The sequence below is a fragment of the Ruegeria sp. CK2 genome (assembly GCF_056536585.1).
In genome coordinates this window covers 1-57,671 of the sequence record NZ_JBQFPW010000010.1, presented here as the reverse complement: position 1 = coordinate 57,671, position 57,671 = coordinate 1, and the positions used below count along the sequence as shown (strand labels likewise).

At 56.3% G+C, this 57,671-nt stretch carries 47 protein-coding genes and 1 pseudogene (1 of these 48 running past the window's edge); 17 read left to right on the top strand and 31 right to left on the bottom strand.

Annotation, left to right across the window (positions count from 1 at the left end; genetic code table 11):
- The 4 genes from ACR0BU_RS15540 to ACR0BU_RS15525 form a co-directional block, all read right to left on the bottom strand.
- A protein-coding gene (locus ACR0BU_RS15540; protein ID WP_480737991.1) for a M24 family metallopeptidase crosses the window boundary here: on the bottom strand, positions 1–1,002 show its 5' portion. 93 nt of this gene lie to the left of the window's left edge; only the first 1,002 of its 1,095 coding nucleotides appear in the window; its start codon is at positions 1,000–1,002; the stop codon falls past the left edge of the window.
- Positions 1,003–1,067: 65 nt separating this feature from the next.
- On the bottom strand, positions 1,068–2,651 hold the full coding sequence (locus ACR0BU_RS15535) for an ABC transporter substrate-binding protein (protein WP_300069609.1): 1,584 nt from the start codon (positions 2,649–2,651) through the stop codon (positions 1,068–1,070).
- Positions 2,652–3,313: 662 nt separating this feature from the next.
- Positions 3,314–6,442: an efflux RND transporter permease subunit gene (locus ACR0BU_RS15530; protein WP_480737990.1), complete on the bottom strand. Its 3,129-nt coding sequence runs from the start codon at positions 6,440–6,442 to the stop codon at positions 3,314–3,316.
- A 3-nt stretch (positions 6,443–6,445) separates the two neighbouring features.
- The gene (locus ACR0BU_RS15525; protein WP_480737989.1) at positions 6,446–7,594 is read right to left on the bottom strand and encodes an efflux RND transporter periplasmic adaptor subunit; all 1,149 of its coding nucleotides are present in this window, start codon (positions 7,592–7,594) and stop codon (positions 6,446–6,448) included.
- A 104-nt stretch (positions 7,595–7,698) separates the two neighbouring features.
- Here ACR0BU_RS15525 and ACR0BU_RS15520 point away from each other — a divergent pair, with 104 nt between their 5' ends.
- Positions 7,699–8,307 (top strand): TetR/AcrR family transcriptional regulator, encoded by a 609-nt coding sequence (locus tag ACR0BU_RS15520; protein ID WP_300069600.1) that lies wholly within the window; start codon positions 7,699–7,701, stop codon positions 8,305–8,307.
- A gap of 214 nt (positions 8,308–8,521) precedes the next feature.
- Entirely contained in the window at positions 8,522–9,034 is a 513-nt protein-coding gene (locus ACR0BU_RS15515; protein WP_298936212.1) for a cold-shock protein, read from the top strand.
- 230 nt (positions 9,035–9,264) lie between these two features.
- Here the strand turns inward: ACR0BU_RS15515 and ACR0BU_RS15510 are convergent, their stop codons facing one another.
- The 3 genes from ACR0BU_RS15510 to ACR0BU_RS15500 all read right to left on the bottom strand — a co-directional run bounded on the left by ACR0BU_RS15510 (position 9,265) and on the right by ACR0BU_RS15500 (position 14,579).
- Positions 9,265–10,755: an inorganic phosphate transporter gene (locus ACR0BU_RS15510; RefSeq protein WP_480737988.1), complete on the bottom strand. Its 1,491-nt coding sequence runs from the start codon at positions 10,753–10,755 to the stop codon at positions 9,265–9,267.
- A gap of 260 nt (positions 10,756–11,015) precedes the next feature.
- Complete coding sequence (locus ACR0BU_RS15505) at positions 11,016–11,987, bottom strand: LysR family transcriptional regulator (protein WP_298936210.1); 972 nt, start codon at positions 11,985–11,987, stop codon at positions 11,016–11,018.
- Positions 11,988–12,143: 156 nt separating this feature from the next.
- Complete coding sequence (locus ACR0BU_RS15500; RefSeq protein ID WP_480737987.1) at positions 12,144–14,579, bottom strand: GcvT family protein; 2,436 nt, start codon at positions 14,577–14,579, stop codon at positions 12,144–12,146.
- A 186-nt stretch (positions 14,580–14,765) separates the two neighbouring features.
- Here ACR0BU_RS15500 and ACR0BU_RS15495 point away from each other — a divergent pair, with 186 nt between their 5' ends.
- Positions 14,766–16,286, top strand: coding sequence for a trimethylamine methyltransferase family protein (locus tag ACR0BU_RS15495; RefSeq protein ID WP_480737986.1), 1,521 nt, complete (start codon positions 14,766–14,768; stop codon positions 16,284–16,286).
- A gap of 74 nt (positions 16,287–16,360) precedes the next feature.
- On the top strand, positions 16,361–17,335 hold the full coding sequence (locus ACR0BU_RS15490; RefSeq protein ID WP_480737985.1) for an agmatinase: 975 nt from the start codon (positions 16,361–16,363) through the stop codon (positions 17,333–17,335).
- Here ACR0BU_RS15490 and ACR0BU_RS15485 read toward each other — a convergent pair.
- The 4 genes from ACR0BU_RS15485 to ACR0BU_RS15470 all read right to left on the bottom strand — a co-directional run bounded on the left by ACR0BU_RS15485 (position 17,328) and on the right by ACR0BU_RS15470 (position 22,014).
- On the bottom strand, positions 17,328–18,308 hold the full coding sequence (locus ACR0BU_RS15485; protein WP_480737984.1) for an arginase family protein: 981 nt from the start codon (positions 18,306–18,308) through the stop codon (positions 17,328–17,330). The genes ACR0BU_RS15490 and ACR0BU_RS15485 overlap by 8 nt on opposite strands.
- 58 nt (positions 18,309–18,366) lie before the next feature.
- The gene (locus ACR0BU_RS15480) at positions 18,367–19,956 is read right to left on the bottom strand and encodes an ABC transporter permease (protein ID WP_480737983.1); all 1,590 of its coding nucleotides are present in this window, start codon (positions 19,954–19,956) and stop codon (positions 18,367–18,369) included.
- Entirely contained in the window at positions 19,949–20,986 is a 1,038-nt protein-coding gene (locus ACR0BU_RS15475) for a quaternary amine ABC transporter ATP-binding protein (protein WP_298936203.1), read from the bottom strand. The genes ACR0BU_RS15480 and ACR0BU_RS15475 overlap by 8 nt, the downstream gene beginning before the upstream one ends.
- A gap of 77 nt (positions 20,987–21,063) precedes the next feature.
- The gene (locus tag ACR0BU_RS15470; RefSeq protein WP_298936202.1) at positions 21,064–22,014 is read right to left on the bottom strand and encodes an ABC transporter substrate-binding protein; all 951 of its coding nucleotides are present in this window, start codon (positions 22,012–22,014) and stop codon (positions 21,064–21,066) included.
- Between the two features lie 493 nt (positions 22,015–22,507).
- On the opposite strand from ACR0BU_RS15470, the gene ACR0BU_RS15465 reads away from it, so the two are divergent.
- Positions 22,508–23,680, top strand: a complete 1,173-nt coding sequence (locus tag ACR0BU_RS15465; protein ID WP_480737982.1) for an adenylate/guanylate cyclase domain-containing protein — start codon at positions 22,508–22,510, stop codon at positions 23,678–23,680.
- A 19-nt stretch (positions 23,681–23,699) separates the two neighbouring features.
- Here the strand turns inward: ACR0BU_RS15465 and ACR0BU_RS15460 are convergent, their stop codons facing one another.
- From ACR0BU_RS15460 to ACR0BU_RS15435, 6 genes are all read right to left on the bottom strand, one after another.
- Positions 23,700–24,494, bottom strand: coding sequence for an aldolase/citrate lyase family protein (locus tag ACR0BU_RS15460; RefSeq protein ID WP_480737981.1), 795 nt, complete (start codon positions 24,492–24,494; stop codon positions 23,700–23,702).
- Positions 24,495–24,503: 9 nt separating this feature from the next.
- On the bottom strand, positions 24,504–25,304 hold the full coding sequence (hpaH, locus tag ACR0BU_RS15455) for a 2-oxo-hept-4-ene-1,7-dioate hydratase (RefSeq protein ID WP_480737980.1): 801 nt from the start codon (positions 25,302–25,304) through the stop codon (positions 24,504–24,506).
- Positions 25,301–26,155: a fumarylacetoacetate hydrolase family protein gene (locus ACR0BU_RS15450; RefSeq protein WP_480737979.1), complete on the bottom strand. Its 855-nt coding sequence runs from the start codon at positions 26,153–26,155 to the stop codon at positions 25,301–25,303. Before ACR0BU_RS15450 ends, hpaH begins: the two co-directional genes overlap by 4 nt.
- 112 nt (positions 26,156–26,267) lie before the next feature.
- Complete coding sequence (hpaD, locus tag ACR0BU_RS15445; protein WP_299890750.1) at positions 26,268–27,251, bottom strand: 3,4-dihydroxyphenylacetate 2,3-dioxygenase; 984 nt, start codon at positions 27,249–27,251, stop codon at positions 26,268–26,270.
- A gap of 149 nt (positions 27,252–27,400) precedes the next feature.
- Entirely contained in the window at positions 27,401–28,912 is a 1,512-nt protein-coding gene (gene hpaE / locus ACR0BU_RS15440) for a 5-carboxymethyl-2-hydroxymuconate semialdehyde dehydrogenase (protein ID WP_480737978.1), read from the bottom strand.
- Positions 28,909–29,298, bottom strand: a complete 390-nt coding sequence (locus tag ACR0BU_RS15435; RefSeq protein ID WP_480737977.1) for a 5-carboxymethyl-2-hydroxymuconate Delta-isomerase — start codon at positions 29,296–29,298, stop codon at positions 28,909–28,911. The genes hpaE and ACR0BU_RS15435 overlap by 4 nt, the downstream gene beginning before the upstream one ends.
- A 108-nt stretch (positions 29,299–29,406) precedes the next feature.
- Between ACR0BU_RS15435 and hpaR the strand changes: the two genes are divergently transcribed.
- Positions 29,407–29,844 carry a homoprotocatechuate degradation operon regulator HpaR gene (gene hpaR / locus ACR0BU_RS15430; protein WP_480737976.1) on the top strand — a complete coding sequence of 146 codons (438 nt, stop codon included), beginning with the start codon at positions 29,407–29,409 and terminating at the stop codon, positions 29,842–29,844.
- On the opposite strand, the gene ACR0BU_RS15425 is transcribed toward hpaR, so the two are convergent.
- The 5 genes from ACR0BU_RS15425 to ACR0BU_RS15405 all read right to left on the bottom strand — a co-directional run bounded on the left by ACR0BU_RS15425 (position 29,841) and on the right by ACR0BU_RS15405 (position 35,656).
- Positions 29,841–31,073 carry a Tm-1-like ATP-binding domain-containing protein gene (locus ACR0BU_RS15425; RefSeq protein WP_480737975.1) on the bottom strand — a complete coding sequence of 411 codons (1,233 nt, stop codon included), beginning with the start codon at positions 31,071–31,073 and terminating at the stop codon, positions 29,841–29,843. The genes hpaR and ACR0BU_RS15425 overlap by 4 nt on opposite strands.
- 10 nt (positions 31,074–31,083) lie before the next feature.
- Complete coding sequence (locus ACR0BU_RS15420) at positions 31,084–32,568, bottom strand: aldehyde dehydrogenase family protein (protein ID WP_480737974.1); 1,485 nt, start codon at positions 32,566–32,568, stop codon at positions 31,084–31,086.
- Positions 32,569–32,573: 5 nt separating this feature from the next.
- The gene (locus tag ACR0BU_RS15415) at positions 32,574–34,091 is read right to left on the bottom strand and encodes a tripartite tricarboxylate transporter permease (protein ID WP_299890741.1); all 1,518 of its coding nucleotides are present in this window, start codon (positions 34,089–34,091) and stop codon (positions 32,574–32,576) included.
- A 12-nt stretch (positions 34,092–34,103) separates the two neighbouring features.
- Positions 34,104–34,643: a tripartite tricarboxylate transporter TctB family protein gene (locus tag ACR0BU_RS15410; RefSeq protein ID WP_299081751.1), complete on the bottom strand. Its 540-nt coding sequence runs from the start codon at positions 34,641–34,643 to the stop codon at positions 34,104–34,106.
- A gap of 68 nt (positions 34,644–34,711) precedes the next feature.
- Positions 34,712–35,656, bottom strand: a complete 945-nt coding sequence (locus ACR0BU_RS15405) for a tripartite tricarboxylate transporter substrate-binding protein (protein ID WP_299081754.1) — start codon at positions 35,654–35,656, stop codon at positions 34,712–34,714.
- A gap of 112 nt (positions 35,657–35,768) precedes the next feature.
- Between ACR0BU_RS15405 and ACR0BU_RS15400 the strand changes: the two genes are divergently transcribed.
- Both ACR0BU_RS15400 and ACR0BU_RS15395 read left to right on the top strand, forming a co-directional pair.
- The gene (locus tag ACR0BU_RS15400) at positions 35,769–36,578 is read left to right on the top strand and encodes an IclR family transcriptional regulator (RefSeq protein ID WP_299890736.1); all 810 of its coding nucleotides are present in this window, start codon (positions 35,769–35,771) and stop codon (positions 36,576–36,578) included.
- Positions 36,575–37,921 carry an aminotransferase class III-fold pyridoxal phosphate-dependent enzyme gene (locus ACR0BU_RS15395; protein ID WP_480737973.1) on the top strand — a complete coding sequence of 449 codons (1,347 nt, stop codon included), beginning with the start codon at positions 36,575–36,577 and terminating at the stop codon, positions 37,919–37,921. Before ACR0BU_RS15400 ends, ACR0BU_RS15395 begins: the two co-directional genes overlap by 4 nt.
- A gap of 17 nt (positions 37,922–37,938) precedes the next feature.
- Here ACR0BU_RS15395 and ACR0BU_RS15390 read toward each other — a convergent pair whose 3' ends face one another.
- From ACR0BU_RS15390 to ACR0BU_RS15355, 8 genes and pseudogenes are all read right to left on the bottom strand, one after another.
- Complete coding sequence (locus ACR0BU_RS15390; RefSeq protein WP_480737972.1) at positions 37,939–38,781, bottom strand: fumarylacetoacetate hydrolase family protein; 843 nt, start codon at positions 38,779–38,781, stop codon at positions 37,939–37,941.
- Positions 38,782–38,799: 18 nt separating this feature from the next.
- A complete protein-coding gene (locus ACR0BU_RS15385) occupies positions 38,800–39,555 on the bottom strand; it encodes an SDR family oxidoreductase (RefSeq protein WP_300069554.1) in 756 nt (251 codons plus the stop codon).
- Between the two features lie 65 nt (positions 39,556–39,620).
- Positions 39,621–40,223: pseudogene (locus ACR0BU_RS15380) on the bottom strand (aldehyde dehydrogenase family protein); the annotation flags it as partial.
- Positions 40,224–40,236: 13 nt separating this feature from the next.
- Positions 40,237–41,346 carry a fumarylacetoacetate hydrolase family protein gene (locus tag ACR0BU_RS15375; RefSeq protein ID WP_480737971.1) on the bottom strand — a complete coding sequence of 370 codons (1,110 nt, stop codon included), beginning with the start codon at positions 41,344–41,346 and terminating at the stop codon, positions 40,237–40,239.
- Positions 41,347–41,350: 4 nt separating this feature from the next.
- Entirely contained in the window at positions 41,351–42,181 is an 831-nt protein-coding gene (locus ACR0BU_RS15370) for an amidohydrolase family protein (RefSeq protein ID WP_480737970.1), read from the bottom strand.
- The gene (locus ACR0BU_RS15365; RefSeq protein WP_480737969.1) at positions 42,178–42,606 is read right to left on the bottom strand and encodes an RbsD/FucU family protein; all 429 of its coding nucleotides are present in this window, start codon (positions 42,604–42,606) and stop codon (positions 42,178–42,180) included. The genes ACR0BU_RS15370 and ACR0BU_RS15365 overlap by 4 nt, the downstream gene beginning before the upstream one ends.
- The gene (locus tag ACR0BU_RS15360; protein ID WP_480737968.1) at positions 42,596–43,648 is read right to left on the bottom strand and encodes an aldo/keto reductase; all 1,053 of its coding nucleotides are present in this window, start codon (positions 43,646–43,648) and stop codon (positions 42,596–42,598) included. The genes ACR0BU_RS15365 and ACR0BU_RS15360 overlap by 11 nt, the downstream gene beginning before the upstream one ends.
- Positions 43,645–44,382 carry a GntR family transcriptional regulator gene (locus ACR0BU_RS15355; protein ID WP_480737967.1) on the bottom strand — a complete coding sequence of 246 codons (738 nt, stop codon included), beginning with the start codon at positions 44,380–44,382 and terminating at the stop codon, positions 43,645–43,647. Before ACR0BU_RS15355 ends, ACR0BU_RS15360 begins: the two co-directional genes overlap by 4 nt.
- Before the next feature lie 83 nt (positions 44,383–44,465).
- Here ACR0BU_RS15355 and ACR0BU_RS15350 point away from each other — a divergent pair, with 83 nt between their 5' ends.
- Genes ACR0BU_RS15350 through ACR0BU_RS15335 form a run of 4 tightly spaced genes read left to right on the top strand, consistent with a single transcriptional unit; the run spans position 44,466 to position 49,590 of the window.
- Entirely contained in the window at positions 44,466–46,019 is a 1,554-nt protein-coding gene (locus ACR0BU_RS15350; protein WP_480737966.1) for a UxaA family hydrolase, read from the top strand.
- Between the two features lie 44 nt (positions 46,020–46,063).
- Entirely contained in the window at positions 46,064–47,587 is a 1,524-nt protein-coding gene (locus ACR0BU_RS15345) for a sugar ABC transporter ATP-binding protein (protein WP_480737965.1), read from the top strand.
- A complete protein-coding gene (locus tag ACR0BU_RS15340) occupies positions 47,587–48,594 on the top strand; it encodes an ABC transporter permease (protein WP_299081788.1) in 1,008 nt (335 codons plus the stop codon). The genes ACR0BU_RS15345 and ACR0BU_RS15340 overlap by 1 nt, the downstream gene beginning before the upstream one ends.
- A gap of 48 nt (positions 48,595–48,642) precedes the next feature.
- Entirely contained in the window at positions 48,643–49,590 is a 948-nt protein-coding gene (locus tag ACR0BU_RS15335) for a substrate-binding domain-containing protein (RefSeq protein ID WP_480737964.1), read from the top strand.
- A gap of 138 nt (positions 49,591–49,728) precedes the next feature.
- Here ACR0BU_RS15335 and ACR0BU_RS15330 read toward each other — a convergent pair whose 3' ends face one another.
- Positions 49,729–50,358 carry a response regulator transcription factor gene (locus tag ACR0BU_RS15330; RefSeq protein ID WP_298936175.1) on the bottom strand — a complete coding sequence of 210 codons (630 nt, stop codon included), beginning with the start codon at positions 50,356–50,358 and terminating at the stop codon, positions 49,729–49,731.
- 220 nt (positions 50,359–50,578) lie between these two features.
- On the opposite strand from ACR0BU_RS15330, the gene ACR0BU_RS15325 reads away from it, so the two are divergent.
- From ACR0BU_RS15325 to ACR0BU_RS15305, 5 genes are read left to right on the top strand one after another with little or no spacing between them, the layout of a single operon-like run.
- On the top strand, positions 50,579–51,820 hold the full coding sequence (locus ACR0BU_RS15325) for a pyridoxal-phosphate-dependent aminotransferase family protein (RefSeq protein WP_480737963.1): 1,242 nt from the start codon (positions 50,579–50,581) through the stop codon (positions 51,818–51,820).
- A 28-nt stretch (positions 51,821–51,848) separates the two neighbouring features.
- Positions 51,849–53,045, top strand: coding sequence for a malate--CoA ligase subunit beta (locus ACR0BU_RS15320; RefSeq protein ID WP_299081793.1), 1,197 nt, complete (start codon positions 51,849–51,851; stop codon positions 53,043–53,045).
- On the top strand, positions 53,045–53,935 hold the full coding sequence (gene sucD / locus ACR0BU_RS15315; protein WP_480737962.1) for a succinate--CoA ligase subunit alpha: 891 nt from the start codon (positions 53,045–53,047) through the stop codon (positions 53,933–53,935). Before ACR0BU_RS15320 ends, sucD begins: the two co-directional genes overlap by 1 nt.
- Positions 53,935–54,906: a 2-hydroxyacid dehydrogenase gene (locus tag ACR0BU_RS15310; protein WP_480738056.1), complete on the top strand. Its 972-nt coding sequence runs from the start codon at positions 53,935–53,937 to the stop codon at positions 54,904–54,906. The genes sucD and ACR0BU_RS15310 overlap by 1 nt, the downstream gene beginning before the upstream one ends.
- Positions 54,906–57,536: a phosphoenolpyruvate carboxylase gene (locus tag ACR0BU_RS15305; RefSeq protein ID WP_480737961.1), complete on the top strand. Its 2,631-nt coding sequence runs from the start codon at positions 54,906–54,908 to the stop codon at positions 57,534–57,536. Before ACR0BU_RS15310 ends, ACR0BU_RS15305 begins: the two co-directional genes overlap by 1 nt.
- The last annotated feature ends 135 nt before the right edge of the window (positions 57,537–57,671 follow it).

The window sequence follows — 57,671 nt, the reverse complement described above, 5'->3', positions numbered from 1 at the left end:
GAAGTTTCCAAGATCATAAAGACCCGGTTCGTTCGTCCAGACCATGCCAGCGCGGATCACCTGGTCGTTCCCGCGCATGATATAGGGGGCCTCGTGTACATCGCGGCCCAGCCCGTGGCCTGTTTTGGTTCGAATGCGATCGGAGTAAGGCGATGCTTCAAGGACATTGATCACAGCGTCATCAATGTCATGAGCGGTCGCGCCGGGTTGGCAAGCCTCGAACCCAGCCTGATTGGCCCTCAATACAGTATCATAGACCGCCCTGCCCTCATCCGAGACTTCGCCTACAAAAAATGTTCGGGTGATATCCGCTGCAAACCCATGCTTGCGCGCGCCAAAGTCAAAAAGCAGCGCATCTCCGGACTGTATCTTGTAGTCAGCCCTTGCTTTGCCATGCGGTTGGGCTGAGTTATCGCCAGCCGCGACAATCGGCGAAAAGGCCAGTGAGGAAGCCCCTCCTGCGAACAGAGCCTGTATCAGCGCCTGCTCAATCTGTTTTTCCGTTTGGCCGATACGCACATCAGCAATGACCCGCTCCAACGCGCGTTCTGAGATATCGATGGCCGCTTGCAAAGACGCGATATCGTCTTCAGTTTTGATGATCCTAAGACCGGAAATCTCGCGTTCGGCATCGACGATCTGCAAGTTCGGAAGTGCCTTTGTCAGCGCCTTGGATACGAACACGCGCATGACTTGCCCTTCGACGGCCAGTGTTGCCATCGGCAGGTGCGCCGCAAGCTCTGCAAACGCCCTATCATACCCCGTTTGGTCACGCCAATCGAAGACCGCGCCGTCAAAGCCGACCAGATCCCAGGACCCCAGTTCAAGATTGGGAACAATTGCGGCTGGTTTGCCCGAAGCGGGGACGACGACCACAAAGGGTCGCTCGTGACTCATGAAAGCGTGGCCGATAGCGCGGGTGAAATTCGGGCCGGGCACAAGGGCCACAGCATCGACTGACATGTCCTTTGCCAGTTGGCGGTACTCGGACAAATCTGGCATTCAGACTGTTCTCCAAAAGAAACCGGAGCCGCCAGTTGGGGCGGCTCCGGTCAGTGAGTGGTGGGTTATTCGACGCTTACACCGTAGAAGATGTGACCACCCAAGGGATGAACTTTGTAGCCCTGGACCTTGTTGCTCATCGGCATATAGACGACCGAGTGGGCGATTGTTGCCCAAGGCGCCTGATCCTTAAAGACAACCTGAGCGTCTTCATACAGCTTGGTGCGTTCGGCCTGATCAGTAGACTGCTTGGCCTCGAGGATCAGGTCCTCGAACGGCTGATGGCACCATTGTGCGCGGTTCGATGCTTCGCGACCGTCACAGCCCAGCAAAACCGCCAGGAAGTTGTCCGGATCGCCGTTGTCACCGGTCCAGCCCAGTAGTACCGCACCATCCCGGTCCAGGTCTTTCGAACGTGACAGGTATTCGCCCCATTCGTACGACACGATTTCAACATCGACGCCAACCTTTGCATAGTCAGCCTGGATCAGTTCCGCCATACGGCGCGCGTTGGGGTTATACGGACGCTGCACAGGCATTGCCCAGACCTTCATCTTCAGGTCTTTGACACCTTCGGCTTCCAACATCGCTTTGGCTGCTTCGGGATCATAGGCGTCATCAACGATTGCGTCGTTATAGCCCCACATAGTTGGCGGGATGGGGTTCTTGGCGACTTGGCCCGAACCCTGGAAAACCACATCGATGATCGCGTTTTTGTCGATCGCCATGTTCAGCGCTTTACGCACTTTCGGATTGTCGAACGGCGCGATGGTGGTGTTATACGCAAGGTAGCCAACATTCAGGCCTTCCTGCTCCATCATGTTGATGTCTGCGTCATCCTTCATCGCCTGAATATCGGCGGGGTTCGGATACGGCATGATGTGGCACTCGCCCGCTTTCAGCTTTTGATAACGAACAGACGCGTCTGGCGTGATCGCGAAGATCAGATTGTCCACATCGGCAGGCGCTTTCCAGTAGTCACCATTGTTGGCATACCGGATCACGGCGTCCTTCTGATAGGCCAGGAATGAGAACGGGCCCGTCCCGATCGGTGCAGTGTTCAACTTTTCAGGCGTACCCGCTGTCATCATCGCATCGGCGTATTCCGCCGACAGGATCGAGGCAAAATCCATCGCCATATTGGCCACGAAAGGGGCTTCGGGCTTGGACAGGGTGAACTTCACCGTGTAGTCGTCGACTTTCTCGATGGACTCGACCAGATCAGGCATGCCCATGCTCTGGAAGTATTCCCAGGTTCCACCCGACACCTGATTATAGGGATGGGTTTCGTCTTTCTGACGCATGAACGAGAAAATCACGTCATCCGCGTTGAAATCACGGGTTGGGGTGAACTCGTCGTTGGAATGGAATTTGACACCCTGACGCAGCTTGAACGTGTATTCCAGACCATCATCGCTGGCTTCTACACTTTCCGCCAGTCCGGGGACCACGTTGGTGGTTCCGGTCTCAAACTCCAGCAGACGATTGTAGATCGGATGCGAAGACGCATCGAAGGTCGTACCTGCGGTGAACAGCGCGGGGTCAAAGCCTTCCGGCGACCCTTCTGAACAATACACCAGCGTATTTGCCTGTGCGGCAAAACCGGTGAGTGCTGCAACTGCCGTGGCAGCCAACATTGTAAACTTCATTGCTTCCTCCCGTTTCAATGGTCCAAGCCCTGACCCATGACCGTTTCATACGGTCCTTGCGGTGTATGCGGGCGATGATTCAGTTCGGACTCTGCGTTTTGTATCCAAAATACGTTATCCATTGTCAACTCGTTTACTACACGCCTTAGGTGTTTACCAATGCCCGTCGCCTGCACGAGGTACCCCTCACAGTTCGGAGCTTGCTGTCCCGCTGCTGTCAGTTCAGCCACGTAGTCTGTGGCCGATTGCAGCGCACGAAGACCTCACCAAACCCGCCGCCAAAGGCTGTAGGGCACATAAAATTTCGCCAAGTGTTGCGGCGCCAATCCGCAGGCATTCATGCGTTGTTTAGATGCGCTTTCGGCGTACGCACTGCGCCCTGATTTACCAATCTGGATCGCCGCACAATCATGTACCCAAAACTGATGCTTTTGAATTCCCGTATTTCAAAGCTTGCAGGATCAGAAAAGGTAAGTCTTTCCGCACACTGAAGATAGTTGGCGCATGGTTGTTAATGACACCTATCAGATTGAATCGCAAGCTGCAGGGATCCGACACGGCGTAGTTCACCAACAGAACTCAGGGCATCGGATTATTTAGGATGAAGACCGCGCGACAAAGACGCGTTCTCAGACTTTGAATAGTGCAGGCGGGTTTGAGGATCATGTCGAAGCCTTGCGAAGTTGGCTCTGGCGTGATCCCGGACGCAGCAAGGAAATGACATCTTCCGCGATTGCGATCAGTACGGGCACAAGAACCAGCATCAGGGCCGTTCCGAACAATTCACCGAAGGCCAAAGAAACCGCGGCTGGGATCAGATACTGCGCTTGTTCCGAAGTTTCTGTCATCAGGGGCAGCAATCCGATGACTGTCGTCGCTGTGGTCAGGAAAATCGGACGAAAGCGACCGACGCCTGCACTGTGCAATGAGCGATCTACGCTCTCGCCCTCCTCGCGCGCTTGATTATAGCGTGTGATCATCACCAAACTGTCGTTTACCACGACCCCGGTCAGCGCCAGCATTCCGAAGAAGGAAAAGATCGACAGCGTCACACCCATAATCAGGTGCCCGACCGCTGCGGCAACAAAACCGAATGGCACGATGGCGAGGATGACAAAGGGCTGCCAGTAGCTTTTTAGCGGCACGGCCATCAAGACATAGATCAACACGGCTGCCAGCAGCAACGCGCGCTTTAACCCACCACTAATTTCCGCTATTTCCTCCAGCTCACCCGCGGCCAGAACTTTCACACTTGGATAACTCGCGTGCAACTCTGGAACCAATTGCTGGAATACGGCCTGCCCTACCTCTTCTGGTGCAACAGTTGACCGGTCGACCGATGCGGAAACAAGGTTCATGCGCCGACCATCCCGACGATTGATCGCCCCTGACACATAACTGCCCTCGATGTCCGCCACCGTTTCCAAAGGCACCCACGCGCCGGTTTTACTGCGCAACCGCGTCTGCATCAGATCCGCCAGCGTGTCCCGGCTTTCACGGGCATTCTGGACAACAACACGCACTTCGGACCCCTCGCGCCGAACCTTGGAGACCTCAGACCCGCCAAATCCATAACCGATCTGACTGGCCAGAGTTTCGGCATTGAAACCCAAGTTGCGCGCGTCTGGACGCAGGCGCAGTTTTAGCTCGGGCTGTCCGCCCACAAGCCCGTCCCTTAGATTCGTCACTCCGTCGATCTCGGACAAAAACGTCTTCATGTCCGCACTGGCCCTTCGCAGCAGGTCATCATCCTTCGATACCAGCCTGATCTGGAACCCTCCGGCCAGGGATTCTGAACCAGTGAACTCTAGTTCTGTTGCGCCTTCAACGTCTCCGACGCGTTTCTGCCATTCACGCACGACATCAAGAATTTGCACGTTGGGACGCTCGGCCACCGGCAGCATTTCCGCAATTATCTGGGCGCTACCGGCGCTGCTGATGATCGTGAAAATAGTTTGAATGGGAGGTTCTCGCATGCCAGCGCGGTCCGCCAGCTCGATGTTCAACTGCTCGATCGTCGCTTCGATCCGGTTAATATTAGATCGGGTCAGCGCAAAAGGCGCACGTGCATCCATTTCTAGGTTCACGGTAATCACCTGTCCGGGCACATCGGGGAAGAAAACTGTTTTGACTTTACCTTTGCCCATCAGCCCGATGCCAAGCAGCGCAGCCGCGACAAACAGGATCAATACCGCATAACGTTGGCGAACCGACGCCACGAGGACCGGGTAGTAAATGCGATCCCTAAACCAGATCAAACCGCCTTGCGCCCCGTCCTGAACGCGGCCCCAGATCCGCGTCACCAGATACCGCCTCTCCTGATCCAACGGGATATGCGCCAGATGGGCCGGCAAGATGAATTTGCTTTCAATCAGGGAAAAGATCAGCGTCAGAATGACGATACCTGAAAACCCTGCCAGCACTTTTCCCAGCGGATTGTCGATCAGCAGCATCGGGAAGAAGGCAGCAATTGTGGTCAGAATACCAAACACTGTGGCGACGGCCACGCGATGTACGCCACGCTCAGTGCCTTTGATCGGGTCTTTTTCCTTGCGTCTCTCTTCAAAAACGCTTTCGCCAACGACAACGGCATCATCCACCAAAATCCCCAAGGCAATGATAAGGCCAAAGGTCGTGACATCGTTGAGCGAATAGTCCAGCCATTTCGAACCCGAGACAGCGATTGCCCCCATGACAGAAATCGGAATACCCATCGCCACCCAGAAGGCCAGCCGGACATTCAGGAACACTGACAGCATCAAGATGACCAGTATCAAACCCTGCACGCCATTTGACCGCAAAAGCGCCAACCGGTCCGCAATGTAACCAGCGCTGTCGCCCCAGATTTCAGCCTCAATTTGCGGAGGTAACTGACGGCTGAAATCTTCAACTGTACTGCGCACAACGCGGCTTATGTCCAGCAGGTTTTCCTTTTGACCGATCAGCACTTCCATGCCGACTGTTGGATTGCCGTCCAATCGAAACAGAAAATCATCATCCAGAAAGCCGTCTTCGATCATGGCCAAGTCACCAAGCGGCACGTTCGATCCGTCATCTCGCTCTATCACCGGCAAAGCGGCATATTCCGGGGCGTATTTGGCGCGGCTGTCCGCCCGCAAAAAGATTGTGCCACCCTCGGTACGCAAACGACCGGCCTGAAACGGCAACGAGTTTTCGCGAATAGCACGGGTAACGTCCGCGACTGTCAAACCATAGTGCCGCAATTGCTCTGGATCGATTTCGATCCGCAATTCACGCGGGATCAGCCCCCAGATATTCAAGCGTGATAACTCGGGTTGCGCCAGCAAGTCTTCCTTGAGCCGTTGCGCCAAGGTCTGCAACGTAGCCGGGTCGGCATCGCCGTGCAGGTTCACGTAGAGGGCCGGGAAATCAAAGCCTGATGCCTCGATCACAGGACGCCGCGCCTTTTCCGGCAGATCAGTCAGCCCATCAATTCGAATACGAACCCGATCCAAAACCGCCTGAAGTTTTGCCCCGCCAGCGCGGCGCACCGAAATCGTGCTCAGGCCATTTTCAGACCGCGATGTAATGCTGCGGACACCTTCCAGCCCCTCCAGCGCTTGCTCGACCTTCTGCGTCACCAACTCATCTACTTGTTGGGCGGTAGAATCTGGATATCCGATCGATATCGTAACGCTTTCAGGCGGAATCCGTGGAAACCCTTCGATGCGGATGTTCATCAGAGTCTGAACACCAAGGAACAAAATCAACGCCATCATAAGGTTGGCGGCGACGGGGTTGCGAATGAACCAGGAGACAAGGGCGTGCATTGATTAACCCTCGACGTCCAACGGCGTCACATGCTGACCCGGCAAAAACGAGGCCAAAGGCGTCCGTGCAACACGCCACGGCCCTCCCGCATCCGGGGCTGGAATTGTCACAGTACCGTCTGAACGAAAAAGAATACTGGGCGTGATCCGGCGCAGCAAATCATCGGTATCGACCAACCACACATAACCTGCGCGAGTCATTGCACTGTCGGGAATGGTCAACGTCTCGTCGATCAGACGGCCGGGAATAGACACACGCAGATAGTCCCCAGCCAGGATTTGATCGTTTGGTTCCGTGACTTCCAGAAAGACCCGCATCTGACGCGTGTTCTGGTCCAGGAAGCCACCCCCGCGTCGAATATGCGCCTGCCCCAAAGCCGCGCCATCGCGATCATAAAGCGCGGCCAGCTTGCCCGAAATTGGGTGTTCCAATAGCTTCCAGTCCGCCTGGCTGAACTCTGCGACAAGCTCAAACTGACGATCATCTGAAAGGTGGAGCAGCGCCTCGCCCGGCGCGACGGTTTGACCGAGGCTAGCAGCCCGACGTGTCACAAAACCCGAAAACGGAGCCGTGACTTCTGTGTCCAACAATTCCTTTCGGGCCGCCTCTAGTTTTGATTGTGCCGAAGCAACCGTCTTTTCCTGGATACGCAACTGAGGAAGCCGCAGGGAAAGCTCGGTCGGCGGGTCTATTCCATCCCTTTGGAACTGTCGGCGCGCAACAGTTACATCGTTTTGCGCACGCAATAATGCAAGCTGCGCCTCTTCAACTTCCGTTTCTGCCGATGCAACCGCGCTTTCGTATTGAGCTTTTTCGATCGTGAACAAAGGATCACCCTTGGCAACCTTTGATCCCGCTAACGCGCTTTCATGAACCGCAACTATTCGACCTGTCACAGCAGATCGCAGCTCAGCATCCCACCTGGGCCGCACTTCGGCAAATGCTGTGATCTCGGCACGTACTGTTGCCTGATCAACCATGAGAACGGAAACTGCCGGAGGTCGCGGCGGCAAATTGGATTTCTCGACATCGACTGTGTCTTCGACTTCCAGAAGCACCAAAATGACGCCAATCAAAATCATGGCCGCGCCCGCTATCCAAAGCCATCGCACAACCGGTTTTGCTTTCGGTTCAACTGAATCTGCGGACATTGAGTGGCCTTTCTATTCCAGACGAAATTGCCCACCGCCTTGCAGATAATGGGTTTCCGCTATATAGTATGAACGATCGTTCGTTCAATAATGCTGGTAAAATAATGCCCGACTCCAAGGCCGCAACAAATCGAGACAAAGCGACAGCCAAGCGCCGAAATCAGATTCTGGAAGCCGCGGTCATGTGCTTCTTGGAAAAGGGCTATCACCAGACTGGTGTGCGCGACATCGCGGCCCGCGCAGGTGTTAGCCTGGGAAACCTCTATAACCACTTCCCCGGCAAACACGATGTATTGGTCGAAATCGCACAGCTGGAACGGAAAGAAGTGGGCCCATTCCTTGAAATGCTGATGAAGCCTTCACCGGCACCCAAGGTTCTAGACGGGTTCATAGGTGCCTACGCGAAATACCTGTCTGCACCTGAGAACGTGATCTTAAGCCTGGAAATCACCAGCGAAGCCATTCGCCAACCGGATATCGCAAGGCTGTTTCTGGATACCCGCGAAAACCTGATCGCAACATTAGTTACCCTGGTCGAACGCGGCATCGCAGAAGGTGACTTCAGATCTGTCCCGAACGCCAACCAAGTCTCGCATTTGATCATCGAGATACTGGAAAGCAGTGCAGAACGCAGCGTGTTCTCAAATACTCCGATGCGAAAAATCGTTGGAAGCGTGCGGGATTTCGTATCAGCGGCGCTACAACCGCAATGACACATTCACACAGCACGACGCGTTCTGGTCCAGTATGTCCTTCGACGCCTTTGAGGTTTGCATATCGGGACCTTACGCCGGGAACTAAGACCAGGGCACTTATGGTCTTCCAAAAGTCCTGCTCATATATTTGCCAAAACTCGAGCCAAAAAATAACACATTCTAGATGTCAGTTTTAGGATTAGTGCTTTTGTAGTAGTAGGTAAGCTGGGTAATGGACGGTTCAACAATCAACGGTGATGTTCAGGGTTACATTTCCGGAACACTCAAATGGTTCTCACCTGAGCGCGGATATGGCTTTGTTGTTTGCAACACCACAGGCAAAGAAGCGTTGCTGCATCAAAACGCAGTATATGACTTTGGACAAAACTCGATTGCTGCTGGATGCTCTGTTGACGCAACCACATGCATAACGCCCAAAGGACTGCAGGTCGTCGAGGTTTTGAGCTTGAACGCAAAGCCCCCTGCGAAATGCGAAACAAGTATCGTCATTGATCGGAAACCCGATATCTCAAAAACCTTTGAACCCGCACGGGTCAAATGGTTCTCGTTGGAAAAACGATACGGCTTTGTAAATGTATTTGACGATAAACGAGATTGCTTCCTGCATGCCAACATCCTGGAAGATGCCGGGCTCGGATCTGTGAACGTCGGTGAAGCACTGGGTGTAGAGCTTAGCGAAAGATCAAACGGTCGTGTTGTTGTGGCCGTGAAGTCTTGGATCTGACTAGGGCCGAGCTTGCACCGAGCGCGCATTTTACGGCCAGCAAGATATCACAGCCTATCTAGCGACCAAAACCAAACCGGATCTTCGCCGTTTACCCTGCATGCGCCAGAGAAAGAGACGTCTGCAGATCACCCGATTTGTGCACAAAACACTTCGACAAAATGCTGGCAGCTTTTGGTAACCAAGGCATCGTGACGAATTTCCTCGGCATCATCAAAGCGCGTACCCGTCTAAACGGATCCCATCGCCAGTGTGATCAGGAAAAACACCGTCGCGGACAGAATGGCAGCTGCCGGCACCGTAATCACCCAAGCTGCGATGATGGTCATAAAGTGAGAGCGACGTACGAGCTTGCGACGTCTACGTTCTTCCGGAGCATAATTGGGCCTTTCCGGCATCGTAAGACGCGCATTTCGAATGCGGCGTTCAGCATCCCATTCACGGAAGAACCCGACTCCGAACACACCTCCGACCGCGATATGAGTTGAACTGACGGGCAGCCCCAGCCAACTTGCTACAATCACCGTGATCGCAGCGGACAGAGCCACGCAATAGGCACGCATCGGGTTCAGTTTGGTAATCTGACTCCCGACCATGCGGATCAGTTTGGGTCCAAACAGGAACAAACCAAATGATATCCCGAAGGCCCCGATCACCATGACCCAGAACGGAATGCTGACAGCCTCGGTAAAGTTGCCAGACTGCGACGCTTGCACGATCGCAGCAAGCGGGCCGACAGCATTGGCGACATCGTTGGCACCATGGGCAAAACTGAGCAGTGCAGCAGAGACAACCAGCGGGATGCCAAACAGAACCTTCAATGATTTGTTGCGGTTTTCCAGCCCTTCGGATTGCTTGCGAATGACCGGGATCATCGTCACCCACACCAAGGCCCCAATAGCCGCACCGATCAAAAGCGCTGTTGGCAGGTCAATCTTGATGATCTTCTTCAGCCCCTTCAGCGCCAGATAAGAGGCAAAAGCCCCGGCCATGATCCCGACCAGCACCGGCACCCAGGTGCGCGCGGCCGCGATCTTGTCTTCGCGATAGATGATCCGGGATTTGATCAGCCATAGAAACAGAGCGGCAACCGCGCCACCCAATACAGGCGAAATCACCCAGCTGGCTGCGATTTTGCCCATGGTTGGCCAGTTCACTGCGGCAAAGCCAGCCGCTGCAATCCCAGCCCCCATCACGCCGCCAACGACGGAATGCGTGGTCGAAACCGGTGCCCCGACCCAAGTTGCAAGATTGACCCAAAGGGCAGCCGACAAAAGGGCGGCCATCATGGCCCATATGAAAATCTCGGCGGTGCCCATACTTTCTGGTGCGATGATGCCCTTGGCGATGGTAGAAACCACATCTCCGCCAGCAATCAGCGCCCCGGCGCTTTCAAAGACGATGGCAATGGCAATGGCGCCACCCATGCTCAGCGCATTTGCTCCAACAGCCGGACCCATGTTGTTGGCAACATCATTCGCGCCAATGTTCAGTGCCATGTAGGCACCAAAACAAGCGGCGACGATGACGATCACGGCGTTGTTGGTTTGCCCAAAGAACAAAGCGGCGGCGAGACCGGCTAGAACCACAAAGACCAGCGAAATTCCTGGGCCGACCATTGGCCTGCCAACGTAACTTGTTGCCGTCTCGAGATTGGAAAAGCGGGCGAGATCGCGATCCAGCGTTTCAAGGTGACGTGGATCGCCTTGTTGTTCAGTCATCTGCTTCCCCAAAAAGATTTGCGCGTGTTTAACCGTCGCGGGGAAAGAAAATCAATCACTAGCTCTGATGTTTTTGATCAAAAGCCCCGACTGCGGAGAATTTGTCGGTGCTTTGGTTCCTCAGTCACAAAAGCCTCGGCCCGCACTATCATTGATCATCGAATTTATTCGGCCTTTTACTGGCCTCCTCATGCGCGTCAGAAAGGGGCTTCACTGGTCGGTCACACAGAAGGCCAGCGAACCCGATTGACTGACCAAAATCACGTCAGCCCACTTTCCAATGTACGGAAGTCGTTTTCCAGCCAAGGGAGCTTTGCGTTCATTGGATCGCAAAAGTTCTGCTTTATCAAACGGCTCAGTACCTTGTGAATCAATAGAGAAGTGGAAGCCGGGTAAACATCCGTTGTGAACAGCGACACTGTGCGTACAAAGTTTCGTCCCGGAAACGGCAGGGCCTTTACGTTGCGATGGAACCGCTCAGCGCGCCTATAGCTGGCGGCCGTGGTTATGGCCCAACCGCTGCCCTCGGCGACAAGTCCAACAATCGAATGATTGCATTCCAGTTCGAACCGGTTTGGCAGGCTGAACTTGCTGCGTGTCAGCTGTATCTCAATCTGCTTGCCGATTGTGTAATCGCGCGAGTAGCGCAGGAACGGCAGGTCCGACTCAGGCGCCAACACATCCTCGGCACCACCTTGGAAGCTTTCGGGCAGGATGACGATAAACGGATCGCGCAACAACGGATATTCGACCAACCCATCCGTTTTCCCAGCGGGTCGTGAGGCCACTCCGGCATCTAGTTTGTGTTCTTGTAGTTTGGCCGTAATTTCATGGCTTGGGCGGGTAAAGTGACGGAAATTGCAGCGCGGCAAAGCATGCGCCAGAAATCGAAACAGCTCGGGGGCGACCTGATTGTCGAACTCATCGATCAATGCCAACCTGAGGGCAGTCGCATGTTGCCAGTTCCCAGATCGAATCTCCGCTTCGCCGCGTTTCAGCGCTGTCAGCCCCTCTCTCACGTACCGCGAAAACACTTCACCCGCCGGGGTCAACCCCATGGGACGGCGACTATGATCCACCAATTCAACACCCAGGGCGGTTTCCAGACTGCGCATGTGATTCGATACGGTGCTGATCGACAAGCCCGTCTCGGAGGCGACCTTTTGGATGGATCCGGACTTGGCAATCAATTGGAACACTTCCAGCCAACGGAGGCTCAGGGATTTTGGCACTTTCTTGGTTCCTGATGTTTCGACTTATTCGAAAAAATCGAAACAGATTATCTTCGGTGCGGCAATGATAAATCTACAGAACCACTCGCCACGCCCCAAATTTAGACCTCGATCTAGCTGTATTTGCCATAGAGGAGCGGGCACCTTCTGCAAGTACTAGCTTTGTGCATTGGCCATCTTCGGATCATACGGCGACGGCTCGATAACCTCAGCACGCTTAAGCCGCCCGCACATGTCTATCTCTAACGCATTTCCTATGGCCGCGAAGGGCGTATCGACAAAAGCATAGGCTAGGTTCAATCCGGTTCGGTGACCCCAATCACCCGACGTCACTGTGCCAACGACATCAGACCCATTCATCAGTGACGCCCCAGGATGGGCAGGCGCGTGTGCGGCGTCAATTTGCAACGTCACCAAACGCTTTTGCGGCCCGCTTTCCTGCCTTTCGAGCAGAGCCTGTCGACCAACAAATTCACCCTTGTCCAGTTTTACAAACCTATCCAAACCCGTTTCAGACGGATCAAACTCGGTGATCAGATCCGCTTTCCAATGCAGAAACCCTTTCTCAATCCGCATGGATTCGACCGCGCGAGCGCCAAATATGCCCATTTCAAACACCTCACCAGCCTTTTCCAACGCAAGGTAAGCCGCGTAAAGTGACGCATTTGGAACATGGATTTCATAAGCCAGCTCACCAGAAAAGCTGACATTCATCACTGTGGCTGGGGCGATACCCACGAAACACTCTCGAACGCTAAGCCAAGGGAACGCTTCGCGCGACCAGTCACCGCGCGCGCACGCGGACAACACTTTTCGGGCGCGGGGACCTGCCAGAACAAGGATCGTCTGATCATTTGTCAGGCTTTGGATTTGTACGTCTTCGTCAGGGTTCAGGTGGTATGACAGCCAATCCATATCATGGGCTTCACTTGCCGCTGCCGAGCCGTACCAGACCCGCGCTTGACCCCGATCGCTGGCCGGTATGTTGGCAACTGTCGCCTCGGATTTGACCATGCCATGGTGGTTCAGCAGATATCCCAGCCCCATCCGCCCATCGCGTTTGGCAACGGGTCCGCACATCAACCGATCCAAAAAACTGTGACGGTCTGAACCGGTGATTTCGATCCGGTTGAATCCATTGACCTCAGCAAGCGCAACATTTGTCTGCACGTTCTTCACTTCGGCGGCCACAAGATCGAAAGCTTCGTCAAAATCGAAACTCAGAGAGGTTGTGAAATCCGGATAGGGTTTGATGTATTCGACCCGCTCCCAACCGTTGACGACAGTGAATTCTCCGCCTTTTGCAGCCAGAACCGGTGTCAAAGGTGTCGTCTTTGCTGGCCGACCAGCGGGCCGATGCTCATGCGGGAAGTGGAACCGAAACTCGCTTTGGTAGTCTTCGATAGCTTTCAGCGCCGTCAGCTCAACATTGCAATGCCCGGCGAACCGACGGGGATCGAGGCACCAGGTGTCATAGCAGGCTTCACCGTGTACGATCTGCTGCGCCAACAACCATCCATGCCCACCGCCTTCACCAAGCCCCGCGCGCAATCCAATGATGCAAAACGCGTTGCGCTTGCCTGGGATCGGACCAACCAGGGGCGCCCCGTCGATTGTGTAGGTAATGGGTCCGTTGACCACCGTGTGTATGCCAACCTCCATCAACGCGGGCATCCGGGCAAATGCCCCTTCCAAAACATCTGTCACCCGATCCAGATCATCTGGGCACAAAGCGTTGACGAAGTTCGGATCGATCCCGTCCATACCCCAGGTTTTGCAATCCTGCTCATAGAACCCCAGCAGCAACCCGTTCTTTTCCTGACGGCAATAATAGTCGCTGATGGGGCATCTCAGCAGCGGCATCCGGTGGCCCGCATCACGAATGGCGGGGATGTCTTCGGTCAGGAAATACTGGTGTTCCATTGATGCGACCGGATGATGCACACCCATCATCGCGCCCACTTCATTCACTCGGTATCCGCCCGCATTGACGACAATGTCACAATCGATGTCACCATGCTCGGTCCGCACCGTCCACGTGTCGTCGTTGTGCTGCGTCAGCCCAGTGACCGGGGTGTTGCGATATACCTCCGCCCCGGCCTTTCGCGCGCGCCGCGCCAGCGCCTGACACAGCTGCGCCGGATCAATGTCACCGTCCAACGGGTCCCATAGTCCGCCAATCAGGTTCTCACTAGAAATCAGCGGATGACGGCGGGCGCATTCCTCGGCGTCGATCACTTCGAAATGCACATCCATTCCACGCGCCATGGACGCGAAATGATGGTAGCCTTGCATCTGCGCCTCGGTATTGGCCAAACGAATTCCGCCATCGCCATGATGGTAGTTGATCGGATAGTCCGGGTCGTCGGCCAGTTCTTTGTACAGTTGGATCGAGTGTGTTTTTAGGCCGACCATCGTTTGGTTCATGCCGAAATTGGTGACCTGCGCAGCAGAATGCCAAGTGGTACCCGATGTCAGTTCGTTGCGTTCAACCAAAACCACATCTGTCCATCCTTCTTGTGTCAGGTGGTACAAAGTAGAACACCCGGCGATGCCGCCACCGATGACAACAACTTTAGTGCGCGTTTTCATCTAAACCGTCCCCGTTCGTTTTGCTTAGTCTTGGGAACAAACCTTACCCTTCGGCAACGCGGCAATTGCCGGTTTCGGAAAATCGAAACTGCGATTTTAGATTTCGAAATTTTCACAGCTGCTTTTGCCGGTCGGGCAACGTCGTGCCTATCGTACTGGCAGAAACGAGGCAGGAGAGGCCACAGAATGCCGTCGGACAACAACCGAAGAAGCGGGCGGAAAGCCCGATTGGTGCAGCGCGCGGCAAAACCGGAAGTTGACCCATGCTCGCCCGGCCAGATCGGTGGAGCCTTCAAGCCTTTGACCGAGGCCGAGATTGGTCTGATCTACGACACAGCGTTGAGACTACTTGAAACTCTGGGGATGGGCGAAGTACCCGAGAGGCTGCGCAAAGACCTGCTGGCGGCAGGCGCGCTTGGTGGCAAACAGGACCGAGTCATTTTTCCGCGGGCCATGGTCGAAGATACCGTTCGCATGGCAGCGAAGACCTTTGTGCTGCATGGCCGGGACGAAAGTCGTTCGATTGAGGTTGGGGGTGATCGTGTGTTTTTTGGAACAGGCGGGGCTGCCGTGCAAACGCTGGATCTTGATACCGGCCTTTATCGACCTTCTACGCTGGCGGATCTGCACGGTTTCACGCGCCTGCAAGACACGCTTAGCAACGTAAGTTGGTTCACCAGATGCTGCGTGGCCACTGATGTGCCCGACGTTTTCGATCTTGATGTGAATACTGTATACGCGTTGGTCAGAAACACCACCAAGCCTATCGCAACATCCTTCACGCTGGCGGAACACGTCGCCCCCATCGTGGACATGCTGGACATCGTCGCCGGAGGTCCGGGCAAGTTCTCGGAACGCCCCTTTCTGAAAGCCCACATCAGCCCGGTCATCTCACCCTTGCGGTATGGGGAAGATGCGGTGGACGTTGTCTATGAATGTGTCAGGCACAACATCCCGATGTCCTGTATCACCGCGGCTCAGGCCGGCGCGACCGCGCCAGCAACGCTGGCCGGATTCCTGGCGCAATCCCTGGCCGAGACGCTGGCCAGCCTAGTAATGGTCAACGCCATCAAACCGGGCTTTCCGATGGTTTTCTCAAACTGGCCGTTCATCGTGGACCTGCGCACCGGTTCTTTTGCAGGGGGCAGTGGTGAAACCGCTATTCTGAACGCGGCTTCGGCACAGATCATCAATTGGCTAGGTCTGCCATCTGGCGTCGCCTCATCGATGACCGACGCCAAGGCGATCGACGCGCAATACGGCGTGGAAAAAGCCATGACCTCGCTGACGGCGGCACTGGCCGGTGGTAATCTGATCTATGAAAGCTCGGGTATGACCGCATCGCTTTTGGGGGCAAGTTTCGAAGCCTTTGTTCTGGATGATGAGATGCATTCCCACACTTATCGCGCGTTGCGCGGGATCGAAGTAAACGCCGAAAACCTGGGGTTTGAAGCTATCTGCCAATCAGTTTTGGGAGACGGGCATTTTCTGGGCAGCACGCATACATACACTGCGATGGAGCGGGACTATTTCTATCCGTCTCTAGCGGACCGCCGCGAACCCAGGACATGGGAAATGGACGGCGCCAAGGATGCCTGGACCACTGCACGCGACCGGGCGCGCGAAATTTTGGATACCCATCGCCCAGAATATCTGACCCCCTCGCAAGATGCAGAAATCCGCAGCAAGTATCGCATTCTGATCTGACGTCCGCAAAATCATTCCCTTTGCGGAATTCACCCGATAGGGTCTGCCGAAGCAAAAAGGGGCACGAGGTACGCATGGCCAATTCCTTCTTTCAACCGGTATCGGCGATGGAGCTTGCCCGGTTTGCTGGTGTCCCAACATTTATGCGCCTGCCCGTACTGACACCGGATCATGAGCGGTTCAACGAGGTCGATCTGGGGATTGTCGGAATCCCCTGGGATGGGGGCACGACCAACCGGCCCGGCGCGCGCCACGGACCACGGCAATTGCGCGATTTTTCAACAATGATCCGGGCTATGAACCCCGTCACAGGTGTTAGCCCGTTCGACCTGATCAACTGCGCAGATTTGGGTGACGTCGCACCCAACCCGGTGGACATCGACGATACACTTGGGCGCGTAACGGAATTCTATGCCGGGCTGTGCGACAAGGGTATCACTCCGCTAACCGCTGGTGGCGACCATCTGACAACCCTGCCCGTTTTGCGCGCTTTGGCGACGTCGGGGCCATTGGGGTTGATCCAGTTCGACAGTCACACAGATCTGTTTGACAGCTACTTTGGTGGGCACAAATTCACCCACGGGACACCGTTCAGGCGCGCGGTTGAAGAAGGGCTGGTTGACCCCAAACGCTTTGTGCAGGTTGGCATTCGCGGAACCGCCTACAATACCGAAGATATCGAATGGGGTGAGGCTCAAGGTATTCGCATCATCCGCATAGAAGAACTGTTTGACAGGGGCATCGACGACGTCATGGCCGAAGTACGGCGCATTGTCGGGTCCGCGCCTTGCTACTGTACCTATGATATCGATTTTGTTGACCCGACCTACGCTCCGGGCACCGGAACGCCAGAGATTGGCGGGCCCAACAGTTTTCAGGCTCAGCAGGTTATTCGCAAGATGTCCGGGCTGAATCTGGTCGGCGCAGACCTGGTTGAGGTGTCCCCTCCGTTTGATCCCAGCGGTAGCACAGCGTGGCTTGGTATCTCGTTGATGTTCGAATTGCTATGCGTGCTGGCGCAGTCCGTGGATACTCGCCGCCCTAATTAGCGCTTACATTTTCGGCGATCATCGAAATCATCTCGAACATGACGGCTGCAGCGGTCAGCGCCGTGATATTGTTGGGGCTGTCCTTGGTGGGCATCATACAGACGACATCTCCTCCGACGATGTTCAGGCCCCGCGCCGCGCGCAGCAAACCAACCGCTTCATCGATATCAAAGCCTTTCTCGCCGGGCTCCAGATTTGACACCGCTGGCGCCACCGTCGGATCAAGGCAATCCAGATCAAACGTAATGTACACGGGTCGGTCGCCCAGAACCTCGCGCGTTTGCGCGACGACATCTTCCAAACCGCGCTGACGGAACTCCCGCATCGTCACGATGTTGTATCCGTAATCATATGACGGTTGCAGCCAATCCAAACTGCGCGGGTGACCTCGTAATCCAATCTGCATGGAACGGGTTGGATCAACCTGGCCTTGGTCGGCCAGGTAAGCCCCCCAATGCGCCGCAGACTTTTTGGCACCCAGGAAGTGGTCGACCTTGGTAAACACATCCGTATGGGCGTCAAAATGCAGAAAGCTGACCGGCTCACCACCGGCAAGACTGCCCCCTCCAAGCGCCTGAACAATCCCGCCTGTAATCGAGTGATCCCCACCGATGGAAACAGGGCGCGCGCCCGCCGCGTCGATATCCTTGTAAAAGGCTGTGATACGTTCGATGCAGTCTTCGTTGTCATTGGCACGCGGAAAAGGGACATCCCCCACATCCGCAATCCGGGCACTGTTCCAAGGATCGATTCGGAACAGCGAGTGAACCCTGCGCTGTACGGCAGAGACATTGCGTAAAGCCCTGGGCCCCAAATGCTGGTCGCGCTCGGTCGTGCCGTTTCCAGTTGAGTGTGGAACCCCGACCAGCGCAATGTCCTGATCTTCAGGGCCTACATGAGGGCATCTGAACAAGGTGGGCACACCCCACCAATAAAGATTATCCATCATGGATTTTTCGTAGCGATCAGTCATGATTGCTCTCAGCAGAAATCAAATGCGCCCCCGGAGAAGTCCGGAGGCGCAGAGCGTTTTAGATTTTTTCGTCTTCGCGCCTGAATGCGCCTTGCACGATCCGGTCCATCACCATGGCGAGGAACAGGATTGCAAAGCCACCCAGCAAGCCGGGTCCTTTGGCCGCATATTGCAGCGCTTCAAGGATTTCCTTGCCAAGTCCTCCGCCGCCGATCAGCGAGATGATAACGACCATAGACAGACACATGAGAATGGTCTGATTCACGCCGGTCATGATCGATGGCAAGGCAAGCGGTATTTCAACATCTTTCAGTAACTGCCACTTGGATGCGCCAAAGGCTACGGCCGCCTCTTTAATACTGTCTGGCACCCCGCGCATACCCAACGCGGTCAATCGTATGACCGGTGGCATACCGAAGATGATCGTGGCCAAAATTCCCGGCGGGTTTCCGGTTCCGAAAAACGCGATAATCGGGATCAGATACACAAAGGCCGGAAGCGTCTGCATCAGATCCAATACCGGTTCCGCCGCTCGGTACGCGCGTTTGGATTTCCCAAACCAGATCCCCAGCGGGATCCCGAAGACAACACATAAAAATACCGCGGCTCCGACCAGGGCGACCGTCTCCATGGCGACTTCCCAATATCCCAGCAGTGCGATGTAGGCCAAGGAAGAGGCCGTGAAGATTGCCACGCGGGGACCCGCCGCGCGCCATGCGGTCACGCAGATAACAAGCATGACAACCGGCCATGGTGATCCGATCAATGCAATGGTCAGCGCATCAAGAACCGATCGAACACCTGCCACGATCCCATCGAAGACATCCCCGCCAGCGGCGGCGGCGGCATCAATCTGGGCTTCCATCCAAGAGGCCAGCGCCGAGAATAACGTACCATTCCCTTCACCCAAGATCAGCTCTGACACTGCCAGTTCGGGAAAGGCATCCAGCATGGCCATGGAAGAATTGACGGTGAATTTGTACACGATCAGCGGGCCAATGGCGGCGACCAAAACAGCACCAAGAACCGTGTTGTGCATCGAGCGGCCGCTTTCAGTACTTTGGGGATCAGTTCGCCAGCTGGAATATTGCTTTTCGTACACCCGATCAGAATAAAAACCCTGAACCAGCTTGAAGACCAAGAGCATCAGAAGCCCTGTAACCAGGATTCCAACCGCTTCGGATTGTGCGGACAGTGCTTTCTCCATGCTGGAATCCGCGGCCTTCTGGATGTTTTCTGCCAGTTTGGAAAAACGATCTATATCTGCTTTCTCCGTGGCTTCAGCGGCGCGCGCCACCAGCTCATCTGCCCGCTCCTGCTGACGCGCCGCCCGTTCTGCAAAATCGGCTCCGGGATTTCCCCAGGCACCACGCCCAATCTGAACCCACGCGATGATTTCAAGGATCAGGAACGTCCAGAACATTCCCCAAATCGCCCGAGACGCAGACCAAAACGGACCGAGGACCGCAGCCCATTTGTTGAAAGTATTGGGAACGGCACTGGTGGCATCATGAATCTTGTGAAACGCCTTGACGTAATAGTCCCCGTTGGGACCTGCGAATTCATGGATAGAACGGTCCAGCGCTTCGCGATCGACTTCAATATCCGAGGCAGCTGTGACCTGGATTTCACTTGTTGTATCAGTCATTTTTGCCCCCTTGGATTCCGCGCAACAGTCGTGGTTTGGTCACAACACCTACGTCCTGGCCTGCATCGGTTATGACCACCGGCATATCCGTATCAACCGCAAGGTCGATAAGCTGGTCCAGATCGGCCCCTTCATCTGCCCTGGGCGCACCATCCAGCGAGCCGGAATAGCTGTCCATCGGCGCCATGATCGAATGCGCCTTAACAAGCTTAAGCTTCGATATTCCCTGCACAAATTCGCGAACATAGTCGTCCGCCGGATTCATCACGATATCTTCCGGCGTGCCGATCTGCACAATGACACCGTCCTTCATGATCGCAATCCGGTGTCCAATGCGAATGGCTTCGTCCAGATCGTGCGTGATAAACAGCGTTGTCTTCTTTAGCTGAGCGACCAGAGCCTTGAACTGATCCTGCAGTTGCAATCGGATCAACGGATCAAGCGCCGAGAAGGGCTCATCCATCAATAGAATTTCAGGGTCCGATGCCAGCGCGCGTGCAATCCCCACACGTTGCTGCATCCCACCAGACAATTCCTTGGGCAGCCGATCTTCATAACCCGTCAGATCAACCAATCCCAACGCATGATCAGAAACGGCCCATCTTTTTGATTTCGGAACCTTACGAATTTCAAGCGGATACGCCACATTATCCCGCACCGAGCGATGCGGCATCAATGCCATGTGTTGAAAAACCATTCCGATCTGCTGGGCACGAATACGTCGAAGCTCTGCCTCTGATATTTTCGAGACATCATGGCCGAGAATTTCGATCTTCCCCGCTGTCGGCTCGATCAGCCGGTTCACATGTCGGACCAGAGTGGACTTGCCAGAGCCCGACAACCCCATGATACAGAAAATCTCGCCCCTTGGCACTTCGAACGTGGCGCCCTGAACGCCGACGACACAGTTGAATCTTTCCAGAACTTCGGGCTTTCCAATGCCTTCACTTCGAACGGCGGCCATGGCTTCTTCGGTGCGCGCCCCGAATATCTTCCAGACATCGGTGAGCTTCACGACTGTTTCGGTCATACTTGTCCCTTTGATGCACAACAGGCCGCCGGTTACGTCCGGCGGCCTGAATCTGTTTCAGTTCTGATCAGGTATGATCACTCAGACATCCAACCCAGAACGGCATCTTCGTTTGCTCCGACCCATTCCTGCGCGTATGCCAATGGTTCTTTGCCATCGATCACCAGAGCATAGGTCATGGCTGATACTGTATCGGTATCAAGTTTCATGTTTGCCAACATAGTGGCGACTTGCGGGTACTCTTCTTCAAGCGACTTCGCATAGTGCAGATGCAGATACGCCAAATCCCAGGCGACGCCCGCATCAGATTTGGCCAACCAATCCGGATCATCCGTCGGCTGAATCACATTCCACTTGGCCGCATCATACGCTGGTTCTTCCAAGACTTGCAGGTCATGCAATTCGAACACGTAGTGTGGCGTGTAGCAAAAGCCGACCCATGCATCCCCAGCCTTGATCGCATTGTCGAGGTTGGCATACGCAACCGTTTCATCAATCTCGGTGAGTTCGAAAACCTGATCATAACCATAGGATTTCGCGCGCACTTTTTCGACATTGGTTGACGCCCATCCAGGCGCGCCAATCCACAGTTCACCCTGACCGTCCCCATTGCTGTCGAACAGAGCCGCAATATCCGGGTTTGTCAGGTCATCAATCGACGTGATCCCGTTGGCCTCAGCAGTGGCTTTGTCCACACACATACCCTGGAACGCTTCGACACCATTGCCGTTGAACGTCACCGTGCCTTTGTCTTTGACGTAGGTATCGTGCAGGTTTTGCTGATTTGGCATCCAGACCTCAGGGTGCACATGCATCGCCCCTGAATCCATAGCTTCGAAAACAATCGGGTTCGTACCGTTCTGAAGCTCTACTTCCAGGCCAAGATTCTCTTCAATCGCGACCTTGAGGATATGCGCCGTTGCATTTACCGACGGCCAGTTGGGCACACCAATTACAATATCAGCCGCAAATGCCGGCATGGCGATCGCAACAGATGCGCCACCCAATAGCATCGAAATTTTGTTCATTCGAGTTCTCCACGTTGGACTTGTGCAGCGCTCACTTTCGGTCGGTCAGAACCGTAGGGCGCTTTGGTTATGTCGAAAACACTTGTGTTCTCTGTTTTGTTTGTTGCTTGCAGCCCGTTTGCCTGCCAAGCACAGAAATTGAAACATGTGGATGCCAAAGCCATCAAGAGTGTCTTGCCCGAATTTACGAATATCCGGTATTCCCGAAACAAATATTCGGTTTGATGAAACTCACTGGACGAAGAAAATTGCAATTCGGTGAACTTTGGCCGTCAATTTTCATTAATATCAATCTGATATGAATTGCCGGGCCCTCCCAATCCAAAATCCCCCAAGTCGGACTGAAGCGGTGCTTCGGCGGGTTTGAAGCAGCAACGAGAGACATCAGTATGCGCCTTTTGGGATACCCAAACCCTTTGAGGCAGAGCTTGCCCTGCTGCACGCCGCGTATATCGGACTTTGCTCTTCACCGCCTGGCGGCTAACCTGCCGCAATGGATCAAATTGCTCAGCTGGCCGATTGGATGATGAACGAGGGCCGCCGGTCGGGCGATCCAGTAAAAATCGTATCTCACTTCTGCGCGTCACTTATTGATGCCGGGGTTCCACTTTGGCGCGTCAATATTGGTCAGCGGTTTGCGAACCCCCTGCTGATTGCTTGGGGCGTTGTCTGGACACCTGACGGCACGGAAAGCTACGACGTGACGCATGAGCGTATGCTCACAGATGGCTATGTCGGCAGCGCATTCGAGTATGTACTGGAACACAGGCACCCTTTGCACAAAAGTCTGCGCGGGCTGGATTCGGAAACCGACCATGTCTCATACTTGGAGTTCGCAGACCAGGGCGGCACGGATTATTATGCAACCCTTCTGTTTTACGGAGACGGTTCGCTGCATGGCTGTACTTTCGTCACGCAATCCAAAGATGGGTTCTCGGATCAGCACCTCAAGATGATCGAGGCCGCGTTGCCGGCACTTTCGTCGGCGATGGAGCCCATCACAATGCGCAAATCGTCCGAAAGCCTTCTTCGCACGTATCTTGGGAATGGACCCTCCGAAGCCGTGTGCAATGGAACGATCAAACGCGGAGAACGCACATCATTGGAAGCGGTTGTGATGTTCTCTGACCTGCGCGGGTTCACGGCGCTCACCGATCTGGCAGATGAAGATGACGTATTTGATGCGTTGAATGGGTACTTCGATAGGGTGGTGCAGTCCGTTGAGACCCATGGAGGAGATGTCCTCAAATTCATGGGCGACGGGGTTTTGTCCGTTTTCACGATCGCCACGCCAGATGATCGTACCCAACAATGTTTCCAGGCGGCGCGCGCTGCGCAAAGCGCGCTCAACGGTCTTTCTGCACTGAACAAGGATCGCGACCAGCAGAACAAACCACCATTGGATATCGGTATTGGCGTCAACGTAGGTCAGGTCAGCTATGGTAATATTGGCAGCCCGGGCAGGCTTGATTTCACAGTCCTAGGCGGCGCCGTCAACGTCGCAAGCCGAATAGAAGGTTTAACCAAATCGCTGGGGCACCGGGTATTGGCGACAATTGCAGTCGCTGAAGCTGCACCAGATCTTTTTTCCGAATGCGGGCTTCACAGCATACGCGGCGTCGCCCGCCCGGTCCAATTGTTTGGACTGATCGAGAGAGGTCTCTGACCGTGCAAACCACTTTCCTTTACACTGGTTGGTGAGGCAGGCGGAAGCGACTGCGGGCGACCGCCGCCGCGTTTCGCATATTTCGGGCAAACAGGCTGACATCGATTTCAGTTGCGATGAAACTCGCACCGACGGCGCGGCATTCAAGTTGGAGTTCTGTGTCCAGGGTCAGGATTCCAGCCGCCTTGCCCGACGCAACGATCTTTTCCAGTGCCCGCAGAACAGCATTCTTCACTTCGGGCACGTCGGGCCGACCTAAGAAACCCATATCGGCGGCAAGATCGGACGGGCCGATAAATACTCCATCCAGCCCTTCGGTCGCTAGAATATCGTCCAGCGCGGCCAGACCTCTTCGGTTTTCGACCTGCGCCAAGAGACAGATTTCATCCCGCGCAGTCTGAAGGTAATCTGGAATCGCCGCGAAGTCTGAGGCGCGGGCCAGAGCAGAGCCCACACCGCGAACCCCGTGCGGCGGGTAAGTCACTGCGTCTACAAGGGCTTGCGCCTGTTCGGCGCTTTCCACCATGGGGACAAGAAGGCTTTGCGCGCCCGCATCCAGCAATTGCTTGATGATCCATGGCTCTCCGATAGGAGGCCGAACGACGGAGTGAGTGTCCCGTGCAAAAATGACCTGCAGTTGCGCCACAATTGACCGGAGGTCATTTGGAGCGTGTTCTCCATCGATCAGAACCCAGTCGAACCCGGCGCCCGCGCTGATTTCCGCGATGTAGGGATCGGCGAGGCCAAGCCAGCATCCCAGCTGAAGCTCTCCTTCGGCGATTGCGTGTTTGAATAAATTGCGCGGCGCAGACATGGGAAACCTTCAGGCAAACGAGATGGCAACGTCGCCGAAGGGACCGAAATCGGCAAAGATATTGCTACCAGCAGGGCACTCAATGGGCCGAATGAAACTGCCCGAAAGGATGATATGTCCGGCCTCGATCCTTTGACCATACTGCGCCATGCGCCGTGCGAGCCACACAACGCTCTGCGCCGGATCATTCAGCACCCCTGCTCCCAGGCCGGTTTCCTCGACCTCGCCATTACGCGAGGTGATCGCCCCGACCCAGCGCAGATCTAAAGCGTCAACCGCATGCCGCTGGGTGCCCAAAACAACACCTGCATTGGCCGCGTTGTCACTGATCGTGTCACACACATTGCGGGTTTTCCCGGTGTCGGCATCGACGCGCAGGATCCGGGTATCCAGTATCTCAATCGAAGGGGCGACATACTCGACCGCTGCCAGCACGTCTTGGCGGGTTAGGTCCGCACCCCCTATGGCGGATTTCATGACAAATGCTATCTCGGCCTCGACCCGCGGCTGGATGAACCGGTCTTTGGGCACTATCGCGGTGTTGTCGAACACCATGTCGTCGAACAGAATCCCACTGTCGGGGATATCGATGTTCAACGCAGATTGCATCGCTTTCGATGTCAGCCCTATTTTCCATCCAACAACCTTGCGGCCCTGCGCAATCTTGGCGCGGTAGATGGCGTTTTGCACCTCGTAGGCATCATCCAAACCCATTTCGGGATGCCGCAGAGAAAGTAGCCCAATCTGCTTACCGGTCTCTTCGGCGCGCAAAAGATCAGCGGCGGCGGTCGCGTGGTCTGCGGGCGTCATACCACTTCGTCCTCGATGGTGTTGCGCAGGGTCCCAATGCCGTTCACCTCGACCTCAACCACGTCGCCGGGTTTTAGATACTGCGGAGGGTCAAGCCGCGCACCGGAACCGGTCGGAGTGCCGGTGACAATGATATCGCCCGGCTCAAGCGTCATGAATGTCGAAATGTACTCAATCTCGCGCCGGATTGGGTGCATCATGCGGGACAAGACATCATCTTGCCGAACTTCGCCATTCACCCGCGTGACGATGCGGGCGTCGTCCAACTGAGCAGCGTCGGTGAAGGGGACAAGCCATGGGCCGATCGAGCCAGACTTGTCCCAGTTCTTGCCTTGGGTCACGTTGAATTTCGCATGCCGCACCCAGTCGCGGATAGTGCCTTCGTTGCACAGCGTCAGGGCTGCAATATGGTCATAGGCGTCATCTTGTTTGATGCGCCGCCCGCTCTTGCCAATGATGATCGCCACTTCGCCCTCATAATCAAGATGGTGACTTTCGGGCGGGCGTATCATGGGGCGATCATGACCGGTGAACCCGCTGGCAAAACGCGGGAACAACGACATGAACTTGGGCTGTTCGCTGCCGTCCTTGTATTCGGCGTTTCGATCCGGGAAGTTCACCCCAACGCAGAGGATACGTCGCGCATTGGGCAGAACCATCTCATATTGAAAATCGGTATGGGTGACCGTTTTCCCAGCAACTGCGTCGGCAAGCGCACCGAGCCCGCCCGCTTGCACAACGTCAAACAAGCTCGGCCACTGCGGGAAGGCGTCATTCAAGGCGATCATGCCATTGTCGGTGACAGCGCCATACAGAGTCTCGCCGTGGGAGGTGTAGGTTGCAAATCGCATTATCATACCCCCGCGACGACGTTGGAACCGTAGTTGCATTTAGGTTCAAGGAAACCGTCAAGCATTTGGCGCGATCCCGAACGCTGGACAGCCGAGTTTACGGCACAAAAGCTCATGGTGCGATAATCGGGCTGGCGTTCAGCGCCGAATCTTTGGTTTCCACACCAACAAATGTCGTCCCGTGCTTGAACCAGCTTTCAGGTGCTGCGGCGCCCCAAAGCGTCTGGCGCTGCGGGTCTTTCAGATCCCACTTAATCGGCTCCAGGTCCGGGTCGACCGTTTGATAATCCGAGCAATAGATTTCGATCCGGTGGCCATCGGGATCCAGAACATAAAGGAAGAACGCGTTGGAAATGCCGTGACGGCCAGGGCCGCGTTCGATATTGTCCACATAGCCCGTGGTCGACATTAGATCGAGCAGGTCGATGATGTTAAGCGGCGTCGGCACCCAAAACGCTACGTGGTGCATCCGTGGACCGGTGCCGTTTGTGAAGGCCATGTCATGCACACCGCCCTTGCGGTGCAGCCAAGCTGCCCAAAGCTTCTTGCTCTCTTCGTCCTCGGTGTATTCGGTGACGCGAAATCCAAAGTCCGAGTAAAATTCCACCGATGCATCAACATCATGGCTAAAGCAGTTGAAATGGTCGATGCGCAGCGGTTTGACACCGCGATAGAGCGCGTATTTCTGGTGAATTGGCTCCAACCGATCCATCTGGTGGTAGAACTCCAGCGGAATACCCATGTTGTCCGAGGTCAAAAGCGTGCGCCCCTGATATGCGCGCTGGACCCATTCCGTCGGGCGGTCCTTGCTATCGAAATAGGCCTTTGCCCGGTCCAGATCGTCTTCGTCAAAAGTCTTGAAGCCCATAACCTCGACGGTGCCGGGTTGATCGGATTGCTGCAGGATCACGCAATGATGCCCGCGTTCCTCCATCGCGCGTAGGTAGATGCAACGGTCATCTTCATCCGTGACCTGAAGACCAAGGATCTCGGTATAGAACTTCTTTGACGCCGTAAGGTCTTTGACGTTCAGGCACACATGGCTCAGGCGGATCGTATTGAAATCAGGATATAGATTTGGGGCAGGAACGGGCATCGATGCCTCCTATCGAATGGGGAAGATGGTGTTGGGCTGGCCAGTCCCGACTGACCGGAATTGATCAGACAAGATCGCGCCAGTCTTTTGCGGCTTGGACGGGTAGGCAATCTCAAATGGCTCATCAACAAATGTCTGTTGGTTGTCCATCACAGCGCCCCCAGTTTGATGATCTTGTGGTGCCCCGTGGCAAAGCCGATGTGTTTCTGCTCCATGTAAAACTCAAAGGACCAATCGCCCCCGTCACGACCAATACCGCTGGCTTTGACGCCACCAAAGGGTGTCGGCAAGTGTCGGACATTTTCGGAGTTCACCCAGATCATCCCGGCCTCTAATTTGTCCGTGAAGCGCAGCGCGCGGGTCAGGTCATTGGTCCAAACATAGCCGGTCAGACCGTAAGGAATGTCATTGGCAATCAGCAGCGCCTCTTCCTCGGTCGAGAACGGGATCGACGTGAGAACTGGCCCAAAGATCTCTTCTTGCGCGATCCGCATCTGATTGTTGGCGTCGGTAAACAGTGTCGGGCGGACAAAGTACCCTTCTTCCCCGACAGTCACGCCGCCGGCGGCAACGGTCGCGCCATCTTCGCGAGCAATGTCGAAATAGTTGGTAACCTTGTCAAAGTGCTCTCGGGTGACCAGCGGGCCGATCTCGGTTTTTGGGTCCAGAGGGTGACCTACTTTTATGTTGTTCACACGTTCGATCAGCTTGGTTTCGAACTCTGCGCGGATCGTATCCTGCACCAAAAGACGCGATGACGACGTGCACCGCTCGCCGTTAATCGAATAGATCATAAAGATCACCGCATCGAGCGCGCGGTCCAAATCGGCATCCTCGAACACGATGACAGGGTTTTTGCCGCCCAGTTCCAAGTGGTTGCGTTTGAGTGTATCTGCACCCTGCTTGGTGATTAGTGATCCTGTACGGCTTTCACCCACAAAGGCGATGGCCTTGATCAGGGGGTGTTCGCAAAGCGCCTTACCGGCGCCTTCGCCAAATCCGTTTACGGTGTTGAGCACCCCAGGGGGCAGCCCCGCGTCTTCGGCGATTTCCACCAGCAGGCGCGCAGTCAATGGCGAAGCTTCAGCGGGTTTATGGACTACCGTGCATCCAGCAGCGAGCGCTGGTGCGATTTTCCATGTGGACAGCATGAAGGGTGTGTTCCACGGGGTAATGACCCCCACGGGGCCTATCGGAACCCGAGTCGTGATGTTCATCAAAGTCGGTGATTTCAGGTGTTGCCCGTCTCGCGCTTGCACGACCTGATCGGCGAAATACCGAAAGTTCTCCGCCCCGCGCAATGCGGCTTTGGACATGAACTTCAGCGCTTGTCCTGTGTCCCAGCACTCGCACAACGCGATTTCCTCGGCCCGCGCTTCGATGCCTTCGGCAATTCGGATCAGAATTTCCTTACGTTCACGCGCCGCCATATCACGCCACGCTGCAAAGGCTGCGTTGGCAGCCTTGGCCGCTGCGTCGATGTCGTCGCCAGTCCCATGGGCTACATCACAGATCACGCTTTTGTCTACGGGCGAGATGGTTTGGAACACCCCTGCTTCACCCGCGACATCCGCACCGGCGATCCGATTTTGGATGCCGATCTCTTGGAAACGCTCAAGATAGCGATTCAACTTGGTAACGTTTTGTTCTAGCTCGCTCATGCGGTGTTCTCCAGATGATCTCTGACGTTGCCGAATTTAGGGGAGAGATCGGCGTCGATGTCCCGGATTTCGGCAGACAACGCGATGGAATGGGTCCGCATTGCAGGGGCTACAAAATCCTTGAGCGTTGAGAAAATACGGGTAACGGCATCCTTCTTCACGTCATCGGAACGGCCAGCGCGCAGACGGATGGACAGGTCGATGAACCCATGATTTGGATCCCCGTCAGCCATTGCTACATGGTCAACACGAGTTGCGCGAACGCGAATGCCAGGTGTTGGAAAGGTCTCGATTTCAGCCGCAGCGCTACGGATAACCTCGCACAATGCGCCCATGTCCACGACCTGTTCAAGGTTTGCAGAATAGTCGATGTGGAAGTGCGGCATGCCATCTCCTTAACATGTTAATTATTGTTAAGTTAAATAATATGGCGCTTCGTTGTCAAGACTAAGTTTACGGTGCATTTGACATTCCAGACAACTCCCGAGGTTTCTATGACATCCATACTCCCGCCGACCAAACGATCCCTTCCGATCGCACTGATCCGCGCGCGCGAAGGTGTGATGGCCCCGATCCGAGAGATGCTGGCCGAAACGGGGATCACGGAACAACAATGGCGTGTCCTACGGGTCCTTACAGCATACGGCCGGTTGGACGCGAAAACGCTCGCCGACCGGTCCAGCCTGCTGTTTCCCAGCCTGACACGGATCGCAGCAACTCTGCGTGACAAAGGCCTTATCACACAAACCCGAGACGATGCGGACCGCCGCCGGCAATTCATCGAAATCACGCCCGAAGGTCAGAAGATAATCGACGACCGGGCGACCCAAGCCGCACAAATTGTGGACGGGTTCAAATCTGTTTTGGGGGCTGAAAACTATGAAACTCTGTTGGATTTGCTGACCCTTCTTGACCCCGGTTCTGCAGACTAATCGGCGATGATGCCCTCATCACGCCAGGCATCAAAAATCTCCAACGCCTTTCCGGCGAATTCCGGATCGTTGATGTGGCAATCGAGCCTGTGGGAAAAGACATTCGAAGGCAGGGTCGCCTGAAGCTCATCCAGGAACTGCGCCAACCCCTCTTTGTCATGGAGGTCTGCGCCCTCACGGTCCCATTCGCCGAGGCCGCGCTCGGGCAAAATCATTGCGACGGGCGCCTTTGCTGCTACCAATTGCCTTGAATGGGCGCGCGCCACCGCTTTCCGTTCATCCACATTCAACACAATCGAGGTCAGCAGCCGATTGTGTTCGTGTTTTAAATGATCGGACCATTTCTGCGGCAAGGGCTGCCAGCCCACAACGTCCACCAGATCATAGCAGCCGGGTGCCACGATCTGCGGCGTTCCGCTGGCCCCCGCATTGGTCAGCCGATCTGCGCCAGCTGAAATGTTGGACCCGTTCACGTGATTGCCCAGCTCTTGCGTGCAGAAATCGAACACACAGACGAACGCCCCCTGCCGTGCGAGGCTTTCAAAGGCCCGACCGCCCATACCGGTGGCATGAAACACTGCGACCTCATACCCACGCGCTTCCAACGCTGGTTTCAACGGGATCACATATTTCAGCGCCGAAGTGCCCAGCGACATCATCCCGATCAGGGGCTTGTCTGGGTCCGGCTTCTGAACAGCACGCGCGGCGCCCAAAACCGCACCAGCGGCCTGCGACAGGGACGCTTTGCAAACCGAATTCAACCCATAGAGGCCACCCGCCCACAGGATCATCTGGATGTCCGCCGCCAGACGGTCTGCCGGAATTAACGGGGAAAACGACACGGTCGATACGATGTATTTAGGGACACCCAAAGGCAACGCCGAACAAACGTCCAATGCAAGATCGGTGCCCATCGTACCGCCCAGCACAATCACGCCATCGAATACGCCCTCGGAGTGAAGCCGCGACGTGAGCAGGCTGGCCCCCTCCGCCATGATTTGCATCGCGTGATTTTCGTCACCACTGTCAATGGCGGCCTGGATCGAACTGCCACCTTCCTCGGCCACATCGTGTTTGGAATGGTCCGTAGGCTGTGATGGGTCACCCAGAACGGAAACGTCCATAGTGACAACCGTGCCGCCCTGTTCACGGATCACATCTGCAAGGAAGCCTAGCTCATCGTCTTTCGTATCGTAGGTTCCTACAATCAGAATGGTTTTGTCGGTCATACGAGGCCCCTTACAACTTGATCCAAGCCGTCTTCAGATTGATGTATTTCTCTATGGCATGCAGTGATTTGTCGTGCCCATTGCCGGATTGACCCACGCCACCCAGCGGTACAGTTCCGTCCGCGCCGCCATAGGTGTTCACATGCATGACGCCGGTGCGGACATCGCGGACCATGCGGTGGGACCGGCCAAGGTTCGATGTCCAGACACCACCCGCCAGGCCGTAGACAGTTGAATTGGCGATCGCGACCGCCTCATCGTCATCTTCGAATGGCGTCACACCCAGAACCGGGCCGAATACTTCTTTCTGCGCGAGGGACGCGTCTGGCCGGACACCGGTAACGACGGTGGGCGCCATGTAATAGCCATTGGTTTCGGCCAAGACTCGTTGACCCCCGGTGACAATCTGACCGCCTTCGGCCACCGCCGTGTCGACAAATCCAAGATTGGCGTTCAGCTGCGTTTCCGAGTTGACCGCACCAATATGAGTCTCCAGTTGCAAGGGATCGCCGACGCGCATGGCCTCCGCTGCTTTTGCGACTTCAGCGACAAAGTCATCATGGATTGACGCCTCAACCAATAGGCGCGACGCAGCAACGCACACCTGACCCGAATTACGAAAAATACCGGCTGCTGCGACCTTCGCTGCTTCTGCAAGATCTGGTGCGTCTGCGAAAACGATATTGGGGGACTTACCGCCCAGCTCCAAGTAGACGCGTTTTATGTTCGAGCGCGCCGAATACTCCATCAACCGCCGCCCCGTCCCACCCGAACCAGTGAACACCAGCACGTCGACATCCATCGACAAGCCCATAGCCTCGCCCACGATCTTTCCTTCACCGGTCACCGCGTTCAGCACTCCTGGCGGCAACCCCGCTTCGAGCGCCAGATCACACATGCGCATTAACGAGAGAGAGGCCGTTTCGGCAGGTTTCAGAACCACCGAATTGCCCATCGCCAGAGCGGGGCCCAGCTTCCAGGCTCCGATCATCATCGGGAAATTCCATGGGATAATTGCGCCAACGACCCCCACGGGTTCTTTGTGGATCAAGCCCAGAATATCACCAGCCGTCGGTGCAATTTCACCATAGATCTTATCCAGCGCCTCGGCGTAGTAGCGGATTGTCCCAGCAGCCGATCCCGGCTCAGCCTTTAGCGCTATGCCAATCTCGGTTCCGTTGTCGCGCACCCCAAGCACGGCCAGTTCCAGCGCATGTGCTTCGATCAGGTCGGCCCACTTCATCAGAACCTTCTTGCGGGCTGCAGGTGGCTGCCCTGCCCAACGGCGATCCTCAAAGGCTGCGCGCGCCGATGTTATCGCGGCTTCCATATCCGCCACTGTCCCTCGGGCCATAGTTGTCAGCACTTGCCCATTTATCGGCGACACAACATCCATCGTCGCGCCGTCAGATGCAGGCAAATGCCGTCCGTCGATCAAATGCGAAAAACTTGGGACTAGCTCAGCGCGAAGCGTGTCGATCTTATTCTGGTCCATCAGGACTACCTCAATTGGCTGTCATGCATGTCGTGATCTTCCTCGGGCTGGTGCGCGCGCCATTCCTTGATCAACGTGCGGACATGCAGCGCCAGCACCAGTAGGATCATAACAAAGAGGATGAAGGAGATCGGACGGTCGATCATGTCAAACGGCGTCTTGAGGCGGGGCAGCGCGGACCGCAGCTTGACCTCCATGATACCACCAAGAACCATTCCCAAGATGATCGGCACAATCGGCAGGTTCAGACGTTTGAGGATCAGGCCCAGCACCCCAAAACCTGCCGCAATCATACAATCGGTCAGTGAATTTCGCAGCGAATAGACCCCCACGAAAGACAAGAGCAGGATCAGCACACCCAGGAACCGTGTCGGGATCCGGATGATCTTGGTCAGCAGGTTCGTCGAAAACAGAAGAAAAACCATCACAATGACGTTCAGCGCGATCAGCGCAAAATAGAGCCCATAAACCAGATCAATATTGTTCTGGAACAGCTGCGGGCCGGGGATGACGTTGTGCACATAAAACACTGACAGCATCATCGCAGTCAGCGCTTCTCCCGGGATGCCCAGGGCCAGTAGTGGTATCATCGCAGCAGCGGGCACCGCATTGTTGGCCGCTTCGGACGCAATCAGCCCCTCGGGCGAGCCTTTACCAAAGTCATCTGGCGTTTTGGAGGTTTTCTGTGCGTAGGTGTAACTCATGAATTGGGCGGTGAACTCTCCGGTGCCGGGTATCATCCCAAGAATGACACCAAAGCCCGAAGCGACGGTCGCGACCCGTTTGTGTTTCATCAGCTCTTTGATGCCTGCGGTCATCTTGCCGCTCACCGGCTTGGCGTCCGGGCTGTTATCCGGCGCCGTCAACAAAAAGAACGCCTGGCTGAGGGCGAAAAGGCCAAGTACGACAACGATCAAGTTGACGCCCGAGCTGAGGAACGAAAACCCAAACGTGTATCTTTGGGTGTAGGTCACGGCGTCAAGACCAACGGTTTGCAGAAAGATGCCGAACATCGCCAGCATTCCGGCCGCAAATATCTGCCCGCGATGGGCCAGGATCACGAGGATAATGCCCAGTAAAGCCGCCAAAAAAATCTCTCGTGAGCCAAACATAGGCGCGATAATAGCCAACACAGGCGAGAGGAGGATCAGGCACCCGATCCCGAAAATCCCTCCCCAGAAAGAAGCGCTATAGGCCAGTGAAACAGCGCGATGCGCTTCGCCTCTTTTGGTCATGGGATAGCCGTCGTACGAGGTCAACGCATTCACTGCGGTGCCGGGCGTGTTGATCAATACAGCAGGGATTGCCCCTCCATACATTGACGATCCGTAAATTCCCAAAAGCATCGTCAGGCCGACAATCGGGTCCAGCGAGAATGTAGCAGGCAGCAGGATGGCAATCGCTACTGCCGGGCCCACGCCCGGTATCGCGCCAATGATCACGCCGCCGATTGAGCCCACGAACAAGGCCAGCATCACGTCCCAACGGGCGAGCATTTCCAGTCCTGCAAACAGGTTTTCCATCATTTGGTCCGATCAGAAATAGGTCAGCATGAACTGGCGCAATCCGTCCGGCAACGCCTCGTAGATGAGGCCGCCGGGCAGGTTCACTTTCAGCAGCGTCTTGAACAACAGAACAATCACGACGGCTGCGGCGGCCGCAGCGATCAAGGTCGAGGCACGCCGATAGCCAACGCGCCGGGTCAGCGCGATCGCAAACACGACGGTTGTCAGTAAATACCCTCCATAAGGAACGACGGCCGCGTAGGCGATGAACCAACCCGCATATTCAAGCGAGGTGATCCACAGCCAAACCTCTCTCCACCGGCCAGGGATACGTTCGGACAAAGCCGACCCTAAAAGATGGAAGGCTGCAAAAAACACCATGCAGGCCAATGAGACTGCAGGCCAGAACCGTGGTTGGGCGAACAGTTTACCACCATTCTTCCAGACGGTTTGATCGGCCAGCTGCAAAAGCAGAAAGACGGAAACGATCAGAGCGATCCACGCAAAAACGATATCACCGGGTCGGCGGTAGCGTTTGAAGAGGGATTGCAGTGTTTTGACATGCGACATGACCGACCCCAATGTGATCGTAAAACAATATGGCCGGACGGTTTAGCTGCCCGGCCACTTCGTCTGGTTTATTCAGAGAGCATCGTATCAATGTTACCCAGTGTTTGGATATCCTTGTTGATCTGATCAACGACATCTGCAGCAGGCTGCCAATAAACTGCGGCACCGGTTTCAGCTGCCAAGGCTTGTGCACGATCCGACATCACAGTCTCTTTTGCCACCGCAATGATCTTATCCTGAACATCCTGAGGGGTGTCTTTGTGCACGAACAGACCGTTCCAGAGAGAGACATCAAGACCCGGTGCCAATTCCGCTACGGTCGGCGTGTCGGGTGTCAGAGAAATCCGATCAGACCCGATCGAGGCCAGAACTTTCACGTCACTCAGGCAGGGTAGGATCAGCTGCAAAGTGGTGTTGATCACGTCCACATCACCCGACGCCAAAGTGTTGCAGTCCAAAGCATCAAATGCTGCATCAGAGGCGTAGGAAAAACCCATCTCCTTGGCCAGCCCCATAGTCACCTGCGTCGGAACAAGCGGCGCTCCGAAATGTCCGAGAACCACATCGTTTTCCTGCGCATGTGCCGCTAGACCGGCCATATCGTCATAGGGGGCGTTGCCACCGGCGGCGATAACAAACGGATAGGTCAGGAAGTTGCCAAGTGGCACGAAGGGATCAGGGTTCAGTTCCGGAATTCCGATCTGGGGACCAACAGTCGGGATCGCGATAATGAAGGATCCAACCGTATAGCCATCAGCCGGTGCATTCGCGACTTCAATGGCACCAGGGAACGGACCACCGCCGCCACCGGGCTTGTTCACGACCGCTGTCGGAACTCCGTAAGCTTCCGAGAAATCCTCGGCGATCATGCGCGTCAAGACGTCTTCAAGATCACCCGGAGGCCACGGCACGACAAACTCAACAGGTTTTTCCGGATACTCCGCCTGCGCCACGCCTGCGACAGCCGTCAAAGCCAGCGCCATGGCGGTGATTGATGTGGTGAATTTAGGCATTTTTCTTCTCCCCGCTATCGGTTCATATATTAAACCGTTGTTTCGAAAAAAAGGTTGCCATGTTAATAAATACCTGTCAAACTTTTTTTAAGATGACAGGAATTGACTGCTAATGTCCTCAGCAACCAAAACACTCGAGCTTCTGAACCATTTTACAACTGACCGACCCGAGATCGGGTTGTCGCAGCTGTGCAGGCTTGCAGGGCGGGATAAAGCGACGACCTACCGGCATCTTCAGGCCCTTGAAATGGCTGGATTTGTTGAGCAAAATCCACTTTCAAAACAATACCGCCTCGGTCCGGTCGTGTTGCATTTAGCGCATGTGCGCGAGGCTACAGTGCCTCGCAAAGCCAGCGCTCGGGCCGCTCTTGTGGCCCTTTCTGATGCAACGGGTGAGACAGCCCATGTGACGGTTCTGTCCGGCAAAACGCTCTATGCGCTGGACGACTGCGAATCCCCTCGCCACGGTATTCGCGCGGTCGTCGACATCAACGTTTTCCCGCTTCATGCGACGGCATCCGGCATTTGCGCTTTGGCGTTTGGACCAGATGAGCTTTTTGATTTTGCGGTCACTAAGTTGGAAAAATTCACCGAGACCACACCGAACACCAAGGACGAGCTATCCGAGTTGATCAGCTCTGCGCGCGAGACGGGTCTTGGCCGCGGGAACCAAAGTTTCGAGGTCGAGATCCTTGGATTGGCCGCCCCCGTCTTTGATCACACCGGGTTGCTGGCCGGGGCTGTTTCCGTCGCCAGCGTAGCGTCTCGGTTCACGCCCGAGTTGGAACAGGTCACTAAATCTGAACTTATCGTCGCCGCACGCGAGATCAGCCGCAATTGGGGCGGTACGCTGCCCAGTCATATCGAGGCCGCTTGGGCCAACTCCTTGAAACAACCGCACTCAATGGAAACCACGTCATGAAAGATTCAAATTTCCTGAAAGAGAACAACGGTCGCCTGATGTGGCATCCCATGACATCTCCGAAGGACAGCATCGACAACCCGCCAAAGATCATCACTGGTTCGGATGGCGTTAACATCACCGACATTGATGGCCACCGGGTTGTGGATGGCGTTGGTGGATTGTGGAACGTCAATCTGGGGTATTCATGTCGGCCCGTGAAGGACGCGATCACAACGCAGCTTGACCGGTTGCCATACTATTCGACCTTTCGCGGCACCTCCAACGACGTCGCAATCGAGCTGTCCTATGAGTTGGGCGAGTTTTTCAAACCCGATGGTCTCAGCCGGGCGTTTTTCACGTCAGGCGGGTCAGATTCCGTTGAGACTTCCCTGCGTCTGGCGCGCCAATACCACAAATTGCGTGACGAACCGGGGCGGGTAAAATTCCTGAGCCTCAAAAAAGGCTATCACGGCACCCATGTTGGCGGGGCATCGGTGAACGGCAACGCCAATTTCCGTAATGCCTATGAGCCGCTTTTGCCGGGCTGCTACCACATCCCGGCCCCCTATACCTACCGCAATCCGTTTAACGAGACAGACCCTGAGCGACTGGCCCAGCTTTGCGCCGCTGCCCTGGAGGACGAGATCGCCTTTCAAGGCGCCAACACCATCGCCGCAATGATTATGGAGCCGATTCTGGGCGCAGGCGGGGTCATTCCTCCACACAAGTCCTTCGCCCCGATGGTTCGCGAGATTTGCAACAGGAATGGTATCCTGCTGATCACTGATGAGGTGATCACGGCCTATGGTCGCACCGGCGCGTGGTCCGGCGCTCGGCTCTGGGGTATTCAACCTGACATGATGTGCACGGCCAAGGCCATCACCAACGGGTATTTCCCGTTCGGAGCGGTGATGCTGGGCGATAAGTTAATCGAGCTATTCGAAGGCAATCCCGATGCCAAAATCGGTCATGGCTACACTTATTCGGGGCACCCTGTGGGCGCGGCCGCAGCGCTCGCCTGTCTGGCCGAAACCAAACGACTGAACGTGATCGAAAACGCGGCTGACCGAGGCACACAACTCTATCAGGGGTGCCTGAAGCTTATGGAAAAACATGATATTATCGGTGATGTGCGCGGCGGATACGGGTTGATGACCGCCATGGAAATGGTATCAGACCGGGGCTCCAAAAAACCCGTCGATGCAGCTACCGCGTCGACAGTGCAAGAGACCGCCTACCAAAACGGCGCGATGGTCCGCGTGTCGGGACCTAACCTAATTCTCTCCCCGCCGCTCGTGCTGACGGAAACTGACGCCAGTGCCATTCTGAATGCGCTCGATGCTGGCTTTAGGGCTGCCTGACGGCGAACCGGAAACTCTCAGCCTGCCACAACACCCTGTCGCTGGACTCCAAGCCCTGCGATGCCCAGCTCGATCTTGTCGCCGGGTTTCAAATAGGTCTGCGGGTTTTGACCCATGCCAACACCGGGCGGCGTCCCGGTCGAGATTACGTCGCCCGGCTGCAAGGACATGAACTGGGACAAATGCGAAATCACATTAGCCACCCCGAAATGCATCGTCCGCGTAGAACCATCCTGATAACGGTGGCCGTTCACCTCAAGATACATTGGCAAGTCTTGCGGGTCCTTGACCTCATCCCGTGTGACCAGCCATGGCCCGATCGGGCCGAACGTATCCGCCGACTTGCCTTTGACCCACTGGCCCGAGCGATGCAGCTGAAAGTCACGTTCAGACAGGTCATTAATCACGCAATACCCCGCGACATGATCCATGGCATCAGCCTCGGAGACATATTTTGCCTCTGTCCCGATGACGACGCCCAGCTCAACCTCCCAATCGGTTTTGACCGATCCGCGCGGGATTTCAATTGTGTCATCGGGACCCATGATCGACGAGGTCGCCTTGAAGAAGATCACCGGCTCGGCCGGCAGATCCATACCCGCCTCAGCGGCGTGATCGGCGTAATTCAAACCGATGCAGACGAACTTGCCCACGTGGCCAACGCAGGCGCCGATGCGGGGCTGTCCATCGACCTTAGGCAAGCCGTTGGGATCAAGCTGGCGCAGCGTCTGCAGCCCTTCGTCGCTTAGAACATCACCCGAAAGGTCATCGATCACGCCCGACAGATCCCGAATTGCACCGTCATCGTCCAACAGGCCGGGCTTTTCCGCACCTGGTGCGCCATAGCGTAGAAGTTTCATATCGTGATCCTTTTCAACTCAGATCGTCCAGCCGCCATCGATGGCAAAGGGCTGTCCGGATGTATATTTGCTTGCATCGCTTCCAAGATACAGCGCAAGTTCCGCGATTTCGTCTGCGGTTCCAATGCGTCCCATGGGTTGCCGGGCAATGAAATCGGTCATGGCTTGTTCATAGTCGCCCGTCGCCCGCAAACGGTCATGCAGACTGGGGCTATCGACCGTTCCGGGGCAGATCGCGTTGCACCTGATGCCTTGGGTCACGAAATCGGCAGCAACTGATTTGGTTAGGCCAATAACAGCCGCTTTGGACGCGCAGTAAGCGAACCGATTTGGCACACCTTTCAAGGACGATGCCACCGAAGACATGTTGATGATCGACCCACCGCCCTGTTCAAGCATCCCCGGCAGGGTTAACCGGATCAGCCGGTACATGGCTTTGACGTTCAGATCAAAACTGAAATCCCAATCCTTTTCCTCACAGTCCAGAATTGACCCTCCGGCAACGTAGCCCGCGCAATTGAACAGGATATCCAGATTGGGCAGGCTTTCGACAGAAGTCCCTACAGCCGCGGCATCGGTGACATCCAATTTCAGCGCGGTGACACCGTCGATTGCGTCCAGTTCGGCCAGAGACGCATCGTTGATATCGCTGGCGATCACCCGTGCACCTTCAGCGGCAAAAAGCGCGGCGGTTGCCCGACCAATGCCTTGCCCAGCCGCCGTGATCAAAGCGGTCTTGCCGGACAAGCGATTTGAGGGGGTAAACTGTGTCATACCTGTTCTGTCCTTCACACTTTCTCCAGAAACAATCGATCGGGATATCCCGATAACAGTCAGGCCGCAGAAAGCGGCGGATCGATAGCCTGCGCAACAATCTCGCCCGTGCCGGGATGGACCGGGTGACCTTTGACCACAACCGCGCAGCCTGCGGCCAGCGCCGAGGCGGTATCTCCGCCCGCAGTTGCGAAAGCCAACGGGAAATTTGATGCGCCGAACACCGCGATCGGACCCAGCGGGCGTTGGATCATGCGCAGATCAGGGCGCGGCAAGGGCGCTCGATCCAGCAGCGCCTGGTCGTGGCGCATGCCCAGATAGTCACCCTGTTCGATGTGATCGGCAAGAAAGCGCAACTGGCCTACGGTGCGACCAAGCTCGCCCTGCAGACGCGCTTCGGGCAAGCCGGTTTCCTGCGTACCGATCTCGGTGATCGCGTCGCCCCGGGCGTCAATCTCATCGGCTATTAACCGGAGCAAACCCGCTCGTTCCGCCCGCGCGGACCATCCGAACGTCGCAAAAGCGTCTTCGGCTGGGTCAACTGCTTTGTCTACTAGTGCCGGTGTGTCAGCGGTAAAACCATAGCTGGGGCCGTGGGCAGGTTCCGACGCAAAGGTCGCGTCTGAACCGATCCAATCGCCAGAAATCAGGTGTTTCCCGGTCAACATTAGAAGATCTCTCTCAAATCAAGCCACGATGGGCCAGGTTTCGCATCAGATGGGACGCCCCAAACCGCCATTCGGGGCATTCCGTGGACAGGCGCACGGTATTGGTCAGCGCGCCCAATTGATCATTGGCAATCGTGACGACATCACCCAGCTTATGGGTGAACCCGCCGCCGGCCGTATCCCTGTCTTGTGTCGGTGCAAAGAGCGTACCCAGAAACAGCATCAACCCGTCGGGATACTGGTGATGACGGCCGATTGTTTGCTGCACCAAATCTGTTGGGTCGCGACTGATCTGGGACATTGATGATCGCCCATTCAGAACAAACCCATCCTGTCCAGTGACAGTCAAAGTCAGTTCAGCTTTGCGCACGTCGTCCAATGTGAAGCTGTCATCGAACAGGCGGATCATTGGCCCGATCGCACACGAGGCGTTGTTATCCTTGGCCTTACTCAACAACAGAGCCGATCGCCCTTCGACATCGCGCAGGTTCACGTCGTTGCCCAAGGTTGCGCCTTTGATCACGCCCTGCGAACTGACCGCCAGAACCACTTCGGGCTCGGGGTTGTTCCAGGTTGAGATAGGGTGCAGACCAACTTCGGCGCCATAACCCACAGAAGACAGCACCTGTGCTTTAGAAAACACTTCGGCATCCGGGCCGATGCCAACTTCCAGATATTGGCTCCACAGCCCCTCCTCGATCAACGCCTGCTTCACATCGGTGGCCGCGTCCGAACCGGGGATAATGTCATTCAAGCTGTCGCCAACCTGCTTACCAATGCGTTCGCGAATGGCCGCTGCCTTGGCAGGATCACCTGCGGCCTGTTCTTCAATCACGCGCTCGACCATCGAACCGGCGAAGGTGACTCCGCAGGCTTTGACCGGTTGCAAATCACATGGCGCCAGCCAGTAGTGCCCTGCCTCAACTGGACCTAGGGCTTCACCCGGCGCGCTGCTGACGTAGTCCGCCGCATCATCGCGCTCGAGAACGTCGCGCGTCGTCGGCGCGGTTTTTGAGGTGATGTCCAGCACCTGACCACCGCGCAATGTCACAACACACGGGCCAACGCCCGAGCGTTCAATACGCCCGAGCCACAGCCCGGCAGGATCGAGGTTCAAAGTCATCCGTTCAATTCCTGAGATGGTAGGCCCGCGCAGCATTCCCCCCAAGGATGGCATCGCGCTCGGCTGTTGTTAACGCGCTTAACAGCGTGTCGGTGGTATCCAGCCATCGTTCATACGTGCTGGCCAGGGTGCAAACCGGCCAGTCACTGCCCCAGATCAAGCGGGATGGGCCGAACGTGTCCAAAAGATGCTGCACATAGGGGTGTAGATCGCCGGTCTGCCAGTCAGGCTTGGCCTCGGTCACCAGCCCCGACAGCTTGCAATAGGCGTTGGTTTGATGCGCCAATGCTGCCATGCCATCCGCCCAGTCATCGATCAGACCATCGCGGATTGCCGGTTTCGCGCCATGGTCGATTACGACCCGCATATTTGGATGCCGTTCCAGTAGCTGACGCAGCGGGCCAAGATGCTCCGGCAGGATCAGCGCGTCAAAAGTCAGATCAAGCCGTTGCACCGCCTCAAAGGCCGGGGTCAATGCCGAGCACAACATCCAGTTCGGATCGGCAATGTTCTGAATCATTGGGCGCAAACCGACGAAAGCAGGGTGTTCGGCTAAAACGGCGATCTGAGCGTCGGCATCCGAGGCTTCGAAATCAACCCATCCGACAACGCCTTTAACAAACGGAGTCTCATCCGCAAGCGATAGCATATATTTGGTTTCGGCCACGGTCGGGGCGGCCTGAACCAGAACCGTTCCGTCGATACCCGCGCGCTGCAGCAGTGGCTGTAAGTCATCTGGCAGAAAATCGCGATAGATCGAGGCCAGATCCGGCGTTAGCCAACCATAGTCGTCCCGCGCAATCGACCAGAAGTGCTGATGGGCGTCCAGCCTCAACTGATAACACCTTTTTTCAGGATGATATTACCATACAGCCTGCGTTCTCCGGTCTGAACAATCACATAGGCCGAGGCCGCGCGTTCATAAAAGGCAAAACGCTCCAGCCCCTGCACAGGCACCGGGTTGTCGGCCACCTCATCTATGATGTTTTGAAGATCCGCCACCGCATCGGGCACGATATCCGGTTCGCCCACAACCTGCATCGTCAACGCCGGGTTAGGCACAAAACTGTCCAGTGGCATTACCGATAACACAGCGCGCAACACCTCACTGGCAGTGGACCCGTCAGCCCGAATGCATTCGGGCCCAACGCTGGTTCCTGGAAAATTAGCATCTGCTATTACGATGTCATCCCCATGTCCCATGGCGCGCAACGCATGCAACAGATCGGGCGACAAGATCGGGTCGATGTTACGCAGCATTGGCAGCCTCCTCAGGCAAGGGCGCGTCAGGGCGGATGAACCCCTCGTCGCGCAAATCGGACCAAAGCGCCGCCGGAATTGCCCGTTCCATCAGCGCCACGTTGGATTGCACTTCGTTTGCGCTGACGGCACCCGGAACCACGGTTTTGACGCAGGGATGACCCAGAACAAATTGCAGTGCTGCCGCTATTAACGGAGTGTCATGTGCGGCACAGACGGCTTCGATCTTACTGACCCGGCCAAGGATTTCGGCAGGGGCATCGGCATAATTGTACTTTGCACCGGGAACAGCGCCCGTGGCCAGAATTCCCGAATTATAGGGCCCGCCAAGAATGATGCCGACGTCACGCTTTTCGCATAAAGGCAGAAAGCTGTTCAACGCCTCTTGTTCCAAAAGCGTATAACGCCCCGCCAGCAGGAACCCGTCAAAATCGCCCAGCCCCAGCAGCTTTTCACAAACCTGCCACTCATTGACGCCTGCGCCAATGGCCGCGATTTCACCCGCATCGCGCAGCTCGGTCAGCGCGCGATAACCACCGCCATCAAACAGCTCACGCACTTTGGCATCGGACATTTCCTGACTGCCCTGACTGAAGATGCAGACATCATGGACCAGCAAAATATCAGCATTTGCCACACCAATCCGTTCCCGGCTCGCCTCGTAAGAGCGCATGACGCCGTCATACGTGTAATCGAACACGATCCGTTTCTGGGGAACGTCGACAAACGCCTCCGGAGTGACCTCATGCGGGGCGCAATCCAGCAGCAAGCGTCCGATCTTAGTTGAGAGCTGGATGTTGTCGCGTCCAAAGCGTTTGACGGCCTCACCGACCCTGAGTTCCGACCGACCCAAACCGTATTGCGGGGCGGTGTCAAAGAAACGGATACCGGCATCAAAGGCGGCTTGAAGCGAGGCCTGCGCGTCCTCGTCCGACACTTTGCGATAAAGGTTTCCCAGCGGTGCACCACCAAACCCCATCCGGGTCAGAGGAACCGGTCTGGATGTGCGGCTGTTCAAAAGCTCAGTTTGTGAAACGGTCATCCTGCCTCTCGGGTGTGCTGGGAACTGAGATTAAACAGTTCTGGTTTTTCCTGCTGAAGCACTTCGATGCGCGGCATCAACTGCCCGAGATGAAGGCGCATCGCCTCTTGCGCATTTGGTACATTCTGCGCGTGGATTGCATCCAAGATCACGCGATGCTCGGAAATGGTTTCGGCAATACGTCCCGGCGTCGGCAAAAGCAGCATCCGCGCCCTGTTCACCTGTAGCGAGACGGTCTGCGCCACATCTGGCAGTTTCGAGATACCGGTAAACTCCATCAACAAAGCGTGGAATTCTTCGTCCGCCTGATAGAAGCCGGGAACATCCTCATCTTCGATCAACAGTTCCTGCAATCGCATATTGCGGCTGAGTTTTTTGCGCTGCTCATCCGTCAGATCACGCGCGACCTTGGCGACAGCAGCCAATTCCAACGCCTCGCGCAGAAAAGCGCCTTCGCGGATTTCGATCATCGAGAAATAGGAAACGCGCGTACCAGATTGCGGCACCACATCAACAAGTCCTTCGGCGGCAAGCCGGGCAATCGCCTCGGACACAGGCGCGCGCGAAACACCAAGGCGGTCGCAGATAGGCGCCTTTCTGAGGATCGCGCCCGGGGGGAAATCCAAATTTAGTATGGCCTGTTTGATTGCAAGATAGACGCGCTGCGCCAGCGACCCCTCAATCGTTGAGATGTCTTGCAAAAGGGTGGCGTCAATATCCTGGGGTTTGGTCATGGGTTCCGATCTAGCATACTAACATGTTAGTTGACAAGTAAGTGTTTTCAGCTTAGCAGTTTGGCCAAGCAAGCGGAAAAACAATGCAAGCACACGACGATTTCAAGGGCTTAATGCCGACAATACGCGATGTGGTCAGACTGAACCCGGCTGACAACGTTGTTATTGCGTTGCGGGACCTGCCCAAAGGGGGTCACCCCGCTGGTGTCCCGACGCCCCTACCCGGTTCCGTTTCCCGCGGCCACAAGATTGCCATCGCACCAATTCCAGCGGGCGAAAACGTGCTTCGATATGGGCAGATCATCGGTCAGGCCAAGTCAGACATTGCGCCGGGCGAACATATCCATATGCACAATCTTGGCATGGGGGATCACCATCAGGATTACGCGTATGCCAGCGCCAATACGCCGTTGGCCGGCATTGACGATAGCCGGACATTTCAAGGCTACATCCGCGCGGACGGCAGAGTTGGGACACGCAACTATCTCGGCATTCTGACGACCGTGAACTGCTCGGGCTCTGTTGCACGCTTTATTGCCGAGGCAGCGGCGAAATCCGGTCTTCTGGATGAATTTCCCAATGTGGATGGGATCGTGCCCATCGTCCATGGCACCGGGTGCGGCATGTCCGGCAAGGACGAGGGTTACGCCACCCTGTTCCGCACACTCGCCGGATACGCACAGCATCCGAATTTTGCAGGCATCCTCCTGATCGGGTTGGGATGCGAGGTGATGCAGGTGGCCGATCTGGTCGGCGGCCGTCCGATCCGGTCCGATGGCGCGCTGCGTTATATGACCATTCAGAACGAAGGCGGCACACGTCGCACGATTGAGCGTGGTCTGGATGAACTGCGCGGCATCGCCCAACTGGCCAATCAGGCCCAGCGTCAACCGGCACCCATCAGTCAAATCACAGTAGGGATGCAGTGCGGCGGGTCGGATGGGTATTCCGGGATCACGGCGAACCCGGCCCTGGGATACGCCTCGGACCTGTTGGTGCGCCATGGGGGCACGACCATCCTGTCGGAAACATCCGAGATTTATGGCGCTGAACATCTTCTGACCCGGCGGGCTGAAACCGTGGACGTTGGCAAAAAGCTGATCGACCGCATTCGTTGGTGGGAAGATTACACAGAACGCAATGGCGGTGAGATGGACAACAATCCAAGCCCCGGCAACAAACGCGGCGGATTGACGACCATTCTGGAAAAATCACTGGGGGCTGTCGCCAAAGGGGGCACAGCACCTCTGCGTGACGTCTACAAATTCGGTGAGCGCATCGACACAAACGGGTTTGTCTTCATGGACAGCCCCGGGTTTGATCCGTGTTCGGTCACCGGCCAGGTGGCATCAGGTGCAAACCTGATCGTGTTTACCACCGGGCGCGGCTCGGTTTCCGGCTATCAACCGACACCTTGCATCAAACTGTCGACGAATTCGGAAATGTACGCACGCATGGCCGACGACATGGATCTGAACTGCGGAGACATCGTCACCGAAGGCGTCAGCATCGAGTCCAAAGGCGAGGAACTGTTCGAAATTCTGATCCGCGTCGCTTCCGGCGAAAAAACCAAAAGCGAAGAGCTGGGCTTTGGGGGTGTCGAATTCGTTCCCTGGCAAATCGGCGCGGTCATGTAGTCCGCGAACGCCCAAGGAGGGGTCAGGGGCAAATGGGAGGGAATATGTCAAAACTGGTCGATATGACGGGGATCGAAAAATACTTCCCCGGCGTGCATGCGCTTAAGGCGGTGCAGTTCGATCTTGTTCCGGGCGAAGTTCACGCGCTAATGGGCGAGAACGGCGCAGGCAAAAGCACGTTGATGAAGATCCTCTCGGGCATTTATCAGCGTGACGGTGGTACCCTGAAAATCGAAGGGCAAGAGGTCAGCCCTACTACCCCGCGCGAGGCGCAGAATCTGGGCATCGGGATCATTCACCAGGAACTGAGCCTGATGAACGATCTGACCGTGGCGCAAAACATCTTTATTGGCCGCGAACCGCGAAAGCGATTTGGTCGGCTGGACGAGGCGGCGCTGAATGCGCAAACCGCCGAAATCTTTGCCTCGATGAACCTGAACCTTGACCCCAAGACACTTGCAGGCAGCTTGACGATCGCAAAACAGCAGATGGTCGAGATCGCCAAGGCCCTATCTCATCGATCCAAAGTTCTGGTCATGGATGAGCCGACTGCTGCCCTGAATGACGCTGAAATTGCCGAGCTGTTCGTTATCATTCGTCGCCTCAAATCCGAAGGCGTAGGCATCGTCTATATCAGCCACAAGATGGACGAGTTGAAGCAGATCGCGGACCGAGTGACCGTGATGCGCGATGGTGAATATGTTGGCACTGTGAACGCGGCGGATACCCCGATCAGCAAGATCATCGCCATGATGGTGGGCCGTGAGGTCAAGGAAGAACCTCTGCAAGTGCCTGATCTGGGAACTGCCGAAGTGGCTTTGCAAGTATCCGGACTGACCCGAAATAAAGAAATACACGATGTCAGTTTCTCGGTTCAAAAGGGCGAAATCCTGGGTTTTGCGGGGCTAATGGGTGCTGGCCGGACCGAAGTTGCCCGGGCGATTTTTGGGGCTGACCCCAAGGATAGTGGCGAAATCCGGGTGCACGGCAAAACGGTTTCGATCAGATCCCCGCAAGACGCCGTTAAGGCCGGAATCGGCTATCTGTCCGAAGACCGCAAACATTTCGGCCTCGCTACTGGAATGAACGTGCGGGACAATATTGCACTGGCCTCGATGGATCTGTTTGCCAGCAAAGGTGGTGTACTGAGTGATGGCGAGATGGCCTCAACCGCGCAACAATACATCCAGCAGCTTGGCATTCGGACGCCATCGGACAGGCAAGAGGTCAGGCTGCTGTCCGGCGGCAATCAGCAAAAGGTGGTCATTGCCAAATGGCTTTTGCGCGACTGCGACATCCTTATCTTTGACGAGCCCACGCGCGGCATTGACGTGGGCGCAAAATCCGAAATCTACAAACTGCTCGAAGATCTGGCGGATCAGGGCAAGACGATCATCGTGATCTCGTCCGAACTGCCCGAGATCATGCGCCTTAGCCATCGCATCGCAGTGATGTGCGAAGGTCGGCTGACCGGGATTTTACCCGGCGGCAAAGACACCACACAGGAAGACATCATGCATCTGGCCACGCAACGGGCGGCGGCGATGCAGGTTACAGGGACAGTCTGATGACGACAGCGACGGATATCGAAAAGAAAAAGCCACTCGCCGGTTTGGCGGATAGCGGCGCGTATCAAAAGCTGCTGGCCTTTGCCAGTCTGATCGCTTTGCTGATTGGGTTCTCGGTTGTCTCACCGAATTTCATGCAGACCTCGAACATGATCGCCATTTTGCAAGCCACCTCGGTTAATGGCGTGCTGGCCGTGGCGGCAACACTGGTGATCATCACCGGCGGGATCGACCTGTCGGTTGGTACGCTGATGACTTTTTGCGCCGTCATTGCTGGCGTTGTGCTGACCTATCTGGGAATGCCGCTGTTACTTGGCGTCGCCGCCGCCATCGCCGCAGGCGCGCTGTGCGGTCTGTGCTCGGGCACTTTTGTTGCCAAGATGAAAATCCCACCCTTTATTGCCACACTGGGCATGATGCTGATCCTCAAAGGGCTGTCGCTTGTGATCTCGGGCACCCGACCGATCTATTTCAATGACACGCCGGGCTTTGATCAGATCTCGCGCGGGTCGCTGATCGGAGAGGTTTTTCCGGCTTTACCCATCCCCAACGGCGTCCTGATCCTGTTTCTGGTGGCCATGGCCGCGTCCTATATCTTGGGGCGTACGGTTCTGGGGCGCTACACCTTTGCACTGGGTTCAAACGAAGAGGCGGTGCGGCTGTCAGGCGTCAACACCGACATCTGGAAAATGCGCATTTACGCACTTGCAGGCGGTATCTGCGGGATTGGCGGCATCCTGATCGCCTCGCGCCTGAATTCTGCCCAGCCCGCCCTTGGGCTGGGGTACGAGCTTGAAGCCATCGCTGCGGTTGTGATCGGCGGTACATCCTTGTCCGGCGGCCGCGGGACCATCCTGGGCACGTTGATTGGCGCCTTGATCATGGCTGTTCTGACCAACGGTCTGCGTGTCCTGTCCGTGGCGCAGGAATGGCAAACGGTCGTCACGGGCGCAATCATCATCCTGGCTGTTTATGCCGACATGGCACGACGCAAGAAAGCCGGCTGACCGAATAAACCAACGACAAAAATCACAATTTCAGAGGAGGAACTAAACATGTTTTCACGTCGTTTCATACTGGGGGCGCTCAGCGCTGCCACACTCGCAGCCCCGGCTTCGATGGCCTCGGCTGCGGACGAAGTATACATCCCATTGGTGTCGAAAGGGTTCCAGCATCAGTTCTGGCAGGCGGTTAAATCCGGTGCTCAGCAGGCGGCAGATGAATACGGTGTCAGGATCACTTTTGAAGGCCCCGACAACGAAACCATGGTAGATCGCCAGATCGACATGCTGGCCGCGGCCCTGGCCAACAACCCCAAAGCGATTGGATTTGCAGCCCTGGACAGTCAGGCCGCTATCCCACTGCTGAAACAAGCCAGCGACGCAGGTATTCCGATCATCGCCTTTGACAGCGGTGTCGACAGCGACATCCCGGTGTCGACAGCAACCACCGACAACCTGGCAGCCGCTGGGTTGGCAGCGGATAAGATGGCCGAGAAAATTGGTGGTAAAGGCAAAGTAGCCGTGGTCGCGCATGACCAGACCAGCCGAACCGGCATCGACCGCCGGGATGGTTTCGTCAATCGCATGGCCGAGAAATACCCCGATATCGAGGTTGTGACAGTTCAATACGGGCAAGGCGATCACCTGAAATCCACCGAGGTGACAAAAGCGATCCTGACGGCCAATCCCGATCTGAATGGCATCTTCGGCACCAACGAAGGCTCGGCCATTGGTGTTGTGAATGGTGTGCAGGAACTGGGCACCGAAGGTCTGGTGATCATTGGCTATGACAGCGGCAAGGCCCAGAAAGACGCCATCAAAAGCGGCCTGATGGCAGGTGCGATCACGCAAAACCCGGTTGGCATCGGATATGAAACCGTCAAAGCGGCGATTGCAGCTGTAAATGGTGAAGACGTTCCGGCGCTGATCGACACGGGGTTTTACTACTACGATGCGTCGAATATCGACGATCCCAAGATCGCAGCCGTCCTTTACGACTAAGATCAGGTGTCACGAACAAATGGCTCGCCTCTTTGGCGGGCCATTTCTTTTGGCACAAACTTGGAAACATGAGGGACGTATCGATGATGCAGCTGGTCAGACCGCAAAACCTCCTAAAAAACCTAGGGCCTGCCTCAGCTACTCCAAAGGAGTCTTGGACGAATAGTAATACGCAATTGCCTGAGCTCGGTTCTTGACCGAGAGCTTTTCATAGATATTGGACAGGTGGAACTTCACCGTGTTGGTTGAAATCTGCAGGTCTTTCGACAGGTCTCGGTTTGACAAACCCTTGGCCAAAGCCTCGAGAATTTCGCGTTCTTTTCGCGACAGGTTGTGAATTGGATCCTGTTGCATCTTGCGCACGTCGATGAACGGAAAGACCATTTTGCCAGCTGCCACGTCTGCACATGTTTCCAGCAGGCCTTCGACCTCACCTGAACGCGGCGCAAACCCAGCAGCCCCGGCCTGCATCGCCAATCTGGGAACATCGCCGGCGGCTTCACCGTAGACGACAAATCGCGGCGCGTTTTCCTGTTCGCGCAGAACCTCGATCAATTTGGCGGCCCCCAAAACAGGAAGAGTCCAGGCGACCACACAGACCTGAACCGGGACCCGCATCACCGCACCCAAGAACCCTTCGGCCGTTGCCGAAGTGGCAATCAAAGAGAATCGCGGATCACGTTCAAAGATTTCCGACATGGCCGACAGAACCAAAGGGTTGTTGTCGGCCAACATAACGTCAATCGGATGCTGCGAAGACTCGGCCATTGTTTTTACGCCCAAAATTTAAACAAACTACCCATAAGGGTGGGTCAATTCACTGTATACATCGGTATTCTTGCCCAAATGGGTAGTTTGTTAACCACCCAATTAGATACCCTAAAGCAGTAGTAAGTTACGTTGCGCAAAGACGCAAGCATCGCTTTTCTGACCCTCAACGCGAAGTTTGGGCGTGGATTGCCACCCAGACGCTTGAGGAGGATCATCAATGACTGCCCAGATTTTTTCCCCGCTCGAAATCCCCGAGACCCTGGCAGCAGGGCCAGGACCGGGCAACACCGACGCCCGTGTGCTGCAGGCCTTTTCCGGCGCCGGGGTGGCCGATCACATGCAAGGCGACGTCTTGCGCGGCATGATCGAATGCAAGCACATGCTGCGGCAGATCTGGGGCACGTCTAACACATATACCTTTGCGGTTGCCGGAACTGGCTGGAGCGGGCTAGACACCATGTTCTCGGCGGTCATGCCTGGCGACAAGGTTGTTGCCTTCTCAAACGGCACCTTTTCAGGCATCGATGCGCTGACCCTCAGGATCAAGGCCGCAACACCACAGGAACACGCGGCCAACCCGCTGGATCCGCCGGCGGCGAGCGTGACGGTGATCGAGGTTCCGCATGGCCAGACCGTGACTGGCGAAACGGTCGAAGCCGCATTAGCCGAACACAAACCGAAATGGGCCTTCATGGCGCATTGGGAAACCGGCTCGGGCCGCATCAACGATCTGCGCGGTTTTTCAGATGCGTGTGAACGTCACGGTGCAATGGGTCTGATCGATGCGGTTTCCTCGCTGGGCGTCGAAGACTTCCGGATCGACGACTATCCGGGGATTGCTGGTTGGGCGTCTTGCCCGCAGAAAGGCCTGTGCTGTCTGCCACTGACCTATGCGCCAGTCAGCTTTACCGACGCCTATATCGACAGCCTGAAATCAACCGGTGCTTACACCTATGTCCACAACCCGATTTTCGAGGCCCGCCATTGGGGTATCGTCGACGGTCAGGACGTTGAAAAAGGCGCTTATCACCGCACCCACTCGGGCTATGCGGTCGCCGCCTTTCATGAGTCTCTGCGCCTGACGCTGCAGGATGGGTTGTCAAAGCGGTCAGCCTCGTACCGGACACACGAAAAGGTTCTGCGCGATGCAGTAACCGCGCTGGGATGCGAAGTGAAGTCGGACATGCCTAGCCTGGTGGTGCTGAACCTGCCCGCCGAACTGGCCGGGCGCGAGATGGAACTGGTTCAGAACTGCCGCGCCCGTGGCTTTGGCATCTGGCCTACGCTCAGCGCGCCGGTTCAGGTTCGGATTGGCATCCTCAATCAACTGAACCGCCAAGCCATCAGCCAGATCGTGCGCCTGTTTGCCGAAGCCATGCATGAGCTGGGGGGCCAGGTTGACTTCGACGACATCGATGCACTGCTCCAAAGCCGCTACGGCACGTCGATCGCCGCATAATTACACTGCATAAACGGGAGGAATGCAGATGGACATTCATGAGTATCAGGCAAAAGAAGTTCTTTCGAATTTTGGTGTCGCCGTCCCATCTGGTGCGCTGGCCTACAGCCCGGAACAGGCGGCCTATCGCGCACGGGAGTTGGGAGGCGACAAGTGGATCGTCAAAGCTCAGGTCCATGCGGGCGGACGCGGCAAAGCTGGTGGTGTCAAGCTGTGCAACAGCGAAAACGAGATACACGAAGCCTGTGATGAAATGTTCGGCCGCAAGCTAGTGACCCATCAGACAGGCCCAGAAGGCAAAGGCATCTACCGTGTCTACGTCGAATCCGCCGTACCGATCGACCGAGAGATCTATCTCGGCTTTGTTCTGGATCGCTCCAGCCAGCGGGTGATGATCGTGGCGTCCTCGGAAGGCGGGATGGAGATCGAGGATATCTCGGCTGAGCGCCCCGACAGCATCGTGCGGTCCATCGTGGAACCCGCAGTGGGTTTGCAGGAATTCCAGGCACGCGAGATTGCGTTCAACCTGGGGCTCGAGCCTCGTCTGGTTCAGCAAATGGTCCGGACCCTACAGGGCTGCTATTCCGCTTTCAGCGAGCTGGACGCGACCATGGTGGAAATCAACCCGCTGGTCGTGACGGGAGACGACCGCGTACTAGCTCTGGACGCCAAGATGAGCTTTGACGACAACGCGTTGTTCCGGCACCCCCAGATTTCAGAGCTGCGCGACAAAAGCCAAGAAGACCCGCGCGAAAGCCGCGCTGCGGATCGTGGCCTGTCTTATGTCGGGCTGGATGGCAACATCGGCTGCATCGTGAACGGAGCCGGTCTGGCGATGGCCACGATGGACACAATCAAACTGGCCGGAGGTGAACCCGCCAACTTCCTGGATATCGGCGGTGGCGCATCACCCGAACGTGTGGCCAAGGCCTTTCGCCTGGTGCTGTCGGACAACAATGTGCAGGCGGTTCTGGTCAACATTTTTGCAGGTATCAACCGCTGCGACTGGGTTGCCGAAGGCGTTGTTCAGGCGCTGCGAGAGCTGCAGCTTGATCTGCCAGTGGTCGTGCGCCTTGCAGGGACGAATGTGGAGGAAGGCCAGAAAATTCTGGCCCAATCCGGCCTGCCGATCATCCGCGCCACAACCTTAATGGAAGCTGCCGAGCGCGCCGTTGGCGCCTGGAAGAGCGATCTGACCCAAAACACCAAGATGAGGGCCGTGTAATGAGCATTCTCCTCGACCGCGACACACGCGTAATTGTTCAGGGCATCACCGGACGTATGGCGCGCTTTCACACTAAGGACATGATCGACTATGGCACCAATGTTGTCGGCGGCGTTGTTCCCGGCAAAGGCGGCGAAACCGTCGAAAGCGTGCCCGTTTTTGACACCGTCAAACAGGCCTTTGAGGCCACCGGCGCAGAGGCGAGCCTTGTGTTTGTCCCGCCCCCGTTTGCTGCGGATTCAATCATGGAGGCCGCAGACGCAGGCATCCGCTATTGCGTTTGCATCACAGACGGCATCCCGGCGCAGGACATGATCCGGGTCAAGCGCTACATGTACCGCTATCCCAAGGACAAGCGGATGGTTCTGACCGGCCCGAACTGTGCCGGAACCATCAGCCCAGGCAAGGCCCTGCTGGGTATTATGCCGGGTCACATCTACCTGCCCGGTAATGTCGGCATCATCGGTCGATCCGGTACGCTGGGCTATGAGGCTGCGGCGCAGCTGAAAGAGCGCGGCATCGGTGTCTCGACCAGCGTCGGGATCGGAGGCGATCCGATCAATGGGTCCTCGTTCCGCGACATTCTCGAACGGTTTGAATGGGATGCCGACACAGAAGTCATCGCCATGATCGGCGAGATCGGAGGGCCACAAGAGGCCGAGGCGGCCGAATATATTCGCGATCATGTCTCAAAACCCGTCGTCGCCTATGTCGCAGGTCTGACCGCACCGAAGGGCCGGACAATGGGCCATGCAGGGGCGATCATCTCGGCCTTTGGCGAAAGCGCCTCGGAAAAGGTCGAGATCCTCTCGGCTGCCGGTGTCACGGTGGCTGAAAACCCGGCTGTCATCGGCGAAACCATCGCCCGCGTCATGAGAAAGGCAGCATGATGGTCAAACCTTCGGTTCTTGTCACCCGTCGTTGGCCCGCCGCCGTCGAGGCGCAATTGGCCGAAAACTATGATGCGGTCTTGAACACCGGGGACAAACCCATGTCCCCGGCCGAGATCCGCGAAGCACTGAAAAGCTATGATGCGGTGCTGCCCACAGTGACCGACACGCTGAACGCAGAAGCCTTGGATGTGCCCGCTGCCCAGACCAGGATCCTGGCCAATTACGGCGTCGGCTACAGCCATATCTGCGAGCCATCGGCACGGGATCTGGGGATGACCGTCACCAACACGCCCGATGTATTGTCGGAATGCACCGCCGATCTGGCAATGACCTTGCTGTTGATGGTGGCCCGCCGCGCGGGTGAAGGCGAACGTGAACTGCGCGCAGGTGGATGGTCCGGCTGGCGACCGACGCACCTTGTTGGCACCAAAGTGTCAGGCAAGACGCTTGGCATCATTGGGTTTGGCCGCATCGGTCAGGAAATGGCACGGCGCGCCCATCACGGGTTTGGCATGAAAATCCTAGTTCAGAACCGCAGCCGTGTATCGCCAGAGGTCTTGCAGCGCTGTAACGCCACGCAAATCGACACCGTGGATGAGCTGTTGCCGCAATGCGATTTCGTCTCGCTGCACTGCCCGGGTGGGGCAACAAACCGACACCTGATCAACTCACGCCGGTTGGACCTGATGAAGCAGGATGCTTACCTGATCAATACCGCACGCGGCGAGGTGGTGGACGAGTTTGCTTTGATCCAGGCGCTGATGTTTGACGTGATCGGCGGTGCCGCACTGGATGTGTTTGATGGCGAGCCACGGATCAGCCCGGACCTGCTGCAATGCGACAACCTGGTGATGCTACCGCATTTGGGCAGCGCGACCCGCGAAGCCCGAGAGGCGATGGGGTTCCGTGTCCTGGATAATCTGAATGATTTCTTTCAGGGTCGCCCGCCGCGTGACCGGGTGATCTGATGCAAGCTTTGGCTCAGGAAACTCGGCCTTCGCACGACTCTTCGACCTATGCCGAAGGGCTGCGGATCGAATTGCGGATGCTATGGCGGAACATCCTGCTGAAGCGAGCCCCGCATGTGGCCATCTGGGCCGAGGCCACGACACTGGCACCCATCCCAACAGGCCCGGCGGCAACACCATATCTGCAAGCCCTGTCCATCTGGTTTCAGCTTCTGCGCCTCATCGACGAAAACGCAGATGTGCGAAACCGTCGCCTGACCGAAACCAACGACGGCGCTGATGCGGTCGAAGGTGGGTTTGCCCAGGCATTGTCTGATGTGTGCCCGACCGCCGAGCAAACCGAAAAGTCGGCAAGCAGGCTTTTGGCTGGTCCCACGCTGACGGCACACCCGACCGAGGCAAAGCGCGTTACCGTTCTGGAGATTCACCGCCGCATCTACCGCGTCCTCGTCAGCCTTGAAACGCAGCGCTGGACGCCGACAGAACGGGCCGGGCTGCTGAACGATCTCGAAGGTGAGATCGATCTGCTGTGGTTGACCGGCGAGTTACGCCTGTCCCGCCCCAGCCTGCGGGATGAGATCGAGTGGGGATTGCAGTTCTTCCGCGACGCAATCTTTGACGCAGTGCCGCAGGTCATGGACCGGTTCGATCAGGCCTGCCTGCACGTTCTGGGCCAGACCGTGGATGCGACCCCCAAAATCCGCTTTCATAGCTGGATTGGCGGAGATCGGGATGGCAATCCGAATGTGACCACTGACATGACGGCGCTTGCCTTACAACGCGGACAAGAGACTGCGGTCGATCTTTATGATCAGGCCCTTGATCAGGTGGCCAGCAGGCTCAGCATCAGTGCCCTGATCCTACCCTTACCTCAGCCCCACGCTGCGAGATTGCAAACAATCATTGACTGTGTGCCAAACAGCACTCGAAACCCCAACGAACCATTCAGACAAGCCCTCAGCGCTATTCGCCAGAAATTAACAGACGGGATGTATGACCACATCTCACAATTCATCAGTGACCTCGATGCGCTTGATGCCGCACTTTGCGCCGTCGACGCAGCTATTCTGGCCCGCAGGCACGTCCGGCCACTGTGCCGCGCGGCAGCGGTTTTTGGCTTCCGCACCGCAACGCTGGATATCCGCCAGAATTCAACCGTCACGACCAGCGTTTTGGCTGAGATCTGGTCCATGTCCGGAACCGCCCCTGAATATGGGTCACCCGAATGGTCAGCCCGGCTGCGCGCCGAATTGGCGGATCAAAACCTGCAATACCACGAACGGGACGGATTGAGCGATCAGGCGCAGGAATTACTGGCCCTGCTGGCCCTCGTGCATTCAGTTCGGACGGGACCTGATCCAAATGCGGTGGGGCCTTTCATCCTGTCGATGACCCGCTCTGCCGACGACATTCTGGGGGTCTATCTGCTGGCCCGCTATGCGGGGTTTGGGTCGGAAACGCTTGATATTTCTGTGGTTCCTCTTTTTGAAACAATCGCCGACCTGCGCAACGCCCCGTCGATCCTGCTGGACGTTCTGAATGTGCCCCTTGCCCGCCGCAGCCTCAAAACCGGTGGTAACGTGATCGAGGTGATGCTGGGCTATTCTGACAGCGGCAAAGATGGCGGCTATTTCTGCTCGACATGGGAGCTGGAGCGCGCGCAACGCCGGATTGTCACCGCGCTGGCGTCGCAGGGCTTTTGGGTCGCGTTTTTTCATGGGCGTGGCGGTTCGGTCAGCCGTGGTGGCGCACCCACCGGACGCGCCATCGCCGCACAACCCAACGGAACCATTGCGGGACGTTTGCGGGTCACTGAACAGGGCGAAGTCGTGTCGACCAAATATGCCAATCGCGGAACGGCAGCTGCGCATCTGGAGTTGTTGCTCTCCAGCACGCTGCGCCACACGGCCGACCAGAACGAACCCCTGCTGCGGCCAGAATTCGATGACGCGCTGGATGCGTTGTCCGAACTATCGCAAACGGCCTATATCTCACTGCTGCAAATGCCAGGGTTTCTGGATTATTTCCAGCAGGCCAGCCCGGTCGAAGAACTGGCCAGGCTGAAAATCGGATCGCGTCCGACCCGCCGGTTCGGGGCGGCCAGTCTGGATGACCTGCGCGCCATTCCATGGGTCTTTGCATGGTCGCAAAACCGGCACTTGATCACTGGTTGGTATGGGTTCGGCTCTGCTATGGCCAGCTTTCGCAAGTTTCGCGGCGCGCGCGGCGACGAGGTGTTGCAGGATCTGTTTCAGCACTCGCGCCTGTTCCGCCTTGCTGTCGATGAAATGGAAAAATCGCTTTATCAAACCGATCTCGACCTTGCTGAACAATATGCGGGTCTGGTGCAGGATGCCGATATTCGCACCCGGATTTTCAGGATCATTGCTACAGAATATACCAATGCCTCCACCGCAGTGCAGTTTCTGACCGGTGGTCAGGCCATAGGGCACCGCTTTCCACGTTTGTGCGAACGGTTCGATCGCAAGCGGGCAGAGCTGACCCGCATTCACACGCTGCAGGTCGATTTACTTCGCCAAGCCCGTGATGAGCCTCAGGCTGGAACGGTTCCGGTTCCACTCTTGCAATCCATGAACGCCATTTCAGCCGGTCTCGGTTGGACCGGTTGACCCGTACGAAGGAGATCCGACGTGAATGCACCCCATCGAAATGACGGTTTTTTCACCCAGTCCCTATCTGATCGTGACCCTGAGCTTTATGGCTCGATCACGTCCGAGCTGGGTCGCCAGCGTGATGAGATCGAA

Coding starts and splice junctions, on each gene's coding strand:
- ACR0BU_RS15350 (WP_480737966.1), top strand. CDS start 44,466: ATGCAAGCACACGACGATTTCAAGGGCTTAATGCCGACAATACGCGAT.
- ACR0BU_RS15450 (WP_480737979.1), bottom strand. CDS start 26,155: ATGCGATTTGCAACCTACACCTCCCACGGCGAGACTCTGTATGGCGCT.
- ACR0BU_RS15405 (WP_299081754.1), bottom strand. CDS start 35,656: ATGCCTAAATTCACCACATCAATCACCGCCATGGCGCTGGCTTTGACG.
- hpaE (WP_480737978.1), bottom strand. CDS start 28,912: ATGAGCGAGCTAGAACAAAACGTTACCAAGTTGAATCGCTATCTTGAG.
- ACR0BU_RS15365 (WP_480737969.1), bottom strand. CDS start 42,606: ATGCTGCGTAACATCGACCCGATCTTGTCGCCCGATCTGTTGCATGCG.
- ACR0BU_RS15495 (WP_480737986.1), top strand. CDS start 14,766: ATGCCGTCGGACAACAACCGAAGAAGCGGGCGGAAAGCCCGATTGGTG.
- sucD (WP_480737962.1), top strand. CDS start 53,045: ATGAGCATTCTCCTCGACCGCGACACACGCGTAATTGTTCAGGGCATC.
- hpaH (WP_480737980.1), bottom strand. CDS start 25,304: ATGACGCCCGCAGACCACGCGACCGCCGCCGCTGATCTTTTGCGCGCC.
- ACR0BU_RS15520 (WP_300069600.1), top strand. CDS start 7,699: ATGCCCGACTCCAAGGCCGCAACAAATCGAGACAAAGCGACAGCCAAG.
- ACR0BU_RS15460 (WP_480737981.1), bottom strand. CDS start 24,494: ATGTCTGCGCCGCGCAATTTATTCAAACACGCAATCGCCGAAGGAGAG.
- ACR0BU_RS15345 (WP_480737965.1), top strand. CDS start 46,064: ATGTCAAAACTGGTCGATATGACGGGGATCGAAAAATACTTCCCCGGC.
- ACR0BU_RS15435 (WP_480737977.1), bottom strand. CDS start 29,298: ATGCCGCACTTCCACATCGACTATTCTGCAAACCTTGAACAGGTCGTG.
- ACR0BU_RS15530 (WP_480737990.1), bottom strand. CDS start 6,442: ATGCACGCCCTTGTCTCCTGGTTCATTCGCAACCCCGTCGCCGCCAAC.
- ACR0BU_RS15305 (WP_480737961.1), top strand. CDS start 54,906: ATGCAAGCTTTGGCTCAGGAAACTCGGCCTTCGCACGACTCTTCGACC.
- ACR0BU_RS15515 (WP_298936212.1), top strand. CDS start 8,522: ATGGACGGTTCAACAATCAACGGTGATGTTCAGGGTTACATTTCCGGA.
- ACR0BU_RS15485 (WP_480737984.1), bottom strand. CDS start 18,308: ATGACTGATCGCTACGAAAAATCCATGATGGATAATCTTTATTGGTGG.
- ACR0BU_RS15415 (WP_299890741.1), bottom strand. CDS start 34,091: ATGGAAAACCTGTTTGCAGGACTGGAAATGCTCGCCCGTTGGGACGTG.
- ACR0BU_RS15470 (WP_298936202.1), bottom strand. CDS start 22,014: ATGAACAAAATTTCGATGCTATTGGGTGGCGCATCTGTTGCGATCGCC.
- ACR0BU_RS15480 (WP_480737983.1), bottom strand. CDS start 19,956: ATGACTGATACAACAAGTGAAATCCAGGTCACAGCTGCCTCGGATATT.
- ACR0BU_RS15510 (WP_480737988.1), bottom strand. CDS start 10,755: ATGACTGAACAACAAGGCGATCCACGTCACCTTGAAACGCTGGATCGC.
- ACR0BU_RS15395 (WP_480737973.1), top strand. CDS start 36,575: ATGAAAGATTCAAATTTCCTGAAAGAGAACAACGGTCGCCTGATGTGG.
- hpaD (WP_299890750.1), bottom strand. CDS start 27,251: ATGCCCGTTCCTGCCCCAAATCTATATCCTGATTTCAATACGATCCGC.
- ACR0BU_RS15385 (WP_300069554.1), bottom strand. CDS start 39,555: ATGACACAGTTTACCCCCTCAAATCGCTTGTCCGGCAAGACCGCTTTG.
- ACR0BU_RS15390 (WP_480737972.1), bottom strand. CDS start 38,781: ATGAAACTTCTACGCTATGGCGCACCAGGTGCGGAAAAGCCCGGCCTG.
- ACR0BU_RS15360 (WP_480737968.1), bottom strand. CDS start 43,648: ATGACCGTTTCACAAACTGAGCTTTTGAACAGCCGCACATCCAGACCG.
- ACR0BU_RS15400 (WP_299890736.1), top strand. CDS start 35,769: ATGTCCTCAGCAACCAAAACACTCGAGCTTCTGAACCATTTTACAACT.
- ACR0BU_RS15355 (WP_480737967.1), bottom strand. CDS start 44,382: ATGACCAAACCCCAGGATATTGACGCCACCCTTTTGCAAGACATCTCA.
- ACR0BU_RS15340 (WP_299081788.1), top strand. CDS start 47,587: ATGACGACAGCGACGGATATCGAAAAGAAAAAGCCACTCGCCGGTTTG.
- ACR0BU_RS15325 (WP_480737963.1), top strand. CDS start 50,579: ATGACTGCCCAGATTTTTTCCCCGCTCGAAATCCCCGAGACCCTGGCA.
- ACR0BU_RS15420 (WP_480737974.1), bottom strand. CDS start 32,568: ATGGACCAGAATAAGATCGACACGCTTCGCGCTGAGCTAGTCCCAAGT.
- ACR0BU_RS15500 (WP_480737987.1), bottom strand. CDS start 14,579: ATGAAAACGCGCACTAAAGTTGTTGTCATCGGTGGCGGCATCGCCGGG.
- ACR0BU_RS15310 (WP_480738056.1), top strand. CDS start 53,935: ATGGTCAAACCTTCGGTTCTTGTCACCCGTCGTTGGCCCGCCGCCGTC.
- ACR0BU_RS15320 (WP_299081793.1), top strand. CDS start 51,849: ATGGACATTCATGAGTATCAGGCAAAAGAAGTTCTTTCGAATTTTGGT.
- hpaR (WP_480737976.1), top strand. CDS start 29,407: ATGACATCCATACTCCCGCCGACCAAACGATCCCTTCCGATCGCACTG.
- ACR0BU_RS15425 (WP_480737975.1), bottom strand. CDS start 31,073: ATGACCGACAAAACCATTCTGATTGTAGGAACCTACGATACGAAAGAC.
- ACR0BU_RS15375 (WP_480737971.1), bottom strand. CDS start 41,346: ATGACTTTGAACCTCGATCCTGCCGGGCTGTGGCTCGGGCGTATTGAA.
- ACR0BU_RS15465 (WP_480737982.1), top strand. CDS start 22,508: ATGGATCAAATTGCTCAGCTGGCCGATTGGATGATGAACGAGGGCCGC.
- ACR0BU_RS15475 (WP_298936203.1), bottom strand. CDS start 20,986: ATGACCGAAACAGTCGTGAAGCTCACCGATGTCTGGAAGATATTCGGG.
- ACR0BU_RS15330 (WP_298936175.1), bottom strand. CDS start 50,358: ATGGCCGAGTCTTCGCAGCATCCGATTGACGTTATGTTGGCCGACAAC.
- ACR0BU_RS15490 (WP_480737985.1), top strand. CDS start 16,361: ATGGCCAATTCCTTCTTTCAACCGGTATCGGCGATGGAGCTTGCCCGG.
- ACR0BU_RS15525 (WP_480737989.1), bottom strand. CDS start 7,594: ATGTCCGCAGATTCAGTTGAACCGAAAGCAAAACCGGTTGTGCGATGG.
- ACR0BU_RS15335 (WP_480737964.1), top strand. CDS start 48,643: ATGTTTTCACGTCGTTTCATACTGGGGGCGCTCAGCGCTGCCACACTC.
- ACR0BU_RS15535 (WP_300069609.1), bottom strand. CDS start 2,651: ATGAAGTTTACAATGTTGGCTGCCACGGCAGTTGCAGCACTCACCGGT.
- ACR0BU_RS15410 (WP_299081751.1), bottom strand. CDS start 34,643: ATGTCGCATGTCAAAACACTGCAATCCCTCTTCAAACGCTACCGCCGA.